At 68.0% G+C, this 49,615-nt stretch carries 39 protein-coding genes and 1 pseudogene (1 of these 40 running past the window's edge); 27 read left to right on the top strand and 13 right to left on the bottom strand.

Annotation, left to right across the window (positions count from 1 at the left end; translation table 11 throughout):
* Positions 1 to 285, top strand: a pseudogene (locus tag AC06FA_RS14875) (hypothetical protein); the annotation flags it as partial.
* A 44-nt stretch (positions 286 to 329) separates the two neighbouring features.
* On the opposite strand, the gene AC06FA_RS14870 reads toward AC06FA_RS14875, so the two are convergent.
* Both AC06FA_RS14870 and AC06FA_RS14865 read right to left on the bottom strand, forming a co-directional pair.
* Complete coding sequence (locus tag AC06FA_RS14870) at positions 330 to 1,322, bottom strand: patatin-like phospholipase family protein (protein ID WP_108754679.1); 993 nt, start codon at positions 1,320 to 1,322, stop codon at positions 330 to 332.
* 145 nt (positions 1,323 to 1,467) lie between these two features.
* Complete coding sequence (locus AC06FA_RS14865; protein ID WP_478068984.1) at positions 1,468 to 2,517, bottom strand: TIGR00266 family protein; 1,050 nt, start codon at positions 2,515 to 2,517, stop codon at positions 1,468 to 1,470.
* A gap of 159 nt (positions 2,518 to 2,676) precedes the next feature.
* On the opposite strand from AC06FA_RS14865, the gene AC06FA_RS14860 reads away from it, so the two are divergent.
* Positions 2,677 to 4,944, top strand: a complete 2,268-nt coding sequence (locus AC06FA_RS14860) for a TonB-dependent receptor (protein WP_478068983.1) — start codon at positions 2,677 to 2,679, stop codon at positions 4,942 to 4,944.
* 124 nt (positions 4,945 to 5,068) lie between these two features.
* On the opposite strand, the gene AC06FA_RS14855 is transcribed toward AC06FA_RS14860, so the two are convergent.
* Positions 5,069 to 5,908 (bottom strand): acid phosphatase, encoded by an 840-nt coding sequence (locus AC06FA_RS14855; RefSeq protein ID WP_478068982.1) that lies wholly within the window; start codon positions 5,906 to 5,908, stop codon positions 5,069 to 5,071.
* Positions 5,909 to 6,116: 208 nt separating this feature from the next.
* Between AC06FA_RS14855 and AC06FA_RS14850 the strand changes: the two genes are divergently transcribed.
* Positions 6,117 to 6,995: a hypothetical protein gene (locus tag AC06FA_RS14850; RefSeq protein WP_478068981.1), complete on the top strand. Its 879-nt coding sequence runs from the start codon at positions 6,117 to 6,119 to the stop codon at positions 6,993 to 6,995.
* 11 nt (positions 6,996 to 7,006) lie between these two features.
* Positions 7,007 to 8,206 (top strand): DUF4785 domain-containing protein, encoded by a 1,200-nt coding sequence (locus AC06FA_RS14845; RefSeq protein ID WP_478068980.1) that lies wholly within the window; start codon positions 7,007 to 7,009, stop codon positions 8,204 to 8,206.
* 270 nt (positions 8,207 to 8,476) lie between these two features.
* Here the strand turns inward: AC06FA_RS14845 and AC06FA_RS14840 are convergent, their stop codons facing one another.
* Complete coding sequence (locus tag AC06FA_RS14840) at positions 8,477 to 9,262, bottom strand: ABC transporter ATP-binding protein (RefSeq protein WP_478068987.1); 786 nt, start codon at positions 9,260 to 9,262, stop codon at positions 8,477 to 8,479.
* A gap of 188 nt (positions 9,263 to 9,450) precedes the next feature.
* On the opposite strand from AC06FA_RS14840, the gene AC06FA_RS14835 reads away from it, so the two are divergent.
* From AC06FA_RS14835 to AC06FA_RS14805, 7 genes are all read left to right on the top strand, one after another.
* Positions 9,451 to 10,653: a DesA family fatty acid desaturase gene (locus AC06FA_RS14835; protein WP_478068979.1), complete on the top strand. Its 1,203-nt coding sequence runs from the start codon at positions 9,451 to 9,453 to the stop codon at positions 10,651 to 10,653.
* Positions 10,650 to 10,982, top strand: a complete 333-nt coding sequence (locus AC06FA_RS14830; protein WP_478068978.1) for an EF-hand domain-containing protein — start codon at positions 10,650 to 10,652, stop codon at positions 10,980 to 10,982. Before AC06FA_RS14835 ends, AC06FA_RS14830 begins: the two co-directional genes overlap by 4 nt.
* 44 nt (positions 10,983 to 11,026) lie before the next feature.
* A complete protein-coding gene (locus tag AC06FA_RS14825; protein ID WP_478068977.1) occupies positions 11,027 to 11,677 on the top strand; it encodes a hypothetical protein in 651 nt (216 codons plus the stop codon).
* Between the two features lie 46 nt (positions 11,678 to 11,723).
* Positions 11,724 to 12,536 (top strand): bifunctional DNA-formamidopyrimidine glycosylase/DNA-(apurinic or apyrimidinic site) lyase, encoded by an 813-nt coding sequence (gene mutM, locus AC06FA_RS14820; protein ID WP_478068976.1) that lies wholly within the window; start codon positions 11,724 to 11,726, stop codon positions 12,534 to 12,536.
* A 67-nt stretch (positions 12,537 to 12,603) separates the two neighbouring features.
* Positions 12,604 to 13,170: an ECF-type sigma factor gene (locus tag AC06FA_RS14815; RefSeq protein WP_312706398.1), complete on the top strand. Its 567-nt coding sequence runs from the start codon at positions 12,604 to 12,606 to the stop codon at positions 13,168 to 13,170.
* Positions 13,171 to 13,192: 22 nt separating this feature from the next.
* Positions 13,193 to 15,658, top strand: coding sequence for a serine/threonine-protein kinase (locus AC06FA_RS14810; RefSeq protein ID WP_478068975.1), 2,466 nt, complete (start codon positions 13,193 to 13,195; stop codon positions 15,656 to 15,658).
* A gap of 48 nt (positions 15,659 to 15,706) precedes the next feature.
* The gene (locus AC06FA_RS14805) at positions 15,707 to 17,311 is read left to right on the top strand and encodes an OpgD/OpgG family glucan biosynthesis protein (protein ID WP_478068974.1); all 1,605 of its coding nucleotides are present in this window, start codon (positions 15,707 to 15,709) and stop codon (positions 17,309 to 17,311) included.
* 618 nt (positions 17,312 to 17,929) lie between these two features.
* Here the strand turns inward: AC06FA_RS14805 and AC06FA_RS14800 are convergent.
* On the bottom strand, positions 17,930 to 18,550 hold the full coding sequence (locus AC06FA_RS14800) for a thymidine kinase (RefSeq protein ID WP_478068973.1): 621 nt from the start codon (positions 18,548 to 18,550) through the stop codon (positions 17,930 to 17,932).
* Between the two features lie 101 nt (positions 18,551 to 18,651).
* Here AC06FA_RS14800 and AC06FA_RS14795 point away from each other — a divergent pair, with 101 nt between their 5' ends.
* A complete protein-coding gene (locus AC06FA_RS14795; RefSeq protein ID WP_478068972.1) occupies positions 18,652 to 20,628 on the top strand; it encodes a UvrD-helicase domain-containing protein in 1,977 nt (658 codons plus the stop codon).
* 92 nt (positions 20,629 to 20,720) lie between these two features.
* Entirely contained in the window at positions 20,721 to 21,248 is a 528-nt protein-coding gene (locus AC06FA_RS14790; protein ID WP_478068971.1) for a GNAT family N-acetyltransferase, read from the top strand.
* An 84-nt stretch (positions 21,249 to 21,332) separates the two neighbouring features.
* Here the strand turns inward: AC06FA_RS14790 and AC06FA_RS14785 are convergent, their stop codons facing one another.
* On the bottom strand, positions 21,333 to 21,986 hold the full coding sequence (locus AC06FA_RS14785; RefSeq protein WP_478068970.1) for a YceH family protein: 654 nt from the start codon (positions 21,984 to 21,986) through the stop codon (positions 21,333 to 21,335).
* Positions 21,987 to 22,087: 101 nt separating this feature from the next.
* Here AC06FA_RS14785 and AC06FA_RS14780 point away from each other — a divergent pair, with 101 nt between their 5' ends.
* The 5 genes from AC06FA_RS14780 (at position 22,088) to plsB (ending at position 28,682) form a co-directional block, all read left to right on the top strand.
* On the top strand, positions 22,088 to 23,011 hold the full coding sequence (locus AC06FA_RS14780) for a 5'-nucleotidase, lipoprotein e(P4) family (protein WP_478068969.1): 924 nt from the start codon (positions 22,088 to 22,090) through the stop codon (positions 23,009 to 23,011).
* Positions 23,008 to 23,733 (top strand): orotidine-5'-phosphate decarboxylase, encoded by a 726-nt coding sequence (pyrF, locus tag AC06FA_RS14775; RefSeq protein WP_478068968.1) that lies wholly within the window; start codon positions 23,008 to 23,010, stop codon positions 23,731 to 23,733. Before AC06FA_RS14780 ends, pyrF begins: the two co-directional genes overlap by 4 nt.
* A gap of 217 nt (positions 23,734 to 23,950) precedes the next feature.
* Positions 23,951 to 24,772, top strand: coding sequence for a S1 family serine peptidase (locus tag AC06FA_RS14770; RefSeq protein ID WP_478068967.1), 822 nt, complete (start codon positions 23,951 to 23,953; stop codon positions 24,770 to 24,772).
* A 317-nt stretch (positions 24,773 to 25,089) separates the two neighbouring features.
* Entirely contained in the window at positions 25,090 to 26,046 is a 957-nt protein-coding gene (locus AC06FA_RS14765; RefSeq protein ID WP_478068966.1) for a hypothetical protein, read from the top strand.
* Positions 26,046 to 28,682 carry a glycerol-3-phosphate 1-O-acyltransferase PlsB gene (plsB, locus tag AC06FA_RS14760; protein WP_478068965.1) on the top strand — a complete coding sequence of 879 codons (2,637 nt, stop codon included), beginning with the start codon at positions 26,046 to 26,048 and terminating at the stop codon, positions 28,680 to 28,682. Before AC06FA_RS14765 ends, plsB begins: the two co-directional genes overlap by 1 nt.
* A gap of 269 nt (positions 28,683 to 28,951) precedes the next feature.
* On the opposite strand, the gene AC06FA_RS14755 is transcribed toward plsB, so the two are convergent.
* On the bottom strand, positions 28,952 to 29,155 hold the full coding sequence (locus tag AC06FA_RS14755) for a YdcH family protein (RefSeq protein ID WP_079224582.1): 204 nt from the start codon (positions 29,153 to 29,155) through the stop codon (positions 28,952 to 28,954).
* Positions 29,156 to 29,246: 91 nt separating this feature from the next.
* On the opposite strand from AC06FA_RS14755, the gene ttcA reads away from it, so the two are divergent.
* The 3 genes from ttcA to AC06FA_RS14740 are packed head-to-tail and all read left to right on the top strand — an operon-like array spanning position 29,247 to position 31,917.
* Complete coding sequence (gene ttcA / locus AC06FA_RS14750; RefSeq protein ID WP_478068964.1) at positions 29,247 to 30,134, top strand: tRNA 2-thiocytidine(32) synthetase TtcA; 888 nt, start codon at positions 29,247 to 29,249, stop codon at positions 30,132 to 30,134.
* Positions 30,135 to 30,172: 38 nt separating this feature from the next.
* Positions 30,173 to 31,078 (top strand): recombination-associated protein RdgC, encoded by a 906-nt coding sequence (locus tag AC06FA_RS14745; RefSeq protein ID WP_108747982.1) that lies wholly within the window; start codon positions 30,173 to 30,175, stop codon positions 31,076 to 31,078.
* A gap of 59 nt (positions 31,079 to 31,137) precedes the next feature.
* On the top strand, positions 31,138 to 31,917 hold the full coding sequence (locus tag AC06FA_RS14740; protein ID WP_478068963.1) for a M48 family metallopeptidase: 780 nt from the start codon (positions 31,138 to 31,140) through the stop codon (positions 31,915 to 31,917).
* A 515-nt stretch (positions 31,918 to 32,432) separates the two neighbouring features.
* On the opposite strand, the gene AC06FA_RS14735 is transcribed toward AC06FA_RS14740, so the two are convergent.
* Positions 32,433 to 33,302 (bottom strand): methylglyoxal synthase, encoded by an 870-nt coding sequence (locus AC06FA_RS14735; protein ID WP_478068962.1) that lies wholly within the window; start codon positions 33,300 to 33,302, stop codon positions 32,433 to 32,435.
* 165 nt (positions 33,303 to 33,467) lie between these two features.
* On the opposite strand from AC06FA_RS14735, the gene AC06FA_RS14730 reads away from it, so the two are divergent.
* Positions 33,468 to 35,927 (top strand): response regulator, encoded by a 2,460-nt coding sequence (locus AC06FA_RS14730; RefSeq protein WP_478068961.1) that lies wholly within the window; start codon positions 33,468 to 33,470, stop codon positions 35,925 to 35,927.
* Here the strand turns inward: AC06FA_RS14730 and AC06FA_RS14725 are convergent.
* The 3 genes from AC06FA_RS14725 to AC06FA_RS14715 form a co-directional block, all read right to left on the bottom strand.
* Positions 35,913 to 37,358 (bottom strand): FAD-dependent oxidoreductase, encoded by a 1,446-nt coding sequence (locus AC06FA_RS14725; protein ID WP_478068960.1) that lies wholly within the window; start codon positions 37,356 to 37,358, stop codon positions 35,913 to 35,915. The two genes, AC06FA_RS14730 and AC06FA_RS14725, sit on opposite strands and share 15 nt — an antisense overlap.
* A gap of 38 nt (positions 37,359 to 37,396) precedes the next feature.
* The gene (gene gltB, locus AC06FA_RS14720) at positions 37,397 to 41,851 is read right to left on the bottom strand and encodes a glutamate synthase large subunit (protein WP_478068959.1); all 4,455 of its coding nucleotides are present in this window, start codon (positions 41,849 to 41,851) and stop codon (positions 37,397 to 37,399) included.
* A 172-nt stretch (positions 41,852 to 42,023) separates the two neighbouring features.
* A complete protein-coding gene (locus AC06FA_RS14715) occupies positions 42,024 to 42,413 on the bottom strand; it encodes an I78 family peptidase inhibitor (RefSeq protein WP_108751744.1) in 390 nt (129 codons plus the stop codon).
* Positions 42,414 to 42,531: 118 nt separating this feature from the next.
* On the opposite strand from AC06FA_RS14715, the gene AC06FA_RS14710 reads away from it, so the two are divergent.
* The 3 genes from AC06FA_RS14710 to AC06FA_RS14700 all read left to right on the top strand — a co-directional run bounded on the left by AC06FA_RS14710 (position 42,532) and on the right by AC06FA_RS14700 (position 45,948).
* Positions 42,532 to 43,596, top strand: coding sequence for a DNA topoisomerase IB (locus tag AC06FA_RS14710; protein ID WP_478068986.1), 1,065 nt, complete (start codon positions 42,532 to 42,534; stop codon positions 43,594 to 43,596).
* Positions 43,597 to 43,719: 123 nt separating this feature from the next.
* A complete protein-coding gene (locus tag AC06FA_RS14705) occupies positions 43,720 to 45,147 on the top strand; it encodes an XVIPCD domain-containing protein (protein WP_478068958.1) in 1,428 nt (475 codons plus the stop codon).
* 318 nt (positions 45,148 to 45,465) lie between these two features.
* Positions 45,466 to 45,948, top strand: coding sequence for a hypothetical protein (locus tag AC06FA_RS14700; protein ID WP_478068957.1), 483 nt, complete (start codon positions 45,466 to 45,468; stop codon positions 45,946 to 45,948).
* A gap of 35 nt (positions 45,949 to 45,983) precedes the next feature.
* Here the strand turns inward: AC06FA_RS14700 and AC06FA_RS14695 are convergent, their stop codons facing one another.
* Positions 45,984 to 46,328, bottom strand: coding sequence for a putative periplasmic lipoprotein (locus AC06FA_RS14695; protein WP_108747990.1), 345 nt, complete (start codon positions 46,326 to 46,328; stop codon positions 45,984 to 45,986).
* Between the two features lie 197 nt (positions 46,329 to 46,525).
* Between AC06FA_RS14695 and AC06FA_RS14690 the strand changes: the two genes are divergently transcribed.
* Positions 46,526 to 47,632, top strand: coding sequence for an SDR family oxidoreductase (locus tag AC06FA_RS14690; protein ID WP_478068956.1), 1,107 nt, complete (start codon positions 46,526 to 46,528; stop codon positions 47,630 to 47,632).
* Between the two features lie 479 nt (positions 47,633 to 48,111).
* A complete protein-coding gene (locus AC06FA_RS14685) occupies positions 48,112 to 48,525 on the top strand; it encodes a DUF7684 family protein (protein WP_478068955.1) in 414 nt (137 codons plus the stop codon).
* Positions 48,526 to 49,337: 812 nt separating this feature from the next.
* Here AC06FA_RS14685 and AC06FA_RS14680 read toward each other — a convergent pair.
* Positions 49,338 to 49,615 carry the end of a TniQ family protein gene (locus AC06FA_RS14680; protein WP_478068954.1) on the bottom strand. 832 nt of this gene lie beyond the right edge of the window, so 278 of the gene's 1,110 nt are visible here — the last part of the coding sequence; its start codon lies beyond the right edge, outside the window; its stop codon occupies positions 49,338 to 49,340.

The raw sequence follows: 49,615 nt of genomic DNA, 5'->3' as shown, positions 1-49,615 counted from the left end.
GTTCGGTGCACGCCACGCGAGATCACCGAGTCGGGCGTGGAGTACCGTGATGGAAAGATGGTGAAGAAACGCGTTGCTGGATTCGCCGAATGCCAGCAGACGTTCGTCATCGAGGAACTGAACACCATCGTTGACATCAAGTATCCCCGTGAGGGTCTGCCGCAATGGAAGCGGATTGCATCGCGTGCGCGCGCGCTGCTGATCGACAACATCACCACGCTGCCAGCAGGCGCCGGCCCGCAGCGCGCCGGTCATGGCCTGACCGGTCGCGGCGCATCGTCGTAGGCGGTTGGCGCGGCCTGCGGGCCACGCCTGCCGGTCCCGTCAGCTCAGCACTTTTCCTTGCGGCCCATCAGCTTGCCCAGGCGCGACGGTTCTTCGCACTTGGGTGCCACGACCGGGGTCGGTGCCAGCGCCGCGCCGCGTGCCTTCTGCATCTGCTGCAGCTTGGCGCGGATCTGCGGCATGGCCGCCATGGCGGCCTTCTCGCCTTCCAGAATGGCGGTGCCACGCTGGCTGAAATCGGCCGCGCCGATATCCAGCACCTTCGGCCGGATCACGATGTCGGCGCGGGCCAGTTCCTGTTCGCCCAGGCGTTGGCCCATGATCGCGATCGACTGGTTGACGATGCCCAGCATGCCGGTCGGCGCCTTGCCGCTGGCCTTGCTGGAAATATCCACGGCGATCACGAACTCGGCGCCGAGCTGGCGCGCGGCGTCCACCGGCACCGGGCTGACCACGCCGCCGTCGATGTAGTTGCGGCCGCCGATCTTCACCGGCTCGAACACGCCAGGAATGCTGCTGGACGCGCGCACGGCCTGGCCGACATTGCCGCGCACGAAGATCGAACGCTCGCCGGTTTCCAGCTGGGTGGCGACGGCGGCGAAGGGCTTCTTCAGCTTCTCGGCGGGGCGGTTGGCCACCTGTTCGTTGACGTAGTCCTGCAGCTTCTGGCCCTGCACCAGGCCGCCGGAGAACAGGCGCACGTCGCGGATGCTGGCTTCGTCCAGCGCCACCGCCTTGCTCTGCATCTGGAACGCGTCCATGCCGCTGGCATACAGCGCACCGACCACGCTGCCGGCGCTGGTGCCGGACACCACCACCGGTTCGAAGCCGTTGGCTTCCAGCATCTTGATCACGCCGATATGGGCAAAGCCCTTGGCCGCGCCGCCGCCCAGGGCGATGCCGATCTTCACCGGCTTGGCCTGCGGCACCACGGTCGGCGGCGGGGGCGGGGTGGGCCGCACCTCTTCGCCACCGCAACCGGCCAGCAGGCCGAGCAGGGCGACGGAGAGCAGCACGCGGGGGCGGAACACGGTCATCGGCAGCGGCGCACGGGGCGCGGGTTCAGGAAGGGGCGCCAGCATACCGAAGCTGCAATTTGCGTGGGTAGCGCCGGGCGATGTCGGGCGGATGGTTCAGCTGCCGCTGTGCGCGCCGGGCGTGGCCCGGCGCGACCGTGCAGGGTCAGAACCGGTTGTCGCCGTCCAGCATGCGGCCCAGCCCACCCAGCACCGAGCCTTCGCCGCGGTTCTTGCCACCGCCCTGCGGCGCGGCCATCCACATGCGCCCGGCCAGGCGCGAGAACGGCAGCGACTGCAGCCAGACCTTGCCCGGCCCGGTCAGGGTGGCCAGGAACACGCCCTCGCCACCGAACAGCATGCTCTTGATGCCGCTGACCCGGCGCACGTCCATGTCCACCGTGGGGTGGTAAGCCACCACGCAGCCGGTATCCACGTCCAGGCGCTCGCCGGCAGCCAGCTCACGCTCGACCACGCAGCCGCCGGCATGGATGAACACCCAGCCATCGCCTTCCAGCTTCTGCATGATGAAGCCCTCGCCGCCGAACAGGCCGGTCATGATCCGGCGCTGGAACTGCACGCCGATCTGCACCCCGCGGGCACCGGCCAGGAAGCTGTCCTTCTGGCAGATCAGGCGGCCGCCATGCTGGTCCAGCTTCATCGGCAGCACGGTGCCGGGGTAGGGCGCGGCGAAGGCCACGGTGCCACGCCCGCTGCCGGTCTGGGTATAGACCGTGGCGAACAGGCTTTCGCCGGTGACCACCCGGCGGCCGGCGGCCATCACCTTGCCCATGAAGCCGCTACTGGCCTGGGAACCGTCGCCGAACACGGTGTCCATCTGCACCGAGGCGTCCTTGAACATCAGCGCCCCGGCTTCGGCGATCGCGCTCTCGCCCGGGTCCAGGCCGATTTCCACGAACTGCATTTCATGGCCCACGATGCGGAAATCGATCGGGTCGCCGTGGCCGCCGCTGTTGCTGATGGTCGGTACCACGCTGCGGTGGGCAGCCGGTGGCGCGGCGCTGGCGGGCGGCGTGTGCGGCGGCGCCGCAGGCTGGCGCAGCGCGGGAATGTCGGACACGGGTGTCCACCCGGACATGCCCTGGCACCAGGCCAGCGCGTGCGGATGGGCCTGCGCGTGGGCGCGCGCAGCGTCTTCGTCGAGCGGGCCGACACGCTCGGCCTGGCCGGCGGCATGGAAGTACCACTGGGTCATTGCAGCAGCTCCGTTGCAGGAACAAACCATGAGTCTAGCCGCAGCACACGGGGGCGAATGGTAGGGCCATGAACGATCGGCATTTGCGGCGCGGGTGCTGTATTGCAACAATTATCTGGTAGCGCCGTTTTACCACCCCTCCAAACACAGCCTACCGCCATGTCTCCGACCCGCACTTCCCGTGGCCGCCTTCCGGTCGCGCGCCCCCTCGTTGCCGCTCTTTCCGCCCTGTTGCCGCTGGTAGCAGCCGCCCAGGAAACCCCTGCCGCCAAGGACCCGGTTGCCCTCGACGCCCTGCAGGTGACCGCGCAGCGGCGCGTGGAGAATGCCAAGGACGTGCCGGTGGCGATCACCGCCATCCAGGGCGAAAAGCTGGATGTGCTCGGCTCGGCCGGCGATGACATCCGCTTCCTGTCCGCGCGCGTGCCCAGCCTGAACATCGAGTCGTCCTACGGCCGTGCCTTCCCGCGCTTCTACATCCGCGGCCTGGGCAACACCGACTTCGACCTCAATGCCTCGCAGCCGGTGTCGCTGGTGTACGACGACGTGGTGCAGGAAAGCCCGCTGCTGAAGGGCTTCCCGCTGTTCGACCTGGCCGGCGTGGAAGTGCTGCGCGGCCCGCAGGGCACCCTGTTCGGGCGCAACACCCCGGCCGGCGTGGTGAAGTTCGATTCGGCCCGTCCCTCGCAGGACGCCGATGGCTATGTGAAGGTCTCCTACGGCAGCTATGACACCTGGAACGTGCAGGGTGCCTACGGCGGCCCGCTGACCAGCCGCTGGTCGGCCCGCGTGTCCGCGCTGTACCAGCGCCGCGACAACTACGTCGACAACACCGTGGCCAACGCCCCCAGCTCGGGCTTCGAAGGCTATGACGAAGCCGCCGGCCGCGTGCAGTTCCTGTACGAAGGCGACGACGTGGAAGCGCTGTTCAACCTGCACAAGCGCAAGCTCAACGGCACCGCGCGCCTGTTCCGCGCCAACATCATCCAGCCGGGCAGCAACGCGCTGGTCGAGAACTTCGACCGCGACAAGGTGTCCACCGACGGCCTGAACTTCTCCAACCTGGAAACCTGGGGCGGCAGTGCGCGCATCAAGTGGGACCTGGGCCGGGTCACCCTGCATTCGATCACCGGCTATGAAACCGCCGAGTCGTTGAACCACGGCGACGTGGACGGCGGCTACGGTGCCTCGTTCCTGGGCGCAGGCAACTACGGCCCGGGCGTCATTCCGTTCCCGTCCGAATCGGCCGACGGCCTGCCGCACCACCGCCAGTGGACGCAGGAATTCCGCGTCGAATCCAACGAGTGGGGCCGCTTCGACTGGCAGGCCGGCGTGTTCTACTTCGATGAAGACGTCACCATCGACAGCTTCAACTACGACTCGCTGACCCCGGGCAACCCGCAGACCGGCCACGCCGTGCAGAGCCAGCGCAACAAGGCCTGGGCCGCGTTCGCCTCGGGCGATCTGGACGTGACCGACCGCTTCAAGCTGCGTGCTGGCGTGCGTTACACCCAGGACAAGAAGGACTTCACCGCCAGCGTGCTGCAGGCGGTGGCGGGCGGCACCCCGGTCAGCGGCCCGTACCTGGCCAACAGCGATGTGGACGATGTCAGCTGGGACCTGAGCGGCGTCTACCAGATCACCGACAACATCAACGCCTATGCGCGCGTGGCCAAGGGCTTCCGCGCACCGTCCATCCAGGGCCGCCTGGCCTTCGGCGGCGTCACCCAGGCCGATTCGGAGAAGGTGATCTCGTATGAGGCCGGCATCAAGGCCGACCTGTTCAACCGTCGCGCACGCCTGGGCTTCAACGTGTTCCGTTACAACGTGGACGGCCAGCAGTTGATCGCGGTGGGCGGCAGCAACAACACCGCCACCCTGCTCAACGCCGACAAGACCATCGGCCAGGGCTTCGAGCTGGACTTCGAAGCGTACCTGACCGACAACGTGCTGATGACCCTGGGCAGCAGCTACAACGACACCGAGATCAAGGACCGCGATCTGGCCGTGGCGATCTGTGGCGGCGGCTGCACCATCACCGACCCGACCACGGTCATCAACGGCGGCACCTACGCGCTGGTGAACGGCAATCCGCTGCCGCAGGCGCCGAAGTGGATCCACAACCTGACCCTGCGTGCCGGCTTCCCGGTGAACGACGCCAGCGAGATATACGTCTACACCGACTGGGCGTACAAGAGCCCGGTGAACTTCTTCTTGTACGAGTCGCCGGAGTTCCGCAGCCGCAGCTCGCTGGAAGGTGGCCTGCGCGTGGGCTACAACTGGGATTACGGTCAGTACGACGTGGCCGTGTTCGGCCGCAACCTGACCAACCAGACCCGCGTGGTCGGTGCGATCGACTTCAACAACCTCACCGGCTTCCTCAACGAGCCGCGTACGTACGGCGTGGAATTCACCGCGAAGTTCTGAGGCGGTTGATCGCGTGATGCAACGAAGAAGGGCCGGCGAAATGCCGGCCCTTCTGCTTTCTGTAGAGTCGAGCCATGCTCGACTGCCGTGAGCCGAGCATGGCTCGGCTCTACGCAGACGTGCCTTACAGCGCGCTCTGCGGGCGCACCTTCAGCACGGCTTCCTCTGCGGCACAGTCGCGGGCCGAGTGCTGCCCCGCCTTGCGTGCCGCGGCGATTTCCCTGCGCGCCGCCAGCAGGTCCTGCTGGAATGCCGCGTTGTCGTGCAGGCGGGCAACGGCGGCCGCGCCCATGAAGCGCCCTTCCAGGATGTCGCTCTGCCAGTGCACGTTGCACACCAGGCGGCTTTCCCCGTAGTTGCGGCCGCGTGCCTGGATGGCATCGGCGCGGTCCGGGGCAATCTCGGAAAGAATCAGCGCCCACGCCCAGCCGATCGAGGTGTGGCCCGAGGGGTAGGAGCCGTTCTTGCGCAGCCCGGCTTCATCGTCCGGGGTGCAGGTGGGCTCGCCATTGACCATGAACGGACGCGGGCGCTGGTACTGGTGCTTGGCGGCCCGGGTGGCGGCACTGGCGTCGATCCGGCTGCGCTCCAGCAGGCGGTACAGCGCGGGGGTCTTCACCGCATCCACGTCCACGTCGATCGCGCACGAGAACTGATTGGCGCCTTCCGGGAAGCCCAGCTCGGCATCGCGCGTGGCCTGGGCGAAGCGCGGCGTGCCACGCAGGGCGCGGGCTTCACGACTGACCTGTTCATCCAGCGCGAAACCTGCCGAACCGGCGGCGGGCGGGGCGGGCACCAGCTGGATGCTGGCCGGCACGGCCGCTGCGTCCAGGTAGCCCACTGCCTTGGTGGTGACGTTGGCCTCCACGGCCGTGGGCTTGCTGGCGGTGGCGGCGCAGCTGGCCAGCGTCATGGCAATGGCAAGACCCAGCAGCGGGCGGGTGGGGCGGGCAATCAGGGACATGGCGGACTCGGGGCAGGAAACTCGGCCGTCATGATCGCAGCCGTCGCCCTGCACTGCAGCGGCCATCGGTCATACGGCCAGACCCGGCACGGTCCGCGTGTCGCAAATGTCCCGTTTCTGGCCGCAGCGCACGGACTTTCACGCGCCTTCACCACCAGCATCTGCCCACAGCCGGGCCGGGGGGATCCGCTGACAAGGGAGAGATGCGATGCGCAGCACCGCAACAGGAAGTACCGTCCTGGCCCTGCTGGTGGGCCTGGTGGCCGCACCGGCGCAGGCCGCCGATGTCTACGGCGTGGCCTTCGTACACGGCACCGGCGCCCAGACCAACGCCACCCAGGACTACTGGCAGCCGGCCATCATCGACACCGTGCGCCAGGGGCTGCCCAACAGCAGCAACTACGTGGTCATCAACTGCGATTTCACCCAGTACATGTGGAAGCCGGAAGCCGCCGGTTGCCTGGCCAACCAGCTCACCGGTTTCATCGACAGCCGCGGCATCACCCAGCTGGTGGTCATCACCCATTCCAACGGTGGCAACGTGATGCGCTGGATCCTGTCCAACCCCACCTACGACAGCCGCTACCCGAAGATCATCAGCCGCACCCGCAAGGTCACCGCGCTGGCACCGTCGTCGGCCGGCACGCCGCTGGCCGATGCAGTGCTGAACGGCAACACGTTCGAGACCTCGCTGGGCTGGCTGCTGGGCTACAAGAACGATGCCGTGCGCATGCAGCAGGTGGGCCACATGGCCACCTACAACGCACAGAACCTGTATGGCACGGCCGGGCGCCCGGCGTTGCCGAAGCCGTTCCGCGCTGTGGTCGGCAGCGATGTCGAATCGGCGGTCTGGGACAGCAACAGCTACTGCGGCGGCTATGCGGCCAACGTCGGCCTGGAATTCACCCAGAACTGGCTGTCGTCCTGTTCCGATGGTTTCCTCGAGTGCAGCAGCCAGAAGGCCGCCGGCAGCCTGCTGTTCACCGACAAGGCGCGCACGCAGGGGGCCGAGCCGTTGAGCCACAACCAGAGCCGGCGCGAATGCTTTGGCCTGGGCACCATCCTGCGCAACGACCTGACCCAGTGAGGGAGACGATGATGAACAAACGATCCACGCTGTTGGCCAGTGCCGTGTTGGCCGCCCTTGTGACCGCCTCCGCGCAGGCCGCGCAGCCGCTGCGTGCCGCCGCCGGTGACCAGATTCCCGCCGCATTGGCGAGCGCGCCAGCGCCTGCCGATGAAAGCGAACACGCGCCGCTGGCCTTCGCCTGGGCGCTGGACCCGGCGCAGCCGCTGCTGGCGCCGGGTGCGTATGCCGCCGTCAGCCGCAGCTACTGGCAGCAGGTCGATGCGGCCGAACTGCAACGTGGCCTGGACCTGCCCTTGACCGCACCGGATGCGGTGATCCAGGTCAGCCCGGCACCCGGTGCGCGCGCGCTGCCCGCCGATGCGCTGCAGGTGCGCGACGCGGCCGGCGGTACCCGGGTGGCGCGCAGCGTCGATGCGCGGCAGCTGCAGGACGCTGGCATGGCGGTAAGCGATGGCAGCAGCATGCTGCGCACCGGTGCCAGCAGCGCGGTGGGGAACTACCGTCTGCAGAGCGCGCAGGCGCAGGGCCGCTACGTGGTGCAGGTGCTGGAGCCCAACAGCCCGTTGCGGCTGGAAGTGCAGGCCAGCCAGGCGCAGGTGCTGGCCGGTGGCAGCGTGCAGCTGCAGGCGCGTCTGCTGGACGATGGCGCCACGGCTACCCAGCTGGCGGCACGGCGCGGCACGCTGGGCGGTGAGGCCCTGCTGGTTGCCCCCGACGGCCGCAGCTGGCCGCAGCGCCTGCTGCGCACGACCGATGGCAGCCTGCGTGCGCAGGTACGCATTCCCGCCCAGGCCAGCACCGCGCAGGGCCTGTGGGAGCTGCAGGTGTTTGCCCAGGCCGACGGCGTGCTGCGCGACGGCAAGGTAGCCTTCGCGGTGGCCCAGCCCACCGCACGCTTCACCGGCCAGGCCAGCCCGGACCCGGCCAGCCGTCGGGTCAGCCTGCCGCTGCAGGTGGCTGCGGAAGGGCGCTATGAAGCGCGTGGCACGCTGTACGCAACCGGCCCCGATGGCCAGTTGAAGCCGGTGGCGCAGGCGCACGCAGCGGCATGGTTCGACGGCGCCGGACGTGGCGCACTGGTGCTGCCGTTCGACCAGGCACCGTTGCCTGCCGGCTTCGGCGCGCCGTATGAACTGCGCGAGCTGCAGCTGCAGGACCAGAGCCGGATGGCACCGATCGAATCGCGCGCGCTGGCGCTGCGGTTCTGAGCAACAGCGGCGGGCCGGTAATCCCGGCCCGCCGCAACACCGTAACGGGGCAGCACCGCGATGGGGCGACACCGCGATGGGGCGACACCGCGACGGTGACACCGGGATGGGGTGACGCCGGGATGGGGTAGAGTCGACTGTTAGTCGACTACCGCTAGCCGACTACCGCGCGCAGCGCGGGATTTTCGGGCGCCGTACGAAGAGCAGTCGACTGACAGTCGACTCTACCGCCCTCCGCCCTCACTGGTCGCGCGTTTCGACCCCGGTGGTTCATCCCGCGTACGCGGTCAGCCGGCCCTCGTGCTCGACCACATGGATCGCACCGCCGAACACCGCTGACAGCGGCTCGTCACGCAGCAGTTCATCGCGCGGGCCGTCGGCCAGCACACGGCCATCGCGCAGCAGCACCACGCGCTCGATCTCGGGAATCACTTCTTCAATATGGTGGGTAGCCAGCACCAGGGTGATGCCCTGCTGGGCCAGGGTGCGCATGGTGGCGATCAGCTGCTGCCGCGCCACCAGGTCCAGACCGGTGGAGGGTTCATCCAGCAGCAGCGCCTGCGGCCGGTTCACCAGCGCACGGGCGATCAGCACGCGGCGGGTCTCGCCAGCCGACAGCTCGGCATACGCACGCTCGCGCAGGCCCAACGCGCCGGTCAGGGCCAGGGTCTGGCCGACCCGCTCGCGCATGTCGGCGGTCACTTCACGGAACGCCGGCACCACATAGCTGGCGAAGAAGCCCGACAGCACCGCCTGCTCCACCGTCAGCCCGGGCATGTCGGCCAGGTTGCTGCTCAGGTCGCCGGTGACGATGCCCAGCTGCGAGCGCAGCCGGTCCACCTGCCAGCGGTTCTGCCCCAGCACTTTCACCGCCACCCGGCCATCGGCCTGGGCCAGCGGGTACAGCTCGCGGGTAATCAGCTTGATGAAGGTGGATTTGCCACAGCCATTGGGGCCCAGCAGCGCGGTGTGCTGGCCCTGGGCGATGCGCAGGCTGAGCGCGTGCAGCACCTTCACCTGGCCACGCATCACGCTGGCATGGTCCAGTTCGATCAGGGGCGGAAGGGCCTCGCCGGCAAGGGCCGGTGCCGGGGCGTGGGTGCGTGGTTCAGGACTCGACAACGGGGTTCCCCAACGTGTGAACGGTGCCACGGAATGACGGTGAAGATCACCGTCGCAGGGTGCAGTTTGCAACGCAAGCGCCCATCATGTCTGCCATCCCCGCGTCGATCTGGAGAGCCGCCATGCCCGATGCCCTGATCTCCCTGCTGGCCGATGGCCTGCTTGGCCCGACGTGGTGGGAGCTGCTGCTGGTGCTGCTGGTCTTCACCCAGCTGACCATCTTCTCGGTCACCCTGTACCTGCATCGCAGCCAGGCCCATCGTGGCGTGGATTTCCATCCTGTGCTGGCCCACCTGTTCCGTTTCTGGCTGTGGTTGACCACCTCGATGATCACCCGCGAATGGGTGGCCATCCACCGCAAGCACCACGCCAAGGTGGAAACCGAAGACGACCCGCACAGCCCGCTCACGCGTGGCATTGGCCAGGTGTTCTGGCATGGCGTGGAGCTGTACCGCCAGGCACGCGGCCAGCGCGCGGACATCGAGCAGTACGGGCGCGGCACCCCGGACGACGCCATCGAGCGCCATCTGTACACCCCGCGCGCCAATCTGGGCCCGGTCCTGCTGCTGGCCATCAATGCCGTGCTGTTCGGCCTGCCGGGCGTGGCGCTGTGGGCGATCCAGATGGCCTGGATACCGTTCTGGGCCGCCGGCGTGGTCAACGGCCTGGGCCACTGGTGGGGCTACCGCAACTATGAATCGTCCGACACCTCCACCAACCTGACGCCGTGGGCGTTCTGGATCGGCGGTGAAGAACTGCACAACAACCACCATGCCTTCCCCAGCTCGGCGCGGTTTGCGATGCGGCGCTGGGAATTCGACATCGGCTGGAGCGCGATCCGCCTGCTGCAGGCGCTGCGCCTGGCCAAGGTACTGCGCGTGGCGCCGGCCATGGACGTGCGGCCGAACATCGCCGTTCCCGATGCGGACACCTTGCGGGCGCTGCTGTCGCACCGCTTCCAGGCCATGACCGATTACCAGCGCAATGTGTTCATGCCGGCCCTGCGCGAGGAAGCCGCCCTGGCCGGGGCCAAGCTGCGCCGGCTGTTGCCGCGGCGGCTGCGCCGCGGTCTGGTGAACGATGGCCGCTGGCTGCAGCCGGACAGCCGCGCGCAGTTGCGTGCCTGGGTGGCACAGCGCCCACGCATCGGCGTGCTGGTCGAGTTCCGCGCGCGCCTGGCCTTGCTGCTGGAAGCCCGCGGCCATGACGCGGCCGAACGCCTGCGCCAACTGCAGGCCTGGTGCCGCGAGGCCGAGGAAAGCGGCATCGCCACGCTGCAGGCCTACGCCGCGCGTCTGAAGGGCTACACCCTGGTGGGCGCATGAGGCCGATCGGATGGCTGCTGCTGGCCGCACTGGCCCCGGCCGGCGCGCAGGCCCAGGTGAGCGACACCGCCACCTACCTGCAGCGCATGGACAGCGACGGCGACGGCCGGGTGAGCGAAGCGGAGTACGTGCACTGGATGCTGTATGCCTTCGACCAGATGGACCGCAACGGCGATGGCGTGCTGACCGCCGACGAACTGCCCGGCGGCAAGGGCCGGTCGATCACCCGCGAGCAGCAGCGGCAGACCCTCATCCAGCGCTTCCACAAACAGGATGCCAACGGCGATGGCTACCTGGACGCACGTGAACTGTCCGCACCGCCGCGCTGATGCGCGATCATGACGGTCGTACCGCTGCAAGGGAAAACCTCACCATGGATGACCGCATCGACGATGAACTGATGGAGGAATGGACGGCATTCTGTGCCGGACGCGGCGACCAGGAGGACTGGTATTTTTCCGGCCTGCTGCAGGGCGTGACTGATCCGGACGTGCTGTCCGCGGTGTTCGCTGCTTTCCCGCATGCCCATGAACTACAGGCGCGCGCGCTGGACGTGCTGGCTGCCGGCCAGTGGGGCGATCACCTGTACCTGCAGCCGGCGGGCCCTGCTGATCGGCAGGCATTAACGCGTGCCGCCCGCCTCTGGCTGGATGAACTGGCACGGGTGGCCGGTGTCGCCGGCGAGCCCGCGCTGCAGGCAACGTTGCGCGAGGTGCCCGTGGTCGAAGCATCCCCCGCACGCCTGCAGGCGGCGTGGAGCGGGTCGGGCCCAGCGGCTTGCCTGCACGATGTCATCTGCGATGAGGTGCGCCAGGCCCGCACGCTCGACAGCCCGCAGATGAACGCACTGGACGAGGCGCTGTACCACCTTGCTTCCGATCTCTACCTGGGCTGGTACATCGCCCAGCCCTTGGCGCCGTCGGCCGTCGACTTCGCGCCGTATCTGGCGTTCTGGCGCCTGGGCGGCCGCGGCGCGCTGGTGGACGGCGCATTCCTGGTCGAAGCGCCCGCCGCCGACGCGTAGGGCGCCCTGCCCGGCGGCTTGGCATGGGGCGGCGTAGAATCCGCCCATGCCTGAACTGCCCGAAGTCGAAACCACCCGCCGCGGCCTGGCGCCGCACCTGGAAGGCCGCCGCGTGCACGGGGTGATCCTGCGCCGCGCCGACCTGCGCTGGCCCATCCCGCCGGACGTGGCCGAGCAGTTGCCGGGGCAGCGCATCGACAGCGTGCGCCGGCGCGCCAAGTACCTGTTGCTGGATACCGCCGTGGGCAGCGCCGTGCTGCACCTGGGCATGTCCGGCAGCCTGCGCGTGCTGCCCGGCGACACGCCGCTGCGTGCGCATGACCACGTGGATGTCAGCCTGGACAACGGCCGCCTGCTGCGCTTCAACGATCCGCGCCGCTTCGGCAGCCTGCTGTGGCAACCGGCGGGCGAAGTGCACCCGCTGCTGCAGGGGTTGGGCCCGGAGCCACTGGACGATGTCTTCGGCGGCGACTACCTGTTCGAACGCAGTCGCGGCCGCAGCGCGCCGGTGAAGACCTTTCTGATGGATCAGGCGGTGGTGGTGGGGGTGGGCAACATCTACGCGGCCGAAAGCCTGTTCAAGGCCGGCATCAGCCCGTTGCGCGAGGCCGGCAAGGTCTCCCGCGCGCGCTACCAGCGGCTGGCGCGCGAAGTGAAGGACACGCTGGGCTATGCGATCACCCGTGGCGGCACCACCCTGCGCGATTTCATCAGCCCCGATGGTGCCCCGGGCTACTTCGAGCAGGAACTGCTGGTGTACGGCCGCGATGGCCTGCCGTGCCCGCAGTGCGGGCGCCCGTTGAAGCACGCCATGATCGGCCAGCGCGCCAGCGTCTGGTGCAGCCGCTGCCAGCGCTGAACGTCTTCATGCGCTGCACACCGGCAGCGCTATAGTCCAGCCAACATCCGGCGGGGGAACGTTGGCGATGGATGAGGGACCGGACATCACCGTATGGCTGGACGCGGCGCGTGGCGGTGATCGCACCGCGCTGGACCGCGTGCTGACCACGCTCTACCAGGAACTGCACACCATGGCCCGGCGCCAGCTGGCCGGCCAGCAGGGGCGCACCCTGGATGCGACGTCGCTGGTGCACGAGTCGTACCTGAAGCTGCTGGGCAGTCGCGGCGCCGCCCGCTTCGAAGATCGCGCGCACTTCTTCGCCTACGCGGCCTCGGCCATGCGCAGCGTGGTGGTGGACTACGCGCGCAACCGCTTGGCACGCAAGCGCGGTGGCGACCTGAAACGGGTGGCCGAGATTCCCGAGAACAGCAGCAGCGGCGTGCGCCTGGACGAAGACCTGCTGGCCCTGGACGTGGCCCTGGAGCGCCTGCAGGCCGTGGATGCGCACCTGGGGCGGGTGGTGGAACTGCGTTACTTCGCCGGCCTGTCCGAACAGGAGATTGCCGAACTGAGCCAGCGTTCCGAGCGCAGCATCCGCCGCGACTGGCAGAAGGCGCGCCTGTTCCTGCTGGCCGCCATGCGCGACGACTGAGCACTGCGACGCGGCCCGGCCGATGGACAGCGCGCGCTGGCAGGAACTTTCATCCTGGCTGGACCAGTTGCTGGAACTGGATCCGCAGGCGCGGCAGCGGCGGCTGCAGCGCCTGACCGAGCACGACCCGGCACTGGGCCGCGAACTGGAGCGGTTGCTGCAGCAGGAAGCGGACAGCCAGGATTTCATGGCCCAGCCGCTGTGGACGGCGCCGCCTCCCGGCCGCGCGGGCAGTGAGGTGGGCCCGTACCGGCTGCTGCGCCCGCTCGGCGAAGGCGGCATGGGCGAGGTCTGGCTGGCCGAACGCTGCGATGGCCTGTACCAGCGCCAGGTGGCACTGAAGCTGCTGCGCAGTGGCGTGGCCGACCCGGGCCTGCGGCAGCGCTTCGGTCGCGAGCGGCAGATCCTGGCCCGGCTGCAGCACCCGCACCTGGCGCAGTTGCTGGATGCCGGTGTGGACCTGCACGGCCAGCCCTACCTGGCCCTGGACTACGTGGAAGGCGAGCCGATCAGCGATTACTGCCGCCGCGTGCAGCCGCCGCTGGAAGCCCGGCTGCAGTTGATGCTGCAGGTCTGTGCGGTGGTCAGCCATGCGCACGCCAACCTGGTGGTGCACCGCGACCTGAAGCCGTCCAACATCCTGGTGCGCGACGACGGCACGGTGAAGCTGCTGGACTTTGGCATCGCCAAGCTGCTGGACCACGACGACACCAGCAGCCCGCACCCGGCCACCGAGATCCGCGCGTTCACCCTGCACTACGCGGCCCCGGAGCAGGTGCGCGGTGAACTGGTCACCACGCTCACCGACGTCTACTCGCTGGGCGTGGTGCTGTTCGAAGTCGTGACCGGGCACAAGCCGTACCGCCTGCGCCGGCACAGTGATGCCGAATGGGAGCGCTCGATCCTGGACGTACAGGCGCCGCGGGCGTCGGTGCTGCTGCAGCGCCTGGCCGACCAGCCCGGCGCGCCGCGCCGCGCGCTGCAGCGGCAGGCCCGGCGCCTGCGCGGCGATCTGGATGTCGTATTGGAAAAAGCCCTGCAGAAGGACCCCGAGCAGCGCTACGCCTCGGCCGAGGCGATGGCCGGCGACCTGCGGCGTTTCCTGCAGGGCCAGCCCATCCAGGCGCGCCCTCCTGGCGTGGGCTACCGGGTGCGCAAGTATGTCGGCCGGCACCGCTGGGGCGTCGCGCTGGCGTCGCTGGCCGTGCTGGGGCTGCTGGGCACCACGTCGATGGCGCTGTGGCAGGCGCGTCAGGCGCGGCTGGAAATGGCCCGCGCGCAGGCCATGCAGGACTTCACCGTGGGTCTGTTCGACAAGGCCGCCAGCCAGCGCCACGGGCATTTCGACGTGCCGCAGCTGCTGGCCGCCGGGCAGCAGCGTGGCGAAGCCGAGCTGGCCGACCAGCCGCTGGCGCTGGCCGAGCTGGAGGGGGTGATCGGGCGCCTGCGGATCGGCCTGGGCGATTACCAGTTGGCACTGCAGACCCTGGACCGGCAGCGCCAGCTGCTGCAACAGGTGGACGCGGTGCCGCCCGCGCTGCAGCTGGAGGCGGTGACCCAACGCGGGCGCGCGCTGCGCATGCTGGGCCGCGACCGTGAATGCCTGGCGCATCTGCTGCCGCTGCAATCGCTGGCCGCCGCCGAGGCCGCCACGCTGCCCGCATCGGTGGCTGAGTTCCACAGCCAGCTGGGCCGCTGCCAGGCCCAGCTGGGCGACGCCGCAGCAGCACGACGGTCGTTCGCGCAGGCCCTGGCGCTGCGCCACCAGGGCATCGGCGAGCGCTTCGGGCGTGCTGAGTCGCTGGCCGATCTGGCCGGGTTGGATGCGGCCGCGGGGGACCTGTCGGCGGCGTTGGCCGGTTACCGCCAGGCATTGGCGCTGCTGCAGCAACCCAGTGATGCCAGCAGCCCGCAGGTGATCGCCCTGCATCGCCAGCTGGGCGACGTACTGGCCCGACAAGGGCAAACGACCGCCGCGGCGGCCGAGCTTGAACTGGCCTGGAAGGCCGCCCAGGAAGCCTGGGGACCCCGCCACCCGGAAGCGCTGGTGGTGCGCCGCGCGCGCGCGCTGCTGGCCCTGCAGCGCGGCGAACTGCAACGCTCGGGCGAGGAACTGCGGATCGTGCAGGCGCAACTGCTGGCGGCGCTGGGGCCGAGCCACCGCGAGATCGGCCACGGCGAGTTCGCCCTGGGCCAGTGGGCCAGCGCCAGTGGTGATGCGGCCGCTGCGGCGGGCCACTACGCGCGGGCGGCGGCCCTGTGGCGGCAGCCGGACCACACCGCGCTGCTGCCGCAGGCGCTGCTGGCGCAGGGCCAGGCCCTGCAGCAGGCCGGGCAGGCGGCGCAGGCCCGCGAGGTGTTGTCCGAGGCCCGGCAACTGCTGCTGGCCCAGCGCGGTCCACGGGCCCCGGGCCTGCGGGCGCTGGACGCGCGCATCGCCGGACTGGCACAGACTGAACCGCAGCCGGCGACCTCCGCTGCCCGTTAACGTTTGTCTGCCTATGATGGCCGACCTTTCCCTTGCTCCCGCGCCTGCATGCAACGTCGCGATTTCCTCCGCAATGCCTCCCTTGCCCTGGCTGCGTTCGGTCTGCCCGCCCTGCCTGCCTGCGCGGCCGGCAAGAGTGGCCAGCTTGGCCTGCGCCGCCTGGGCCAGCCGCAGCCATTCGATTTCGCCACCCTGAAGGGCCAGGCCCGCGCGCTGGCGCAGGCGCCGTACAAGAGCCACAAGCGCGTACTGCCCGGCCGTCTGGAAGGGCTGGACTGGGACCAGTACCAATCGATCGGCTACCGCCAGGACCACGCCCTGTGGGCCGACCAGCCGGGCCGTTTCCAGGCCAAGTTCTTCCACCTGGGCCTGTACTTCCATTCGCCGGTGCGCATGTTCGACGTGGTCGACGGCAAGGCGCAGGAGCTGGCCTATGACGGCGCGGCGTTCAACTACGGCAAGAGCGGCATCAAGAACGGTGAACTGCCGGCCGACCTGGGCTTCGCCGGGTTCCGCCTGAACACCCGCACCGACACCGACCGCGATTTCGCCGCCTTCCTCGGCGCCAGCTACTTCCGCGCCGTCGGCAAGGAAGGCCAGTACGGCCAGTCCGCGCGTGGCCTGGCCATCGACACCGGCATGGGCAAGCCGGAAGAATTCCCCGATTTCATCGCCTACTACCTGGAACAGCCGGCGGCCGATTCCAACACCCTGGTGGTGTATGGCCTGCTCGATTCGCCCAGCGTTACCGGTGCTTACCGCTTTGCGATCACCAACGGCGACGTGCTGCTGATGGATATCGACAGCGCCCTGTACCCGCGCAAGGCGATCGAGCGGCTGGGCATCGCGCCCTGCACCAGCATGTACCAGGTGGGCGAGAACGACCGCCGCATGGGCTGGGACTGGCGCCCGGAAATCCACGATACCGACGGCCTGTCGCTGTGGACCGGTTCGGGCGAATGGATCTGGCGGCCGCTGCTGAACCCGCGCAACCTGCGCTTCAACATGTTCGTCGACCGCAACCCGCGCGGCTTCGGCCTGCTGCAGCGCGACCGCAACTTCGACCATTACCAGGACGACGGCGTGTTCTACGAGAAGCGCCCGTGCCTGTGGGTGGAACCGAAGGGTGAGTGGGGCGAAGGCTCGGTGCAGCTGGTGGAGATTCCCACCGTGGACGAAACCTTCGACAACATCGTGGCGTTCTGGAACCCGAAGGAGAAGCCGCAGGCGGGCCAGGAACTGCTGATCGGTTACCGCCTGTACTGGGGCGCCGAACCGCCGGCACGCCCGCCGCTGGCGCATTGCGTGGCCAGCCGCACCGGCCTGGGCGGCATCATCGGCAAGAAGCGCGAGTACTTCAGCTGGCGCTTCGCGGTCGATTTCGAAGGCGGCGAACTGGCCGCGCTGATCGACAAGGCCGACGTCGAAGCGGTGGTGGAAACCAGCCGTGGCCGGGTCGAGATCGTCTCGGCGCGACCGCTGCGCGAGATCAAGGGCTACCGTGCCATGTTCGACCTGGTGCCGCCGGAGGGCAGCACCGAGCAGATCGACATCCGTCTGTACCTGCGCAGTGGCGGCAAGACCCTGACCGAAACCTGGCTGTACCAGTACACCCCGCCGCCGGCCGGCGCGCCCGAGCGCACGCTGTACTGAGTTGGGGTGGGTGTGCAGGGTTTGCAGCCCTGCACCCGCTGTAGAGTCGAGCCATGCTCGACTGAAGCACCGTCAAAAACCGGTTTCCTGAGGGTTGGCGGGGTGGGTCCGGTGCCGGGGGACTCCGCAAGTCCCCCTCCGGGGCCCGGCCCAGCCGCTGGCGGCTGTGCGTTCGGGCGCTTGCGAAGCAGTGCTTCGCAAGCAAAGCGCCCTCACCCCTGTAGGCTTGGCCGCGGCATCCATGCCGCGGACACCCCCGCCACCGGACCCACCCCGCCTTCGACAGTTTCCCGCGATCTGTCGGAACGGCGTTCTGCTCTGGTAGGTGTCGACCTTGGTCGACACGGATGAATTCATTCGATATCTGACCGATGTGTCGACCAAGGTCGACACCTACCAACCGCCGCGGGAAATTGTCGGGGGTGGGGCGGTGTGGGCTTGCAGGACCGCAGGCGCCATGGATGGCGCCTACGAGCCCCCATGGACGGGTTTACGGCGTGTCCTGCAAGCCCACACCGCCCCGCCCAACCAGCAGAAAGCCAGAGTCGCCTTTGATCTTGCTTCGGCTTCGGCTCGAAGCAGGTGCAGGGCTGCAAGCCCTGCAAAAGACCCCACCCCTTACAACGGCAGGGCTGCCTGCGCCGGTTCGATCCGCCCTTCGCCGCGGGTGATCTTCTTGAACTCGGCACGGCTGACGGACACGTAGCGATCGTTGCCGCCGATCTCTACCTGCGGGCCGTCCTGCACCGCATGCCCGTGCTCGTCCACGCGCACGGTCATGGTGGCCTTCTTGCCGCTGTGGCAGATGGTCTTGATTTCCTGCATTTCGTCGGCCCAGGCCAGCAGGTACTGGCTGCCCTCGAACAGTTCGCCGCGGAAATCGGTACGCAATCCGTAGCACAGCACGGGAATGCGCAGCTGGTCGACCACTTCACTGAGCTGCCAGACCTGGGCGCGGCTGAGGAACTGCGCCTCGTCCACCAGCACGCAGCCCAGCGGCCCGTTGGCTGCCAGATCCTGCTGCACCCACTGCTGCAGGTCGGAATCGCGCTCGAAGGCCATGCCGTCGGCACGCAGCCCGATGCGCGAGGCCACCACGCCGGCGCCGGCGCGGTCATCCAGGCGCGGGGTCAGGATCGCCACGCGCATGCCGCGCTCGCGGTAGTTGTGCGCGCTCTGCAGCAGGGTGGTGGTCTTGCCGGCGTTCATCGCCGAATAGTAGAAATAGAGCTTGGCCATCGGCCGATTGTACGCCGCAGCCCCCGTCGGCCGAAGCCGTTCAGCATCCCCACCGGCCGGCGGCTGTGGCCGTCACCCGGGACCGCTACAATCCTCATCCAATGCACGGTCTCAATCCCCCCCAAGCCGCCGCCGTCCTGCACATCGAAGGCCCTTTGCTGGTGCTGGCCGGTGCGGGCAGCGGCAAGACGCGCGTGATCGTGGAGAAGATCGCCCACCTGATCGGTTGTGGCCGTTACCCGGCCCGCCGCATCGCGGCGATCACCTTCACCAACAAGTCGGCCAAGGAAATGCGCGAGCGTGTGGCCAAGCGCCTGCGCGAGCAGGATGCCGACGAAGTGACCATCTGCACCTTCCACGCCCTGGGCCTGAAGTTCCTGCAGATCGAACACGCGGCCGTCGGCCTCAAGCGTGGTTTCTCGATCTTCGACGCCGACGATGCCGCCGCCCAGATCAAGGACCTGATGTCCGGGGCCAAGCCCGATGACATCGAGGACATGAAGAACCTGGTGTCGCGTGCGAAGAACGCCGGCCTGTCGCCCGAACAGGCGATGGCCGCCGCACGCAGCAACCGCGAGAAGGAAGCGGCCAGCGTCTACGAGCGCTACCAGCTGCGGCTGACCGCGTTCAATGCGGTCGACTTCGATGACCTGATCCGCCTGCCGGTGCAGATCCTGGAAGAAAACCCGGAGATCGCCCTGGCCTGGCGCGAGCGCATCGGCTACCTGCTGGTGGACGAATGCCAGGACACCAACGATGCGCAGTATCGGCTGCTCAAGCAGCTGGCTGGCGAAAAGGGCAACTTCACCTGCGTGGGTGACGATGACCAGTCGATCTACGCCTGGCGTGGCGCCAACCCGGAAAACCTGCAGCAGATGGGGCGCGACTACCCGGCACTGGAAATCATCAAGCTGGAGCAGAACTACCGCTGTTCCAACCGCGTGCTGCGCGCGGCCAATGCGCTGATCGCCAACAACCCGCACGAGCACCTGAAGAAGCTGTGGAGCGACCAGGCCGACGGAGAGCGCATCCGTGTGTGGGAGTGCCGCAACAGCGAACACGAAGCAGAAAAAGTCGCCGCCGAGATCGCCTTCGTGGCGCAGTCGCGCAAGGTGCCGTGGAGCGATTTCTGCATCCTGTTCCGTGGCAACTTCCAGTCACGCCCGCTGGAAAAGGCCATGCAGCTGCTGCGCATTCCCTACCATCTGACCGGCGGCACCATGTTCCTGGAGCGCCAGGAAGTGAAGGACACCCTGGCCTGGCTGCGGCTGCTGGTGAACCCGGACGACGACACCGCGTTCATGCGCGCGGTGCAGTCGCCCAAGCGCGATGTGGGCGCCGGCACGCTGGCCAAGCTGGCCGAGCTGGCGCAGGAAAAGGACATGCCGATGGCGCAGGCGGCCGAGGCGATCGGTGCGCTGCAGCAGCTGCCACCGCGCGCGGCCAACAGCCTGGCGCGCTTCACCGACATCCTGCGCGACCTGCGTGCGCAGACCCGGCAGATCACCTCCGGCGACATGATCCGCAAGGTGGCCAAGGAGTCGGGGCTGCTGAGCGAGCTGCGCCAGCAGGCCAAGGAAGAGGCCAGCTACCAGCGCCGCGCCAACAACATCGAGGAACTGGCGCAGTGGTTCGAGGGCGGCCCGCGCGGTGCCACCGCCGCCGATCTGGCCGGCCAGCTGGCGCTGCTGTCGCGCAGTGACAAGGACGAGGGCGGCAACCAGGTGCGCATGATGACCATGCATGCCTCCAAGGGCCTGGAATTCCCGTATGTGTTCATCGTCGGCTGTGAGGACGGCGTGCTGCCGCACCAGGTCAGCCTGGACGAAGGCAACCTGCAGGAAGAGCGGCGCCTGCTGTACGTGGGCATCACCCGCGCCAAGATCCAGTTGTGGATGAGCTACAGCAAGCTGACCCGCAAGTTCGGCGAGCATGTACGCCTGAAGCCGAGCCGGTTCTTCGAAGAGATCCCGGCCGAGGAAATCCAGCGCGACGGTGCCGACCCGGTGGCCGATGCGGCGCGCAAGAAAGAGCGCGCCAGCGCGGGCCTGGCTGCGATCGAAGCGCTGTTCGACTGACCCCCGCACCGTCCTGACAAGGGTCAGAGCCCTTCGCTCCGCGAAGGGATCCGACCCTCCAGTCCAACCCTTCAGTCCACGGAGGCCTGCGCATGCATCCCATCGAAAGCGACCGCCTGCGCCTGCGGGCCCTGGAGCCTGACCGCGATGCGCTGCCAATGCTGGCGCTGCTCAATGATCCCGGCTTCCTGCGCTTCATCGGTGACCGCAACGTGCGCAGCGAGGAGCAGGCGCGCGAGTACATCGCGCTGCGGGTGCTGCACAGCTATGCGTTGAACGGGTTTGGCATGTACGCGATCGAGCGCCTGTCCGATGGCGCCTGGCTGGGCAATGCCGGTCTGGTGCGGCGCGACGGACTGCCCGGGCCGGATATCGGCTATGCGGTGCTGTCGGAATTCGGCGGGCAGGGCTATGCCAGCGAGGCGGCGCGGGCGGTGTTCGCGCAGGCACGCGCCGGATTGGGCATCGAGGATCTGTACGGCATCACCGATCTGGACAACGCGGCGTCCGGGCGCATCCTGCTGGGGTTGGGCATGGAAGCGCGCGGGGTGATCCAGCTGCCGGGCGTGGACGCGGCCAGCCGCCTGTATGCCACACCGGGCGCGCCGCAGGTCGGGTAGTGCCGGCCGCTGGCCGGCAACCTGAGGTGGCGATGGGGTCAGAGCCCGCGGTGCGGGATCCGACCCCGGTCGGCACCCACCCCATCAGCCGCGCAGTTCGGCCAGCTGTGCCTGCAGCTCGGCCACCGCCGTTTCCAGCTGGGCCACGCGCTCGGCCAGGCCCGGATCGGCCGCGTCGCTCCCTGCGTTTCCGCTGCCGGCGTACTTCGCCGCCAGGGCCGCGCCATCCACCTCCCCGCACAGCAGGTGCATGTAGCGGTCTTCGCGCTGGCCGCTGGCCCGCGGCAGCACCAGCAGCAGGCCACGCTGCTGCAGGCGTTCAATGGCGTGGCGGGCCTCGTCGGTATCGGCGAAGCGGTGCAGGCGCTCGCTGCGCGTCACCAGCTCGCCCAGCGTCTGCGGGCCGCGCAGCAGCAGCAGGGCCAGCAGCACGGTCTGCTGCCGGGTCAGGTCCAGCGCGGCCTGCAGGCGGTGCTCGTAGCGGTCGGCGCGCGAGGAAAAGTGCTGGCGCGCCAGGCCCAGCGCTTCCAGCTGGCGCAGCGCATGCTGCACGCTGCCGGCATCGACGTTCATCACCGGCTCGCGGGCGGTCTTCTGGTTGGCGGCCGACTGCGCGGCGTTCACCGTCAGCGGGTAGGTGTCCGGGGTGGTCGCCTCCTTTTCCACCAGGCAGCCCAGCAGGCGGGCCTGCACGGCGTCGAGCAGGGGGACGTCGGGGGTCTGGGCGGAATCGGTCATGGCGGCCTCCGGAGGGGCAACGGGTCAACCACCAAGCATAGCCGTCCCAGGGCCGCCTTTGCCGGTAAAATGCGCCGGTATATCTGATTGCCGGTGAATCCATGCGTCGTCCTGTTTCCCTGTCTGTGACCCTGCTCGCCACCGCGGTGCTGGGCCTGTCTGCCTGCAAGCGCGTGGATGCGCCTGCCGCTGAAGCCGCTGCCCCGGAGGCTCCGGCCGCCGCCGCCAAGGCCGATGCCGGTGGCGACGCCACCGCCAATGACAACCTCAATGCGGTGTTGTGGATGCAGCGCGCGCAGGAATACAAGGCGATCACCGAGCAGACCTACCGTGCTGCCGCCGACCACCTGGATGTGGCCCTGAAGGAAGCTCATTGGGATGCGCTGGTGCCGGAAGAGCGCGGCAACGATGCCAAGGGCCTGAAGCCGGCCGTGGTGCTCGATCTGGATGAAACCGTGCTGGACAACTCGCCCTACCAGGCGCGCCTGGTGCGCGATGGCAAGGAATATGACGAGCTGAGCTGGGACCAGTGGGTGGCCGAAAAGAAGGCCAAGGCCATTCCCGGCGTGGTCGATTTCGCCAAGGCCGCCAATGCCAAGGGCGTGACCCTGCTGTACATCTCCAACCGCGCCGTGCACCTGAAGGATGCCACCCTGGCCAACCTGCGCGAGCAGGGCCTGCCGGTGGCCGATGACAGCGTGTTCCTGGGCCTGGGCACCGTCGTTGAAGGCTGCGAGCAGGCCGGCAGCGAGAAGAACTGCCGCCGCCGCCTGGCCGGGCAGAAGTACCGCGTGCTGATGCAGTTCGGCGACCAGCTGGGCGATTTCGTCGAAGTGACCGCCAACACCAATGAAGGCCGTGATGCGCTGCTGCAGCAGTACCACGACTGGTTCGGCGAGCGCTGGTGGATGCTGCCGAACCCGACCTACGGCGGTTTCGAGCCGGCCCAGTTCAACAACGACTACAGCCAGTCGCGCCAGGCCCGCCACGATGCCAAGCGCGCCGCGCTGGATTACGCACCGTGAGCCGCGCGCCGCTGCCGCTGCGCGATGACGAGCGCCTGATCTTCGCACTGGATGTACCCGACCGCGCGCAGGCGCTGGACTGGGTGGACCGCCTGGGCGACAGCGTGGCCTTCTACAAGATCGGCATGGAACTGCTGGCCTCCGGCGAGTATTTCCAGGTCCTCGACGAACTGGCCCGCCGTGACAAGCGGGTGTTCGTCGACCTGAAGTTCTTCGACATCCCGGCCACCGCCGCAGCGGTCATCAAGCGCCTGTCGCAGTGGCCGGTCAGCTACGCCACCATCCACGGCTGGCACCCGGCCATGATGGAGGCCTGCGCGGCCGCCAACGGCAGCGACATGCGCCTGCTGGCCGTGACCGTGCTGACCTCGATGGGGCGCCCGGACCTGGCGCAGATGGGCATCGACCGCGAGCCGGTCGATGTCGTGGTCGAGCGCGCGCTGGCCGCACAGGTTGCCGGCATTGACGGGGTGATCGCCTCGGGCCAGGAAGCCGCTCCGATCCGCGCCGCCACCGGCGCTGGGTTCTCGATCGTCTGCCCGGGCATTCGTCCCGGTGGCCCGGTGGGGGATGACCAGAAGCGCACGGTCGGGGTGGCCCAGGCCTTCGCCGATGGCGCTGACGCCATCGTGGTGGGGCGCCCGATCCGGCTGGCGGCCGACCCGCAGTCCGCCGCCCGCGCCATCCAGCAGGAAATCGTGTCGGCTCTGGCCGCCCGCTGAGTCGGGCGGCGACGCCCCGCACGGCTGAAACCCGAACGCCATCCCACCCGCTGTGGGGTGGCGTTCGCATTTGTGCCGGTGGCGCTGTCGTATTGCTCCCCAACGGCGGAAAGTGTGCGCGGGTTGGCGCTGCCCCGCGCCGTGTGTCCTTCCCAATCGATGTACCGGCAGGGTCTCGGCCAGGCCGGTCCACTCATGAAGAAGGGAGTACACAGATATGGATCGCAATCCTCTGCTGTTGCTCGTCGGCCTGCTGGCCGCTACCGCTACCGTCACCGCCGCAGCCGCCCCCGTGCCGCGGCAGACGCCACGCATCATCGGCGGCGAAAACGCCCAGCCCGGGCAGTACCCGTTCATCGTCAGCCTGCAGGGGCTGTCCTACGGCGATACGGACCATGACCGTCACTTCTGCGGCGGCACGCTGATCTCACCCACCTGGGTGCTGACCGCGGCCCATTGCCTGCAGAACGCGCACCCTGCGTCGCTGGCGGTGCTGGGCGGCGCCACGGCGCTGTCCACCGACGCCCGCCCGCGACCCTCGAACGTGCGCGCCCTGCACGTGCACCCGGCGTTCAACAGCGGCAATTCGCTGGAACACGACGTGGCCCTGATCCAGCTGGACGCGCCCCTGGCCGATGCCGAACCGGTGCAGTTGCGGCTGCGCCCGGACGCCAGCTACCTCAAGGCCGGCCGCGACTTCACGGTCATCGGCTGGGGCACGACCGAAAGCGGGGTCGATGCCTTCCCCACCCACCTGCAGGCCGTGCAGGTGCCGTTCGTGCCCTTCGCCGAATGCCAGCAGGCCTATGCCGGCGAGCTTTCGCGCGGCAAGGTCATCTGTGCCGGTCGCGAAGGCATGGACAGCTGCCAGGGCGATTCCGGCGGCCCCTTGCTGCTGCGCCTGCGCGCAGGCTGGACCCAGTTCGGCGTTGTCAGCTGGGGCGAGGGCTGCGCATTGGCCGACTACCCCGGCGTTTATGCCCGAATCGCCGAAAAACATGCCGTGGATTTCATTGAAGCGGTCTGGCAGAAGGATTGAGCCAATAAAATCAATTATTTAACTTGTGTTACATGAAGTATTGCCTGAACTTGAAGGTCGGCGTAGCATCGCCGCCATCCGGCCTCGTGCCGGAACCGTGCGACACCTTGTCCTCCGGCCTTGTGCCGGCTTGAAGAGCCTGCGATCCCTGTGATCCGGGCTCTTTTTTTTGTACGCCAGCGCAGCCGGGGCAGCGCCCTTCCGCCGGGCGGCAGAACGAGGCCGCCCACGGGCTGCGCGGGAAACCGTGACCACGCGGCTTGCCGCTGTCACCTCGCAGGCCGCAAGATGCGGACCGGTCCGGGGAGTCCGAATGCATGAGCGTGGCAAGGGCAGTGCAACGAAGTTCGGCGCGTCATTGGGGGCTGCTGGCGCTGCTGCTGGCGGTGGCGGCCTGTCGTGAGTCCAGCCCGGACGTGGCTGCCCCTGCGGCCGAGCCGGTCGCGGCGGTACAGGCCATGGCCCAGCGCCTGGCCGAAGATGACCTGGTGGGCTACGCGAAGCTGGCCGTGCCCCCCAGCCAGTACCAGCGGCTGCAACAGGCCTGGGACGAGGGCCACAGCCAGTGGCCGCTGACCGAACTGCCGTTGGGCGACCAGTTGCTGCCGATGCTGTCGGCGCTGCGCGAGCCCGATGCCGGCCCGCGGCTGCAGCGCAGCTTCGACCGCCAGCTGGCCGGCCAGGCCAGCGCGGTGCGCCAGGCGGCGCAGTCGATGGGCAACTTCGGGGTGCAGTACCTGCAGCACCAGAAGGGCTACACGCCCAGCCAGCAGGCCCACTACGTGCAACTGGTGCAGACCCTGGCGGCGTGGGCGCAGAGTGCCCCCATCAGCGATCGTGCGCGGGCGCGCAGCACCATCAGCGCGCTGGTCGGTGCCGCCGGCAAGGTCGGCTTCGGCGACGAGGACGGCCTGCGTGCGGCCGGCATGGAAGGCAGCCTGCAGCAGCTGGCGCCGTTCATCCACACCCTGAAGGCCGTGCTGGCCAGCTATGGGTTGGGCGTGGACGAGGCGCTGCGCAGCGTGCAGGGCGAGCTGCTGTCGGTGCAGGGCGACAACGCGCTGGTCCGCATGACCTACGAACTGGCCGGAAGCACCCTGACCCTGCAGTTGCCCCTCAGCCGGCGCGAAGGCCACTGGTACCTGACCCGTACCCTGGCCGACACCGACGCCCTGCTGCGCAAGGCCGATGCCGCGCGCGCGGCCGTCGCACCCGCCCCCAGCACCGCTGCGGAGGGTGGTGGGGAAGCGGCAATGCCGCCGCCTAAGCCATAATGGCGCCGATGTCGAAACAGAACCCGCTGCCGTTCCCCGGCGAAGAATCCCAGACGACGCCCGCCGATGCTGTGCCGGCGTCCCCCTCGACCGGCACCGGCCCCAACCCGGTGCCGCCGCCCGTGGCTGCGCGTCCGGCAGGCCGCCGCCCGCTGTGGGCCCGTCTGCTGGGCCGGCTGGTGGAACCGTGGCTGTCGCTGAAGATCGAACCGGAAGACCCGGGCCAATACAACGATGGCCGCCCGGTGGTCTACGTGCTGGAAGACTACGGCCTGTCCAATGCGCTGATCCTGGACAAGGCCTGCCGCCAGGCCGGCCTGCCGTCGCCGCTGGTGCCGCTGGCCGGTGACCCGACCGGCCGCAAGCGCGCCTATCTGGCGCTGTCACGGCGCAGCTCCAGCAACTCGCTCATTCCCGAGCAGCGCGGGGCCAAGACCCATTCCGATTCGCTGGCCAAGGTGCTGCAGGCGCATCGCGTGCGCGACGATCTGGACGTGCACCTGGTGCCGGTCTCGATCTTCGTGGGCCGCGCGCCGGACAAGCAGAGTGGCTGGTTCGCGGTGCTGTTCTCGGAAAACTGGGCACTGGTGGGCCGTTTCCGCCGCCTGCTGGGCCTGCTGCTGAACGGCCGCAGCACCATCGTGCGCTTCGCCCCGCCGATCTCGCTGCGCTCCACCGTGGACGAAGGCCTGGAGCCCGAGCGCACGGTGCGCAAGCTGCAGCGCGTGCTGCGCACCCACTTCCGCCGCATCCGTGAATCGGTGATCGGTCCCGACCTGTCCACCCGCCGCCTGCTGGTGGACCAGGTGCTGGCCGCCGAAACGGTGCGCGAAGCCATTGCCGCCCAGGCCAAGCGCGACAACTCCAAGCCTGCCGAGGCGTGGAAGAAGGCGCATGCCTACGCCTGGGAAATCGCCGCCGACTATTCCAGCCCGGTGGTGCGTTCGGCCAGCTTCATGCTCAGCCACGTGTGGAACCGCATCTATGCGGGCGTGCTGGTGCACCACCTGGACAAGTTCAAGGCGGCCGCGCCGGGCCACGAAGTGGTGTACGTGCCCAGCCACCGCAGCCACATGGACTACCTGCTGCTGTCCTACCTGCTGTACGACCGTGGCATCGTGCCGCCGCACATCGTGGCCGGCATCAACCTGAACCTGCCGGTGGTCGGCACCCTGCTGCGCAAGGGCGGCGCGTTCTTCATCCGCCGTTCGATCCGTGGCAACGCGCTGTATTCGGCGGTGCTGAGTGAATACGTGGCGCAGCTGGTGGCCGGCGGCTATTCCATCGAGTACTTCGTCGAGGGCGGCCGTTCGCGTACCGGGCGCCTGCTGCAGCCCAAGGGCGGCATGATTTCGATGACCCTGCGCGCGTTCCTGCGCCAGCCGCGCAAGCCGGTGCTGTTCCAGCCGGTGTACATCGGCTATGAAAAGCTGATGGAAGGCGGCAGCTACCTGGATGAACTGTCCGGGCGGCCGAAGGAAAAGGAATCGATCTGGCAGCTGCTGTGGGGCATCCCCAAGGTGCTGAAGCAGAACTACGGCCAGGTGGTGGTGAACTTCGGCGAACCCATCGCGTTGAACGACGTGCTGGCCGAGAAGGCACCGGAATGGAACGGCGAGGCCGTCTCGGAAGACGAGAAGCCGAGTTGGCTGTCCAGCACGGTCGACACCCTGGCCGAACGCATCCAGGTGCGCATCAACGGTGCCGCCGACGTCAACCCGATCAACCTGCTGGCGCTGGCCCTGCTGTCCACGCCCAAGCACGCGATGGGCGAGGCCGACCTGATCGCGCAGATCGAGCTGTGCAAGACCCTGCTGGTCGAAATGCCGTATTCGGACCGGGTGACGGTGACCCCGCACTCGCCGGAGCGCATCATCGCCCACGCCGAGGAAATCAACGTCCTGACCCGCATCAAGCACCCGCTGGGTGACGTGCTCAGTGTCAGTGGCGACACTGCGGTGCTGCTGAGCTACTTCCGCAACAACGTGCTGCACCTGTTCACCGCATCGTCCTGGGTGGCCTGCTGCTTCCAGAACAACCGCCGCATGAGCCGCACCGGCCTGGTCCAGCTGGGCCGCACGGTGTACCCGTTCCTGCAGGCCGAGCTGTTCCTGCCCTGGAGCGAAGATGAATTCGCCCAGCGCATCGAGCAGACCATCGACGTGTTCGTGCGCGAAGGCCTGCTGCAGAACATCAACGACGATGACGGCGGCATCCTGGCGCGCAACACCGGCCAGACCGACGAGGTGTTCCGCCTGCGCGCGATCGGCCATTCGCTGCAGCAGGCGTTCGAGCGCTACTACATCACCATTTCGGTGTTGGTGAAGAACGGCCCGGGCGTGCTGGGTACTGCGGAACTGGAAAGCCTGTGCCAGCAGGCGGCGCAGCGCCTGAGCCTGCTGTACGCACCGGCCGCGCCCGAGTTCTTCGACAAAACCCTGTTCCGCGGCTTCATCCAGAAGCTGCGCGAGCTGCGCCTGGTCTGGCCCGATGAAAACAGCAAGCTGGTGTTCGACCAGCGGCTGGATGCCTGGGCCAAGGACGCCAAGTTCATCCTGGGCCGCGAGCTGCGCCACACCATTGAACGAGTCAGTCCGGAAGCGGCGCGCCCGGACGAGCCGACCCCGCAAGCCTGAAGGTAGCGCCGGGCCGTGCCTGGCGAATGGAAACCGCATGGGTACCGTGCCAACCAAGGTTGGCACCTACCAGGGCCGGCAGGAATGGGTAGGTGCGGACCTTGGTCCGCACATCCTCGACCCGTGCCAACCAAGGTTGGCACCTACCAAGGCCGGCGGGAATGGGTAGGTGCGGACCTTGGTCCGCACATCCTCGACCCGTGCCAACCAAGGTTGGCACCTACCAAGGCAAGAGGCCAACCACGGTTGGCACCTGCCCGAACCGCCCATCACGCCGGTTCGTCGGGAATCTGCAGGCTCTCCAGCTTGGCGATGCAGTCCTTCAACTGCAGCTTGCGCCGCTTCAGGCGCTTGGATTCCAGTTCGTCCTCGCCGTTGGCCGCCATGCGGGTGATCTGTTCATCCAGCACGCGGTGTTCGGCGCGCAGGGCGACCAGGCGTTCAACGATCTCGGCGGGGCTGTAGGTGTCCACAGTCTGCGAGCATACACAGCGACGATGACGACCGGGAGAGGGGAATTCCGACCCCCCTTCGGGCCGGCCGCAAGCCGTTAGAATGGAGCACATGAGTGCTGTGATCTCCCTTCCCGACCCGGTGCCGCGCGCAGTGCGCGAGCCGCGCGTGGCCGGGCGTGGGCAGGACGCGCTGGGCCAGCGGCTGCGCCGCCAGGTCGGCCAGGCCATCGCCGATTTCGGCATGATCGGCGCCGGCGACAAGGTCATGGTCTGCCTGTCCGGCGGCAAGGACAGCTACACCCTGCTGGACATGCTGCTGCAGCTGCAGAAGAAGGCACCGGTACCGTTCGAGCTGGTGGCGGTGAACCTGGACCAGAAGCAGCCGGACTTCCCCGAACACGTGCTGCCGGAGTACCTGGCCCGCCTGGGGGTGGCGTACCAGATCATCGAACAGGACACCTATTCGGTGGTCAGCCGGGTCATTCCCGAAGGCCGCACGATGTGTTCGCTGTGCTCGCGCCTGCGCCGCGGCGCGCTGTATGCGCATGCCGAACGGCACGGCTTCACCCGCATCGCGCTGGGCCACCACCGCGATGACATGGTGGCCACCTTCTTCATGAACCTGTTCCACCACGCCAAGCTGTCCGGCATGCCACCGAAGCTGCGCAGCGACGATGGCCGCCATGTAGTGATCCGCCCGCTGGCCTACGTGCGCGAGCACGACATCGCCGCCTACGCGCAGGCACGCCAGTTCCCGATCATTCCCTGCAACCTGTGCGGCAGCCAGGAAAACCTGCAGCGCCGCCAGGTCGGCCTGATGCTGAAGCAGTGGGACATCGACCACCCCGGCCGCGTGGACCAGATCGCCCGCGCCATGGGCCAGGTGCATCCCTCGCAACTGGCCGATACCACCCTGTTTGATTTCATGGCCCTGGGCCGTGGCACTGACATGCCACCGCCCGAGGACCACGCAACTGCACCGACCTCCGCCGCCTGAGCGGGTCCACCTTTTCTCCCTTTGCCTTCCGGAATTCCATGTTCTTTCGCAACCTGACGTTCTTCCGCTTCCCGACCGCCACCGATTTTTCCGAAGTCGACACCCTGTTGCCGCACGCCCTGCTCAAGCCGGTGGGTGCGCTGGAAATGAACTCGCGCGGCTTCATCTCGCCGTTCGGCCGCGAGGAAAAAGAGCAGCTGTCGCACCGCATCGCCGATCACCTGTGGCTGACCGTGGGCGGCGAGGACAAGATCCTGCCGGCAGCGGTGGTGAACGATCTGCTGGAGCGCAAGCTGGAAGAGATCGAGGAAAAGGAAGGCCGCCGCCCCGGTGGCCGTGAGCGCAAGCGCATGAAGGACGACCTGCTGCACGAGCTGCTGCCGCGCGCCTTCGTGAAGTCCTCGCGCAATGACGCGTTCATCGACCTGCAGCACGGCTACGTGGTCGTGGATACGTCCAGCCGCAAGACCGGCGAATACTTCATGTCCGACATCCGCGGCCTGCTGGGCAGCTTCCCGGCCATGCCGCTGAACGCCGAAGTCGCGCCGCGCTCGATCCTGACCGGTTGGATCGCCGGCGAACCGCTGCCGACGGGCCTGAGCCTGGGCGAAGAGTGCGAGATGAAGGACCCGGTGGAAGGCGGCGCGGTGGTCAAGTGCCAGCACCAGGAACTGCGCTGCGATGAGATCGACAAGCACCTGGACGCGGGCAAGCAGGTGACCAAGCTGGCGCTGATCTTCGAGGACAACCTGTCCTTCGTGATCGGCGACGACCTGATCGTGCGCAAGCTGAAGTTCCTCGATGGCGCCCTGGACCAGCTGGAACATGCCGACGAAGACGGCCGCCGTGCCGAGTTCGACGCCCGTTTCGCCCTGCAGAGCGCCGAGATCCGCCGCCTGTTCCTGCTGCTGGAAGAGGCCTTCAAGCTCAGCAAGGCTGACTGAACAGGCACCCCGTCGGCCGCCGGTCATCCGGCGGGCGCGCACGGCGCTATGCTGGGCACATGAGCCGCCTGCTGCGCCGCCTGATCGGCACGACCCCGCCCGCCACCGTGCAGCGCGACACCGTGCGCCTGCGCCTGGAAGATGCCGAGATCGAGGTGTTGCGCGTGCGCGACCCGCGTGCCCGCCGCATCAAGTTGAGCGTGGACGAGCGCGGTGCGCGCCTGACCCTGCCGCCGCGCGCCAGCCTAGTGATGGGCGAGCGCTTCCTGGAACAGCACCGCGACTGGTTGGCCCTGCAGTTGCGCGTCTACCAGGACAACGGCCTGCCGGCGCCGCTGCAGCCCGGTGAAGCCGGCGAGCTGCCGCTGCGCGGCGAACTGCTGCCGGTGCGCTGGCAGGAAGGCCGCTACGCGCGGCTGGAGATCGATGAGCACGGCGCCTGCGTGCAGTGGCCGACCCGTGCCGGCGATGCCACCCTGCGCCGCCTGCTGCGCGAGTTCTATGAAGCACAGACCCGCGCCGATGTTGGTCGCTGGCTGCCGAAGTACCTGCCGGGCCTGCCACGCGCGCCCAGCCGCGTGCGTCTGAAGGTGATGTCCTCGCAATGGGGCTCGCTGGCGCCCGACGGCAGCATGGCGCTGGACCTGGCCCTGGTGCTGGGTCGCCCGCAGGCGTTCGAGTACGTGCTGGTGCATGAGCTCTGCCACCTGATCCAGGCCAACCACTCACCCGCGTTCTGGCAGGAAGTGGAACAGCGCTTCCCCGACTGGCGCGAGCAGCGCGATTACTTCCAGCTGGAAGGCCGCCGATTGAAGGCCATGCTGCGCCAGCTCTTGTAGCGTCGAGCTTGCTCGACGGCTCTTCGTTCCAGCATCAAGGGGCCGTGCGTTTTGCCGCTGCGGTCGCCCAACGCGCGGCCACCTGCGTTTACTTCCAGCTGGAAGGCCGCCGACTCAAGGCCACGCTGCGCCAGCTCGTGTAGCGTCGAGCTTGCTCGACGGCTCTTCGTTCCAGCTTCGCGCTCAGTCGAGCAAGCTCGACTCTACGAGGCCGTGCGCTTTGCCGCTGCGGTCGCCCAACGGGCGGCCACCTGCGATTACTTCCAGCTGGAAGGCCGCCGATTGAAGGCCATGCTGCGCCAGCTCTTGTAGCGTCGAGCTCGCTCGACGGCGCTTCGTTCCAGCATCGCGCTCAGTCGAGCAAGCTCGACTCTACGAGGCCGTGCGCTTTGCCGCTGCGGTCGCCCAATGCGCAGCCACCTGCGTTTACTTCCAGCTGGAAGGCCGCCGACTCAAGGCCATGCTGCGCCAGCTCTTGTAGCGTCGAGCTTGCTCGACGGCTCTTCGTTCCAGCATCAAGGGGCTGCGCGCTTTGCCGCTGCGGTCGCCCAACGGGCGGCCACCTGCGGTGCGGTGATGCACACTGCCTGGTCGGTCACGGTGGTGACGGCGCGTTCCAGCAGCTGGATGTCGGCTTCGTGCTGGCGCGCCACATGCGGATCCTCGAAGAAGATCGCGCGCTGGCACAGGCCCTCCAGCACGCGGTCGGCAATCTGCGCGTCACCGCCCATCGGGCCGCTCTGGTAACGGGTCACCCACGGCGTATCGGCCGGCCAGCCGCGGCTCCACGCCAGTTCGTTCAAGCGCTGGCCGGTGGTGCCGGTGGCGACCCGCTCGCCGAACCGGGCCAGCACATCGAAGTGCGCATCGGCGAAAGCCAGCATGGCCGGCTTCATTGCATCGTGGGCAATCAGCGCCAGCGTCTGCTGGCCGAAGGCATGCAGATCATCGGCGCCGGCATCGGCGGCCAGCCCGGCGTGCACACGCTCCACTTCCACCCAGTCGCGCGCGGTGGCCACCGTGGAAATGAACGGCTTGCCGTGGATCACGCACTGGCGCTTGAGCGCGGTGGCTTCGGGAAACACCGACGACGGGTCGACCGGATCGATCAGGTAGATGGCGCCATCCAGCACGCGCTCACCGCCCATCCCCACCACTTCGGCCACCAGCTTCATCAGACCGCCCTGGCGACCATAAGGGTAGCGCCGCAGCCCGCTGTAACCGGCCAGGAAGCCATGGCGCTCAATGGCGTCGTGGGTACGGCCCACCGCATGCAGCGACACGCCAAGCTCGCGCAGCCCTGCTTCGCTGGCGCGCAACCAGCGGAACAGCGCTGCACGCGGATCATGGTGGTGCAGACGGTTGGCGGCCAGGCCGATGCGCATCGTGGGTTCCGGTAGCGGGTAGAAGCGGCAGTGTATGTCGTGAGCGGCGCGCTAGAGCGGCTTTTGCAAGTTTCCTCATTGTCGTGCCGACCCGAGTCGCTAGCGTGACGGCAGGGCACCGAGCGGTTTCGCTGCCTGCTTGCCCGCGCCAGAGAGGATGCCAACGTGATCGTTGCCGGCCGTGCCGCCCGGGGCCTGCTGGCCATGCTGGCCGCGATGCCCCCCGCCCATGCCACGGACGCGTGCCAGGGGCCATGGTCAGTGGCCTATCCGGCCGATCGCCCGCCCCTTTCGCTGGTGCATCAGGGCCAGCCCGCCGGCGTGCTGGCCACGTATCTGCAGGCCCTGCAGCAGCACGATCCCAGCGTGCACGCCAGGCCGGTGCCGGCCGTCGCGCTGTCCGCGGGGCAGCTGCCCGCCGGTACCCAGGCCATCCTCGGTTGGCCGCGTGCGCAGGTGCCGGCCGGCTGGGTCAGCAGCCACAGCTACCTGCAGGTGCCACAGGTGATCGTGCGCCAGCGCGGCGCGCGTCCGGTCCTGGGGTTGGGCGATCTGCAGGGCGCCACGGTCGCCAGCCCCGAACGGCAGCCGCTGGCCCGGCATCTGCGCGAAGAAGCCCCGGACGCCCTGCTGCTGCCGCCCGCGCCGGTGGACAAGGCCTTCGATCTGCTGGTGGAAGGGCGGGTGGATGCGGTGGTGGTGAACCTAGCCGAAGCCAGCGCTGCACTGCAGTTCTACGGAGACGTGCTGCGGGTGGCCGCGCCGGCCGGCTTCAGTGATGCGCTGGTCATGGCCACGGTGCCCGAATGCGCAGCGCGGCTGGCCCGCCATGCACCGCTGTTGCCGCAACTGTCGCCTGCCGCGCAGGCCGAGGCGCTGGCGCGCTGGACGCCGTTGCTGGCCGAAGCGCGGCCCCCGCCGCAGCGGGCGCTGCGCTGGCTGGTGCCGACGCTGCTGGCGGCGCTGGCCCTGGGGTTGGTGCATGCCTACGGGTTCTGGCGCCTGCACCGCGAAGGGCTGCAACGGCAGCGGCTGGAACAGCGCCTGCTGGATGTGACTGCCAGTCTGCCTGCGGTGGTGTTCCGTGCCCGGCGCAGCAGTGGCGGCATCTACAGCGTGCCGCACATCGCCGGTGACGTGCATGCGTTGTTCGGGGTCAGTGTGGACACCGCGCGCATCGATCACGCGCAGCTGATGGCGGCCGTTCACCCCGACGACCGCGCACACGTGCTCGCCCACGTGGACGCTGCCGCACTGGCGCGTGGGCCGATCGATGTCAGCTTCCGCAGCCGCGGCCGCCGTGGCTGGCGCTGGGTGCGCTCGCGTGCGCAGCCCATGGCGGCCAGCCGCGACGATCCCGGCGGCATGGAATGGAGCGGCTACTGGATGGACGTGACCGACGCCCACGAGCGCGCACGGGCGCTTGAAGAGGCCCGTCAGGAGGCCGAGCAGGCCGCGTTGGCCAAGACCCACTTCCTGGCCACCATGAGCCACCAGATCCGCACGCCGATGAGCACCCTGCTGGGCTTGCTGGACGAACTGGGACGCACGGCCCTGGACGGCCGCCAGCAGCAGTCGCTGTGCAGCCTGGACGAGGCCGCCACGATGCTGCGGCAGATCCTGGACGACGTGCTGCACAGCCAACGCCTGCAGCCGCAGGCGGCGCTGGCGCCGCAGCCCACCGACCTGCGCGCACTGCTGCACGGCGTGCAGCGGCTGCTGGCGCCGCTGGCGGCCAGCAAAGGGCTGTACCTGCGCTGCGAGATGGACTCGCTGCTGCAGGCCGGTTCGTGGGTGGATGCGCTGCGCCTGCGGCAGATCCTGATGAACCTGGTCGGCAACGCACTGAAGTTCACCCTGCACGGCGGCGTGGAACTGCGCGTGCAGGTGTTGCCGCAGGCGTCAGCGCTTGCGCAGGCAGGCCAGCACGTGCGGATGCAGGTGATCGATACCGGCGTGGGCATCAGCCCGGCACGGCAACGGGCGGTGTTCAGCGCCTACACCCAGGCTGAAGCGTCGACCACGCGGCGCTTTGGCGGCAGCGGGCTGGGGCTGGCGATCTGCTGCGATCTTGCCGCCTCGATGGGCAGCCAGCTGCAGTTGCGCAGCACGCTGGGGCAGGGCACCACCCTTTGGCTGGATCTGTGGCTGCCGGCCTGTACCCCCCCGGCGGCACTGCCGGCCGCTTCGCTGACGATGCCGCAGCGTGCGCTGCCGCGCGTGGATGTACTGGTGGCCGAGGACCACCCCACCAACCGCCAGCTGCTGGTGAACCGGCTGCGCGCGCATGGGTTGCGGGTGCTGGCGGTCGCCGACGGTGGGCAGGCGTGGAAGGCCTGGCAGACGCAGTCCTTTGCGTTGGTGGTGACCGACTGCCAGATGCCGGGCATGGACGGCATCGCGCTGGCCCGGGCGATCCGTGCCGACCCGCGCCCCGCGGCGGCACGGGTGCCGATCATCGCGCTCAGCGCCAGCGTGCTGGACAGCACGCGGCAGGCCTGCCAGGACGCCGGCATCAACCGTTTTCTGGCCAAGCCGGTAACGGGCCACGACCTGCACGCGGCGGTGGCTGAACTGCTGGCCCCGCTGCTACATCCAGTGGGGACGGTCTCAGCTGGCCAGTAGCCGGGCGATGCTGGCAGCGGCGTCGCGGCCTTCGGCCACGGCCGTTACCACCAGGTCGGCACCGCGCACCGCGTCGCCGCCGGCGAACAGCCGCGGATGTGCGGTCTGGTACGGCAGGCGCTGCTTGCCCCCGGCCACGATGCGGCCATTGCCCTGGCTTTCCACGCCGTGCTCGGCCAGCCACGACGGCAGGGTGGGCGAGAAGCCGAAGGCGATGATGACCACATCGGCTTCCAGCAGCGATTCACTGCCCTCGATCGGCACCGCGTTCTGGCGGCCATTGGCATCGGGTTCGCCCAGGCGGGTCTCGACCACGGTCACGCCGATCACTTCATCATCGGCACCGGCTTCGATCGACAGCGGCTGGCGGTTGAACAGGAAGCGCACGCCTTCCTCGCGCGCATTGGCCACTTCGCGCGCGCTGCCGGGCATGTTGGCCTCGTCGCGGCGGTAGGCGCAGGTGACTTTGGCTGCGCCCAGGCGCACGGCGCTGCGCACGCAGTCCATGCCGGTATCACCGCCGCCCAGCACCACCACGCGCTTGCCATTCAGATCGGGCAGGGCGATGGTGTCTTCCCAGCCGGCAATCGGCCGACCCTTCGGATCGTCGCCGCTGACAATGCGGCTGTTCTGCACCAGGAACGGCAGCGCCGGCAGCACGCCCTTCAGGTCCTGGCCGACCAGGCCGCCGTCGGTGTAGCGGTACGCGCCGGTGCCGACGAACACCGCGTCATGGGTGTCCAGCAGCTGCTGCACGCTGATGTCGCGCCCGATCTCCACGCCCAGCCGGAACTGCACGCCCATGCCCTCCAGCACTTCGCGGCGGCGATGGATCACGTCCTTGTCCAGCTTGAAGCTGGGAATGCCGAACTGCAGCAGGCCACCGATCTGCTCGTAGCGGTCATAGACCACCGCGGCAATGCCGGCGCGCGCCAGGCGGTCGGCGCAGGCCAGGCCGGCCGGGCCGGCACCGATCACCGCCACGCTGTGGCCGGTGGGCTGCACCGCTTCCAGATCGGGGCGCCAGCCGGTGGCCAGCGCGGTATCGACAATGTATTTCTCGACCGCGCCGATGGTGACCGCACCGAACTCTTCCAGCGTGCAGCTGCCTTCGCACAGGCGGTCCTGCGGGCACACCCGGCCGCACACTTCCGGCAGCGGGTTGGTGCTGTGGCACAGCGTGGCCGCTTCGTGGATGCGGTTTTCCTGCACCAGCTGCAGCCACTGCGGAATGGCGTTGTGCACCGGGCACTTCCAGCTGCAGTACGGGTTGCCGCAGTCCAGGCAGCGGCCGGCCTGGTACTGGGCGTCTTCCTTGCCGAATTTTCCGTACAGCTCACCCCAGTCGCCGGAGGTGCGCAGCTCCACCGGAATGCGCTGCGGCATGGTGCGGGGCAGGTCGAGGAACTGGAAAGCGTGCTTGCGGCTCATGATCGTCTCGGCAGTGCAGTGCAGTGCAGTGCGCGCGCTCAGGCGGCGCGGCGCAGGGTTTCGGTCAGCGACTCGATGCTGGCGGCCTTGGGTTTGACCAGCCAGAACTTGCCGATGTAATCGCGGAACTCGTCCAGGATCTGCTGCGCCCAGATGCTGCCGGTCAGCTCGCGGTGGCGGCCGATCAGGCGGTGCAGGTGCTGGCGGTAGTTCTCGAAGCCCTCGGCGGATACGCGGTGGATGTCGATCAGCTCGTGGTTGTAGCGGTCGACGAAATCGCGGTCCACGTCCAGCACGTAGGCCAGGCCGCCGGTGAAGCCGGCGCCGAAGTTCAGGCCGACCTTGCCCAGCACCAGCACCACGCCGTCGGTCATGTATTCGCAGCAGTGGTCACCGGCACCTTCCACCACCGCCAGCGCGCCGGAATTGCGCACCGCGAAGCGTTCGCCCGCGCGGCCGGCAGCAAACAGCTCGCCGCCGGTGGCGCCATACAGGCAGGTGTTGCCGATGATCGCGGTGCTGCGGGCCTCGAAGCGCGCGCCGCGCGGCGGACGCACCACCAGGCGGCCACCGGCCATGCCCTTGCCGACGTAGTCGTTGGCTTCGCCTTCCACTTCCAGATGCAGGCCGCCGACGTTGAACGCACCGAAGCTCTGCCCGGCACTGCCGCGGAAGCGCAGTTCCAGCGGCGATTCGGCCATGCCCTGGTTGCCGTGCACGCGCGCCACCGCGCCGGCCAGGCGGGTGCCGATGCTGCGGTCGGTGTTGTGGATCAGGAAGCGGTGTTCGCCGCCACGCTTCTCTTCGATGGCCTGGGCCAGCAGGCCGTCCATCTGCGTAGCCAGGCTGTCCGGCGATTCGTACAGGCGCTGGGCGGCGCAATGGCTGCCCTCGTAGCGGGCGTCGGCCAGCAGGCGCGACAGGTCCACGCGCACGCCCTCGCGCGGTGCCGCTTCGATCTGCCGCAGCAGGTCGGTGCGGCCGACGATCTCTTCCAGCGAACGCGCGCCCAGGTAGGACAGCCAGCCACGAACTTCCTCGGCCAGCAGGCGGAAGAAGTTCTCCACGCGCTCGGGTTGGCCGGTGAAGTGGTTCTCGCGCAGGCGATCGTCCTGGGTGGCCACGCCGGTGGCGCAGTTGTTGAGGTGGCAGATGCGCAGGTACTTGCAGCCCAGCACGATCATCGGTGCGGTGCCGAAGCCGAAGCTGTCCGCACCCAGCAGTGCTGCCTTCACCACGTCCAGGCCGGTCTTCAGGCCACCGTCGGTCTGCAGCAGTGTACGCCCGCGCAGGTCGTTGGCCAGCAGCGCCTGGTGCGCTTCGGCCACGCCCAGCTCCCACGGCACGCCGGCATAGCGGATGGAGCTGACCGGCGATGCACCGGTGCCGCCGTCATGGCCGGAGATGGTGATCAGGTCGGCACCGGCCTTGACCACGCCAGCGGCAATCGTGCCCACGCCGGCGTGGCTGACCAGCTTCACCGACACCAGCGCGGTGGGGTTCACCTGCTTCAGGTCGTAGATCAGCTGGGCCAGGTCTTCGATCGAATAGATGTCGTGGTGCGGGGGCGGCGAGATCAGGCCAATGCCCGGCTTGGCATAGCGCAGCCGTGCGATCAGTTCATTGACCTTGTGCCCGGGCAGCTGGCCGCCTTCGCCGGGCTTGGCACCCTGGGCGACCTTGATCTGCAGCACCTCGGCATTGACCAGGTATTCGGCGGTGACGCCGAAGCGGCCCGAGGCCACCTGCTTGATCTTGCTGCGCCGCTGCGTGCCGTAGCGCGCCGGGTCTTCGCCACCTTCGCCGGAATTGCTGCGGCCGCCCAGGCGGTTCATGGCAATAGCCAGTGCTTCGTGTGCTTCGGGCGAGAGCGCCCCCAGGCTGATGGCGGCGGTATCGAAGCGAGGGAACAGTTCGCTGGCCGGGGCGACCTCGTCCAGCGGTGTTGGCAGGGGGGCCGGTACCAGTTCCAGCAGGTCGCGCAGCGCCGACGGTGGCCGTGCATGCACCGCATCGCAGTACTGCTGCCAGGCACGCGGGTCACCGCTGCGCGCCGCGCGCTGCAGGGTAGTCACCACGTCCGGGTTGTACATGTGGTATTCGCCACCGTGCACGTACTTCAGCAGGCCGCCGACATCCACGCCCTGCTGCGCATCCCAGGCCTGTGCGCACAGCTCGCGCGCATCGGCATCCAGGCGCGCGAAGCCGGCACCGCCGATGCGCGAAGCCGTATCGGGGAAGCACAGCTCGACCACCTCCGGTTCCAGGCCGATGATCTCGAACAGCTGCGCGCCGCGGTAGCTGGCCACGGTACAGATGCCCATCTTCGAAATGATCTTGGAGAGGCCCTTGTAGACGCCCTTGCGGTAGCGGCGGCCGATCTGCGACTGCTCGCCACCCTTGCTGAGCTTGAGGATACCGCGCCGGCCCAGGTCGAACAGGGTCTGGTAGGCCAGGTACGGGTAGACGGCGGTGGCACCGAAGCCGAGCAGGCAGGCCATGTGGTGCGGGTCGCGCGCGGTGCCGGTCTCCACGATCAGGTTGACGTCGCAGCGCAGGCCCAGGCGGGACAGGTGGTGGTGCACCGCGCTGGTGGCCAGCAGGGCATGCACCATCGGTCGCCCGGCCACCGGGTAGCGGTCGGACAGCAGCAGCATCACCATGCCGTCGCGTGCCGCCTGTTCGGCTTCGGCGCAGATGCGCTCCACGCCTGCGCGCAGGCCTTCGTCTTCGCTGTAGGACAGGTCCAGCAGGCGGTTGGCCTGCACGTACTGGTCCATCTTCAGCAGCTGGCGCAGCTTGCGCTGGCTCAGCACCGGCGAGTTCAGGATGACGTGGTTCACCGTCTCCGGGCCGGCATGGAAGATGTTGGTCTCCTTGCCGAGCTGAGTGGACAGGGACATCGCGCAGTCTTCGCGCAGCGGATCGATGGGCGGGTTGGTGACCTGCGCGAACGCCTGGCGGAAGTAGTCGTAGAGCGGACGGCTGCGCTGGCTCAGCACCGCCATCGGCGTGTCATCGCCCATCGAGCCGGTGGCTTCCTGCTCGGTCTCGGCCAGCGGCCGCAGCACCTGCTCCACTTCTTCGCTGCTGAGCTGATACAGCTTGTGATAGCTGCGCAGCGTGCCTTCGTCGAAGGGTTCTTCCACCAGTGACGGGTCGATCAGCTCGGTCTGCAGGTAGGTCACGCCCTGCTGCAGCCACTGCTTGTACGGCGCGCGGCCGCGGTTGATGCGGTCGATGGCCTCCGAATCGAGCAGGTCGCCGCGCTTGAGGTCGATGGCGATCATTTCGCCCGGCCCCAGCTTGCCCTTGCGTACCACGCGCTCGGTCGGCACTTCCCACACACCGGCTTCGGAGGCGACCAGGAAGTGGCGGTCGGCGGTCAGCATCCAGCGCGCCGGGCGCAGGCCGTTGCGGTCCAGGGTACAGACTGCGTAGCGGCTGTCGCAGGCGACGATGCCGGCCGGACCGTCCCACGGCTCGCTGTTCAAGCCGTAGAACTCGTAGAACGCGGCCAGGTCCGGATCCTTGAATTCCAGCGACTGGGTGGCCGGCGGCACCAGGATGCGCAGCGCCTGGATCAGTTCCATGCCACCGGACACCATCAGTTCCAGCATGTTGTCCAGGCTCTGCGAATCCGAGCCGTGCATGGAAATGACCGGATCGAACTCGGCGATATCGAAGCGCGGGGTCTTCCACACCTTGCTGCGCGCCTGCGCCCAACGCCGGTTGCCTTCAATGGTGTTGATCTCGCCGTTGTGGGCGAGCATGCGGAACGGGTGGGCCAGCGGCCAGCACGGCAGCGTGTTGGTGGAAAAGCGCTGGTGGAACACGATCGCGCTGGACGCCAGTTCGCGCCGCTGCAGGTCGGTGTAGAAGCGGCTGAGCTTGTCCGGCAGCACCATGCCCTTGTAGCTGATCGCGTTCGGGGTGAGCGTGGTGACGTAGAAATCGGCGTGCTCGCGCAGCTGCTGTTCGCTGCGGCGGCGGGCCAGGAACAAGGCCAGCGCGAAGCCGGCATCGTCCTGGCCGACGCCGGCATCGACGAACACCTGTTCGATGCGCGGCAGGGTGTCGCGGGCCAGCTGGCCGCACACGCTGTCGTCGGTCGGCACCAGGCGCCAGCCGGCGACCTTGCAGCCCACCGCCTCGATCTGCTGCTGCAGCTGCGCGCGGCAGGCCTGGGCGGCCGCCTCATCGTGCGGCAGGAACACCAGGCCGGCGGTGAAGAGCGCGCCGACGGTGATCCCGGCCTCGCTGGCCAGCAGTTTCAGGAAGGCATCGGGGCGGCGCAGCAGCAGGCCGCAGCCGTCGCCGGTCAGGCCATCGGCGGCGACACCGCCGCGGTGGGTCATGCGCGAGAGCGCGGCAATGGCGGTGTCGACCAGCAGACGCGAAGGCTGGTCGTCGAGCTGGGCGACCATGCCGAATCCACAGGCATCGCGCTCGGAGCGCGGGTCGTAAAGCCCTTGGCGGTTGCGGGGGGCCATCTCTACCTCGATGCGAAATGAAATGAGCGGGGACACTCGTGCCCGCTCATTCCCTGGAGCGCATCGTGAGGCCACCGGATGCCTCGACTAGATCACAGTTGCTGCAACGCCGCAACACACGGTTGCGCGTGCAACCAAAACGCTGGCAAGTGCCTGCCAGCGCAGGGGTTTTTTAGCCGCAGCGAACGCCGCTCACCACGTCCTTGGCGTCCACTTCCACATTCAGGCGATCACCCAGGAATTCCATGGTGGCCACGTCGTTGGGCTTGAGCACGCGCACCTGGCTGGCGCCGGCATCTTCCTGGGCCTGCTTGCCCACCGCATCGGTGTAGGCCTGGCCGACCAGGCTCTGCACCTGGCTGGCATCGCAGGTGCCGGCCGGCGGTGCTTCGGTGGCCTTGCCGGCTTCATCGGCCGGGGCCTTGGCTGCTTCGGCAGCCTGTTGGGCATGGGCGGTCGCCGCATCCTGCTCGTCCATCGACGGCGCCTGGCAGGCGGTCAGGGCCAGCACGGCCGGCAGCAGCAGGGCGGACAGGGATCGGGCGCGGATCGGGAACGACATCAAGGACTCCAGAAAGGGATGGAAGGGTATGCCCCGAGCATAGCCGCGAACCCACCCTCACGTGTTTGTCTTGCGTTATTGACGCGTCGGCTGCACGGCGCTGGCCATGCTGCCCGCCATGCCCACCACCGCCACCCCCGAACGCCAGGCCGCACGCGCCGCCGGCCTGCGCTATGTCGATGACACCCAGCCCGGCATCAGCCGGCGCCGCGCAGGCAAGGGTTTCAGTTACTGCGATGCCGACGGCCACGCGCTGCGCGATGCCGCCACCCTGCAGCGCATCCGCGCGCTGGCCATTCCGCCGGCCTATACCGCCGTGTGGATCTGCGCCCACGCCAATGGCCACCTGCAGGCTACCGGCCGCGATGCGCGCGGGCGCAAGCAGTACCGCTACCACGCCGACTGGGCCGCCGTGCGCGATGCCGGCAAGTTCGACCGGGTGATCGCCTTCGGTGAAGCGCTGCCTGCGCTGCGCCGGCGCCTGGCGCGCGACCTGAAGCATCCCGGGTTCCCGCGCGACAAGGTGCTGGCGGTGGTGGTGGCGCTGCTGGCCGACACCCTGGTGCGGGTGGGCAACGAAAGCTATGCGCAGGAAAACAAATCCTACGGGCTGACCACGTTGCGCAACCGGCACCTGGACCTGCTGCGCGGTGGCCGCGTACGCATGCGCTTCCGGGGTAAATCCGGGCAGTTGCACGAGGTGGTGGTGGGCGACCGCCGTCTGGGCACGCTGGTGCGCGGCATCCAGCAGCTGCCCGGGCAGGCACTGTTCCAGTACCGCGACGACGACGGCGCGTTGCAGCCGGTGGATTCCGGCGCCGTGAACGACTACCTGCGCGACGTGATGGGCGAAGACTTCACTGCCAAGGATTTCCGCACCTGGGGCGGCACCCTGGCGGCGGTGCAGGCGTTCGCCGCTACCGAGCTGCCCGAACCGGCCAGCCAGCGTGCGCTGGCCAAGGCGCAGCGCGAGGTGGTGTGCCAGGTGGCGGCCCGGCTGGGCAACACGCCGGCGGTGTGCCGCAAGGCCTACATCGACCCGTGCGTGTTTGCCGGTTGGGAGCGCGGCGAGCTGGCCTCGCTGGCGGGCCTGCGCGGCCCGCGGCAGTGGGAGCAGGCCACGCTGAAGGTGCTGCGCCGCGCGCGGCGGTTGGCCAAGCGGGGTGGGGCGGCGGCCCCGTAGCGTCGAGCGTGCGCGACGGCTGTTCAATTCGGAATTCTCCGAGGGCGGAGTGTGCGGTAGTTCAAGGATGGGCCTGCGGGCGCTGGATACGCTGGGGCCCTGACGGACCACAAGGACACGGACATGCCCGAGATGGATATCAGCGCTGCAGCCGACGATGTCGTGCGATTGCTGCAGCAGAACCAGGCACGCGCTGCCGCCGAGCAGCTGGAGGTGCTGCGTGAGGGCCAGGCTGCGGTCATCCAGGAGTCACTGGACCGGTACGTGTCGGTTCGCGGGGCGGCGGAGCTGGAAGCGCTGCAGGCCGCTGGGGGTGTTGCCGCCGGGGACAGGGCTATTGTCAGCCCGATGCTGGATCGACTGCGTGAGGCGGCGCGGCCGCCGCGGATGCCAGCGGAGGCGGAAACGGAAGCACTGAGCGAGGCACAGCAATATGATGTCTACGGCAGTATTGTCGCCGTACGCGGGAATGCAGCCGCGCAAGACGCGATGGACACACAGGACCGGGTCATTCTGGGGTTGCGTAACGAAGGTCGCACTACCGCTGAACGCGGCCGAGGTGATTACAACGACCGCATCGTCGTACTTTGGAAGGATGCCGAAGGCGTCCGACATGCCCGTGAGTTCCACGACGCCACCACCGAGCCTACAGCCCAGTACGATGGCCATGCTGCGACGGTGCCACGCAGCCCGGGATTCGAGGACGTGCTTCGGCGAACCAAGATTGAGGGTGAAGACGTCAACGGCGACAGGGTGAAGGATCTCGGCCGCCTGGCCGAGGGGACCACAGAGATGCGCGCCACCACCCATCCGCGCCAAGGCCACCCTGCTGAATTTGCACTGCGCCCCACCCCGGCGGCGGTCGCCGCCGGCACGGGGCGGGTTGAGCGCGACAGCAACGGGGATGGTTGGTTCGATGCACGCGATACCCACGGGGTACAGGACCTCAACGATACCTTCAAGATTCATCGTGGAAGTTCAAGGAACACCGATTCGGCGGGTTGCCAGACCATCGGTGGCGGGAGATACGACGATTTCGTTGATGTCGTGCGTGGTGGGCCGGGACAGAGAAACTGGCAGTACGTACTGACCTCGGTTGCGCCGGGCCAGGTTCGCGAGCTCAGCGGCCAGGATGCTCCTGATACGGCAACGGATGATCCTCGCCTGCCCTCGCATCGTGACCATGCGCTTCAGCAGCAGATCAGCCAGGGCTTGCGTGCAATGGGCGGCCGTTACTCCGAGCACGCGGAAGCGTACAGTCTGGTCATGCTGCATGAAGCGAAGGCTGCGGGCTTGACGCGAGTGGATCAGGTGGTGGCAAGCAACGCGACCGGTGTGCGGGCGGCCGGCGAGACCTTGTTCCTGGTGCAGGGCAGCCTGACTGATCCGGCGGCGCACCGGGTTGGCGTGAACGCGGCGGAGGTTATGGAAACCGGTGTAGAGGCCAGTCTTCGGCAACTCCAGCGCCAATCGCAGGAACAACAGGAACAGGCACAATCCAGAAATGCGCCTGCGCAGCAACAGGACGCTCCAGCAATGGGAGGACGCTGAGCCATGCAATGTCGCCACTTGATCCCATCGCCTGTCGTGCTCATGCTGATGGCTTGCAGCGGCTGCGCCGCTGCCAGCGAGCGCCCGTTGGCGTCACATCACTCGCCCGTCGGGGAAGCTGCATCGACGGCAGGGGAGATTGATCACGGTTTACCGGCGTTGCCCGGCGCAAGCGGCAGCTCGGGTTCCGGGGGGAGTTACGGCCCGTTGCCGGCACACGCCAAGCAGGTGCTGACAGGGCTCGGGTGCCGTCTGGACGACACGGCCAAGGCGCGGGTGCTCCATGTACCCGGTGCGGGTGGGCGTCAGGATGTGATGGTGACCGACATCAGCGGATCGGCTTTCCACTACTGGCTCCGATCATTCTCTGGCAGTAGCGACAGCACCGGCTACCTGCTGCAACTCAAAGGCTGTCCTGCCTCCACGGTCGGCATGCGCGCCTACATCGCCAAGGGCGGCGCCGCGCCGCAGGACGTGACTGCAGCGGTTCTGGCACAGAGCGCATTTCCCGACGCCGCCGCGATGGCCACGTACGCCAAGGCAGGGGTGAGCGAGATGTTCGCCCTGATCGAGCAGCTGGGCACCGTTCCAGTGCTGCGCTGGATTGCCGAACCGGACCCTGATCGCCCCATTGAAGAAGACGCCCGCACGATTGACCGTGGCAATTTCGTGCATGGCGGCTTCCTGGTATGGGAAGGGGATCGCTTCACGTTCCACTGGACGATCCCGACTGCGATGTGGCCATGCCGCCGCTACCCGACCATTCCCTGCAGCCATGACCCCTTCGTAAAGGGGCCGTAGAGGTACTCCGAAGCGTCGGGCTTTTTCGACGGCTGTCAGCCGCAGTAGATGGCGGTGATGTTGTTGGTGCGCCCGGTCTCGATGGTCAGGCGATCACCGCCTTCGCTTGCCGCGCCCGCCGCGGGATCGGCGTTGCCGCTGGCCGTGTTGCCGCTGTGCTCGCGGCTGCCACGGGTGACCTGCACGTTCAGGCTGTCGCTGTCCACGCGGGCGCGTTCGACGGTCATGTCGGAGGCGGCCAGCCCGACCGCGCCGCGCACCATGTCGGTGTGGCACTGACCGGAAATCACGCCGTCGATGGGCTGGATCTGGGCCACCGGGCTGCTGCTGCAGGCGGCCAGGGCGAAGCAGACGGCGGCGGTGGCAATGGCGTGCTTCATGGGGACGTTCCTGATGTGTGTCGTTGCTGCAGGGTGCGACGACACGCGTGGTGGCGGAATGAAGCCGTGCACGCGATGGATACAACGCGCTCACTGCGGCCAACCGCCCCGAAAGGGACACTGCACGAGCGGCGCCCGCCGCCCCCGGTAGCGCCGGCCTTTGGCTGGCGGCCCCTTACCCTCCCGAGGAGACCTGCATGGCCACGACCAAGACATTGCCCGCCCGCCGCAAGGCATCGCCCAAGGTGCGCAAAGGCAGCACCGCGACGAAGCCGGTTGCCGACAGCGATCGCCCGCGCGTGGTGAAGACCGCCACCCGCAAGGCGGCGGGCAGCGACCCGCGCGCGGCACGCGTGGCGTCGCGGCAGCGGCGGCTGCAGGACCAGGAGAAGGCCAAGGATGCGCGCGCCACCAAGAAGGCGGCGAAGAAGACCGCCACCCAGGCCGGCGCGCGCCGGCAGCCGGAAACCATGCCCGCCCAGCATCTGCCCAAGCCCGGCCTCGAACACGCGCTGGAACTGGCGCCGCGCTTCCTCGCCCCCGACTACGTGGGCAGCGGCAAACTGCAGGGCGTGCGCGCGATCATCACCGGTGGTGATTCCGGCATCGGTCGCGCGGTGGCGGTGCTGTTCGCCCGCGAGGGCGCCGATGTGGCGGTGCTGCATCTGGACGAGGCCGAGGATGCGGACATCACCCGCCAGCATGTGGAACGCGAAGGCGGTCGCTGTGTGGTGATCGCCGGCGACGTGCGCGATCCGCGCTTCTGCAACAAAGCAGTGAAGCAGGTGGCCAAGGCCTTTGGCGGCATCGATATCTTGGTCAACAATGCCGCGTTCCAGCTGCATTGCCAGCGTCTGGAAGATCTGGAAGACGCCCACCTGCAGGAAACGCTGCAGACCAATATTGGCGGTTACATCCAGATGGCGCGCGCGGTGCTGCCGCATCTGGGCGAAGGCGCCAGCATCATCAACACCGGCTCGGAAACGGGCATCTTCGGCAGCAAGGCCTTGATCGACTATTCGGCCACCAAGGGGGCGATCCATGCCTTCACCAAGGCACTGGCCAGCCAACTGCTTCCGCGCGGCATCCGGGTGAACTGCGTGGCGCCGGGGCCGGTGTGGACGCCGCTGAACCCCGCCGACAAGCAGGCGCAGGACGTGGCCGAATTCGGCAAGGACAGTGATATGGGCCGCCCCGCGCAGCCGGAGGAGCTGTCGCCTGCGTATGTGTTTCTGGCGTCGCCGGCCTGCGCCAGCTACATCAGCGGGGTAATCCTGCCGGTGATGGGTGGGCCGCGGGGGTGACTGGGCAAGGACGCATTTACCTCGCGCCGCCGCTACCCACAGCTACGCTTCCATGCAGAACGTCATTCTGCGGGAGTCGTCGAAGTGAAGAGCGGAAACCAGGACGCTGCCAACGCTTGACCGATCATCTCTCGCCATATGCAAGGAAAGGGCCGTCGTATCCCGCTCGCCTGGGTCCACGCCATGAACTTCGTAGTGGGTTCCATATTCATCAGTGGTGTCATCAAACGCACAGTCGAATATCCAGTTATCGCCTGCTTCGTCAATGGCCAACATCAATCTGGGGACGTCGTAGAACTCCCGGTAGTCCCGAATGGTGAACCGTCCGGTAGGCATCGCCCTTTGTGCCTTTGCTGATCGCAACATGACAACCTTGAGTTCGGAATCGACGGATACCTGATGGTTGAGTACCGTACACGACCTGGATAGCGGCTGGGTGCGGCTATCCTCTGGGCACTCGCACGAAGAATCGGGTCCATATGGACGGCACCGTCGAATACCTGTGGCTGCGGCCGGGCGCCGAACCTCCCGAACGGGACCGCAGGCCGCTGCGCGCCATTGTCGCCGTCGAATCCGCTGTGGATGCGAACTGGCGGGCGCTGCTGAGCCAGTGGTTGGTGCGCAGCGGATGCCGTTACATGATGGCCTGGGGCACGGAGTGCAGCCGTTGGGACGATGCCATGGATCTGGCGTCACTGGATGACCCGGACGCCGGCTTCGTGATTACCACCTGGCATGAACACGAGACGTTGGCGGAGGTGTTCGCGTTCTGTGCCATCGCCCAGCACCCCGCGCTCGAGCTGCGGCATACGTTGCTGCTGCATGTGGCGGAGATTGCCGACCCGCAGCGAATACTGGCGGTCCTGCCGGTGATGGGCGGGCCGCGCGGCTAGCGAATGGGAACGTTGAGGCACGGGGTCAGAGCCCTTTCGCTTGCGAAAGGGATCTGACCCCTGTGCAGTCCATTAAAGATTGACGCTGATTTCCAACAAAGTTTGTCGCCCCCCCCCCGCCGGCGGCACCCTCATAGTCCAAGTAATTGATTCTATTAACGTTATATGAGGCCCTCGGCTGTAGGGCCACAGTCTTAGCTCTTCAAAAGCGGGGCGAGGTCCACAGGTCCAGTATTGCCTTCTGAAGGAACAGGACCACGTGCCGCTCGCTCTGCTCTCGGCATGCGAGAAAAAGTGAGAAGAGGTCGACATGGCAGCTGGGGCCAGCGAGAGCTGCAGGCGGCACGCGCCAGAGCTCGATTTCATCAATTCCTACAGTGCCTTGGCCGGGTTGAAGCTGACACGCAATGATGTCCCCCGCGTCTTCGTGAAAGACGGCCAGCCGCCGTGTGGCTGGCGGAGCTAGCCCGGCGACTAACGCTAGAGCTGAGGCCCCAGATAGCCTTACGGGCTCAGGAACTGGGTCCCATCGTGGTGTCCGAACCACGCTAGTCACCGGGCTTCTGCAGAGTGCCTGAATCAACGACCAGGCGATCAGGGGTTCGTCTAGCTCTATTCGATACCCCTTTACACCCCAGTCCACAACAGCAATACCAAAGTCAAAGATCTCATGGGCGATCAAGCGAGCACTTCTATAAGGAAGCCCAAGACAGAACATCTTGTCTGCAACGATGAAATGACGCTCACCGCTTATGAGCGCACTAGTCAAAACGCCCTGAGCGACAGGGCTCAGTAGCGCGCGGTTCATCTCGCTAATCCGGCTGATCCATCAGAATTCGAGCCGCCTGCCTGCGCGTTCGCTTAATATACTCATCTGTGAGATCCGGAAACAATTGCGAAAAACCTAGATCTCTCATGTAGAACATCGCGCCGACTTGGGCAAGCGTAGGTATAGGGTGATCAGGAGGCGCAAGTAGCCCGGACTCCAGCGTTGTCCGGATCGACTGGAGCAGTAGACCCTCTGCTTTAATGCGCGCTCGGCCCGGCACGAACTGTGATTCGAAGGCAAATCGACTTGCCTGCACCGCGG

Source organism: Stenotrophomonas sp. Steno-C17 (assembly GCF_056393165.1).
This window is presented reverse-complemented; position numbering and strand designations above follow the sequence as displayed.

Bases quoted from the DNA above. Each gene is read 5' to 3' on its own strand.
- AC06FA_RS14805 (WP_478068974.1), top strand. From the start codon at position 15,707: ATGCAACGTCGCGATTTCCTCCGCAATGCCTCCCTTGCCCTGGCTGCG.
- AC06FA_RS14745 (WP_108747982.1), top strand. From the start codon at position 30,173: ATGTTCTTTCGCAACCTGACGTTCTTCCGCTTCCCGACCGCCACCGAT.
- AC06FA_RS14690 (WP_478068956.1), top strand. From the start codon at position 46,526: ATGGCCACGACCAAGACATTGCCCGCCCGCCGCAAGGCATCGCCCAAG.
- AC06FA_RS14705 (WP_478068958.1), top strand. From the start codon at position 43,720: ATGCCCGAGATGGATATCAGCGCTGCAGCCGACGATGTCGTGCGATTG.
- plsB (WP_478068965.1), top strand. From the start codon at position 26,046: ATGGCGCCGATGTCGAAACAGAACCCGCTGCCGTTCCCCGGCGAAGAA.
- AC06FA_RS14830 (WP_478068978.1), top strand. From the start codon at position 10,650: ATGAGGCCGATCGGATGGCTGCTGCTGGCCGCACTGGCCCCGGCCGGC.
- ttcA (WP_478068964.1), top strand. From the start codon at position 29,247: ATGAGTGCTGTGATCTCCCTTCCCGACCCGGTGCCGCGCGCAGTGCGC.
- AC06FA_RS14725 (WP_478068960.1), bottom strand. From the start codon at position 37,358: ATGAGCCGCAAGCACGCTTTCCAGTTCCTCGACCTGCCCCGCACCATG.
- AC06FA_RS14815 (WP_312706398.1), top strand. From the start codon at position 12,604: ATGGATGAGGGACCGGACATCACCGTATGGCTGGACGCGGCGCGTGGC.
- AC06FA_RS14780 (WP_478068969.1), top strand. From the start codon at position 22,088: ATGCGTCGTCCTGTTTCCCTGTCTGTGACCCTGCTCGCCACCGCGGTG.
- AC06FA_RS14810 (WP_478068975.1), top strand. From the start codon at position 13,193: ATGGACAGCGCGCGCTGGCAGGAACTTTCATCCTGGCTGGACCAGTTG.
- AC06FA_RS14845 (WP_478068980.1), top strand. From the start codon at position 7,007: ATGAACAAACGATCCACGCTGTTGGCCAGTGCCGTGTTGGCCGCCCTT.
- AC06FA_RS14800 (WP_478068973.1), bottom strand. From the start codon at position 18,550: ATGGCCAAGCTCTATTTCTACTATTCGGCGATGAACGCCGGCAAGACC.
- AC06FA_RS14735 (WP_478068962.1), bottom strand. From the start codon at position 33,302: ATGCGCATCGGCCTGGCCGCCAACCGTCTGCACCACCATGATCCGCGT.
- AC06FA_RS14740 (WP_478068963.1), top strand. From the start codon at position 31,138: ATGAGCCGCCTGCTGCGCCGCCTGATCGGCACGACCCCGCCCGCCACC.
- AC06FA_RS14865 (WP_478068984.1), bottom strand. From the start codon at position 2,517: ATGACCCAGTGGTACTTCCATGCCGCCGGCCAGGCCGAGCGTGTCGGC.
- AC06FA_RS14795 (WP_478068972.1), top strand. From the start codon at position 18,652: ATGCACGGTCTCAATCCCCCCCAAGCCGCCGCCGTCCTGCACATCGAA.
- AC06FA_RS14765 (WP_478068966.1), top strand. From the start codon at position 25,090: ATGAGCGTGGCAAGGGCAGTGCAACGAAGTTCGGCGCGTCATTGGGGG.
- AC06FA_RS14790 (WP_478068971.1), top strand. From the start codon at position 20,721: ATGCATCCCATCGAAAGCGACCGCCTGCGCCTGCGGGCCCTGGAGCCT.
- AC06FA_RS14715 (WP_108751744.1), bottom strand. From the start codon at position 42,413: ATGTCGTTCCCGATCCGCGCCCGATCCCTGTCCGCCCTGCTGCTGCCG.
- AC06FA_RS14855 (WP_478068982.1), bottom strand. From the start codon at position 5,908: ATGTCCCTGATTGCCCGCCCCACCCGCCCGCTGCTGGGTCTTGCCATT.
- AC06FA_RS14710 (WP_478068986.1), top strand. From the start codon at position 42,532: ATGCCCACCACCGCCACCCCCGAACGCCAGGCCGCACGCGCCGCCGGC.
- gltB (WP_478068959.1), bottom strand. From the start codon at position 41,851: ATGGCCCCCCGCAACCGCCAAGGGCTTTACGACCCGCGCTCCGAGCGC.
- AC06FA_RS14685 (WP_478068955.1), top strand. From the start codon at position 48,112: ATGGACGGCACCGTCGAATACCTGTGGCTGCGGCCGGGCGCCGAACCT.
- AC06FA_RS14870 (WP_108754679.1), bottom strand. From the start codon at position 1,322: ATGACCGTGTTCCGCCCCCGCGTGCTGCTCTCCGTCGCCCTGCTCGGC.
- AC06FA_RS14835 (WP_478068979.1), top strand. From the start codon at position 9,451: ATGCCCGATGCCCTGATCTCCCTGCTGGCCGATGGCCTGCTTGGCCCG.
- AC06FA_RS14695 (WP_108747990.1), bottom strand. From the start codon at position 46,328: ATGAAGCACGCCATTGCCACCGCCGCCGTCTGCTTCGCCCTGGCCGCC.
- AC06FA_RS14785 (WP_478068970.1), bottom strand. From the start codon at position 21,986: ATGACCGATTCCGCCCAGACCCCCGACGTCCCCCTGCTCGACGCCGTG.
- AC06FA_RS14825 (WP_478068977.1), top strand. From the start codon at position 11,027: ATGGATGACCGCATCGACGATGAACTGATGGAGGAATGGACGGCATTC.
- mutM (WP_478068976.1), top strand. From the start codon at position 11,724: ATGCCTGAACTGCCCGAAGTCGAAACCACCCGCCGCGGCCTGGCGCCG.
- AC06FA_RS14860 (WP_478068983.1), top strand. From the start codon at position 2,677: ATGTCTCCGACCCGCACTTCCCGTGGCCGCCTTCCGGTCGCGCGCCCC.
- AC06FA_RS14770 (WP_478068967.1), top strand. From the start codon at position 23,951: ATGGATCGCAATCCTCTGCTGTTGCTCGTCGGCCTGCTGGCCGCTACC.
- AC06FA_RS14850 (WP_478068981.1), top strand. From the start codon at position 6,117: ATGCGCAGCACCGCAACAGGAAGTACCGTCCTGGCCCTGCTGGTGGGC.